Origin of the sequence: Anaerostipes sp. 992a (assembly GCF_001940245.1) — a bacterium.
In the GTDB taxonomy this organism is placed as follows: domain Bacteria; phylum Bacillota; class Clostridia; order Lachnospirales; family Lachnospiraceae; genus Fimousia.
The window spans coordinates 277,672-335,342 of record NZ_MJIG01000003.1; the positions used below are offsets into that span (position 1 = coordinate 277,672).

Genomic DNA, 57,671 nt, shown 5'->3' on the forward strand with positions numbered 1-57,671 from the left:
GTAGACTTAAAAGGAGAAAATCGGGCATTGGTAAAGGTGGGATTGGATAGACTGCCAGCAGTAGATAATCCCGGTCTTCAGGCACTGATGGAGGTAAATGGTCTGGCAGGAAAAAAGATTTCTTCTTACCATCTTGGATTTGTGATTGGCCCGTGTATCAATGCGACAGGACGGTTAGAATCGGCAGATATGGCCGTCAGACTTTTGATGGAGCGCGATCCATCGAAGGCTTTGACTATGGCGGGACAGTTGAAAGATTTGAATGAGGAACGAAAAAGCATGACAGAGGATGGCGTAAAAGAAGGATTTGCTATGGTAGAAAACCAGGGACGAAAGGAGGATAAGGTTCTGGTGGTCTATCTTCCGGATTGTCACGAAAGCCTGGCTGGAATTATTGCAGGAAGGATCAAAGAGCGGTATTATAAACCTACCATTGTTCTTACCAAAGCGGAAGGGGTAGTAAAAGGGTCCGGAAGATCCATCGAGGGCTATCATATGTTCGAAGCACTCAATGAAGTGAAGGATTTAATGCTGCGATTTGGTGGACATCCAATGGCAGCAGGTATGTCTCTTCCAGAAGAGAATGTGGCAGAATTTCGCAGAAGGTTAAATAAAAATGCTCGTTTAACAGAAAAAGAACTGACAAGAAAGATATCCATTGATGTTCCTATGCCCATCGATTATATTCATATGGATTTGATCGAACAGTTGGAATTGTTGGAGCCTTTTGGAAAAGAAAATCCAAAGCCCATATTTGCAGAAAAGAATCTTCATGTTTTAAGTGCGCGTCGATTAGGTGCCAAGAAAAATGTATTGAAGATGAAGGTGCAAAATACCAGTGGAAAGATCATGGAGGCACTTTTATTTCAGGGCGTGGATGAATTTGAAGAAAAACTGACTCTAAAACATGGAAAGCAACAGGTAGAACGAATGTATAGTGGAAGAGATCAGCAAATTTATATCATGTGTACGTATTATCCGAGCATCAACGAGTTCCAGGGCAATCGTACCATTCAGATTATTGTTCAGAACTATATGGTATAGAAAGAGGAGGAAAATTATGAAGCAGATAAAATTAGTTGCTATTGATATGGATGGCACTTTACTGGATTCCAATAAGCAGTGTTCTCAAAAAACCGTAGAAACATTAAAAAGAGCAAAAGAACAGGGAGTGATCATTCTTCCGGCAACAGGAAGAGCTATCAATGGGCTTCCGCAGGAGTTAAAAGACCTTGGTGTGCGCTATGGGATTTTTTGCAATGGTGCTACCTGTTATGATCGTGCTGAAGAAAAAGTATTAGTAGCCAATCATTTTACTACAGAAGAAGTATTACAGTTGATCCGGATTTGCGATAAATATCATGCCACTCATGATATTTATGCAGATGGAAAAGGCTATTGTGAGAAGAGATATATGGATCATTTGGAAGATTATATTATAGAACAGCCGGTGCTTGAATTGGTGCGGAATACAAGAAATGTGATCGATGGTACGTTGGAAGAATTCATACAAAATCACTCTGTCAGTGTGGAAAAGATCAATATGTTCTTTTCAGATTTAGATGAAAGAGAACGTGCCAGAGAAGAACTGGAAAAAAGTGGAATTGCCAATCCAGTCAGCTCTTTATCCAATAATCTGGAGATGGGTCGAGTAGGCTGTAGTAAAGGGTTGGCACTTGGACAGTTGATTCCAATATTGGGACTTAAAGTAGAAGAAGTTATGGCGTGTGGAGATGCCAACAATGATCTTATGATGTTAAAAGAGGCAGGGTTTGCAGTAGCCATGGCAAACGGAACAGAGGAAGTAAAGGCGGTTGCAGATTATATTACAGCTTCCAATGACGAGGATGGAGTGGCAAAAGCAATCGAAAAATTTGTATTAAACTAACAGGGGAGACTTTGGTGAAATTTTTACATATTAGTGATCTACATCTTGGAAAAATAATAAATGAGTACTCTATGCTGGAGGATCAGCGTTATATTCTCTCTCAGATTTTTCATATGGCAGAGGAAAATGCAGTGGATGGAATTTTAATAGCGGGCGATATTTATGATCGCTCCATTCCATCAGTGGAAGCAGTGGAACTGTTTGATGAATTCTTGTATCGGTTGGAGCAAAGTAGAATATCTGTGTATATAATACCTGGGAATCATGATTCCAGAGAGCGCTTGAGCTTTGGAAATCGGATTTTAGAAAAAAAACAGATTTATATTCAGGGAAATCTGACAAAGCAGATTCCGTATATTGAGAAAGAAGATGAATATGGTAGGATACGGATATATCTGCTACCGTTTTTTCGACTTGCAGAGGGAAGGGAGCTTTTTTCTTTGGAGAGAGGGGCTGGCTATGAACAGGTTCTCCAATGCCTGTTGGATGAAACACCGTTGGATGCATCTGTGCGGAATCTTTTGGTAACACATCTTTTCGTCACTCCGGGAAAGGGAGAGCTGGAAACCAGTGACTCTGAACGAATGCTATCTCTGGGCGGGGTGGAACGGGTTCCATCTGTATTATTAGAAGCATTTGACTATACCGCTCTTGGGCATATTCATGGACCACAGCGGGTAGGAAGTGATCGAATCCGGTATGCAGGTTCTCCATTAAAATATTCATTCTCCGAGGAATATCATAAAAAATCGGTCGTATTGCTGGAAATAAAGGAAAAAGGTCAGTTGTCTATACAACTTTTGCCACTAAAACCTTTGCGGGATATGAGAAGAATCAAGGGAAGCTGTAAAGATTTGATGTCCCATGAGGTTTTAAGCCTGGCAAATCCAGATGATTATGTATCGATCATCTTAACAGATGAGGAGGAGATTCTGGAACCGGCAGCATTGCTCCGCAGAGTGTATCCCAATTTGATGCAGATTACTTTTTCAAAAAATGAACAAAAATATCAGGGAGAAATTCAAAAGGTGCAGATGCAGGAACGCACGCCGTTAGAGTTATTTGATTCCTTTTTGGAAGAAGTCAGAGGAGAAAAAGAGAAAACCAGAAGCGATTATATGAAGATGCTGCTGGAAGAGATGGAGGAGGACTTATGAAACCGTTAATCATCACATTATGTGCATGGGGTCCTTATGCACAGAAAGAGCAGGTGGATTTTCGTCAATATCATTCATCTGGAATTTTTCTGATTACCGGACCTACTGGAAGTGGGAAAACTACAATTTTCGATGGAATTACCTATGCTCTTTATGGAGAAGTCAGTGGCAGTGTACGTTCGAAGGATTCCTTGCGCAGCGATTTTGCAGACCGGAATATGGATACTTATGTAGAGTTTACATTTTTGCATAAGAACAAAGAATATATGGTACGAAGAAGCCCAAGGTATGTACGCCCGAAAAAAAGAGGGGAAGGAACTGTAACAGCCAATGAGCAGGCGATGTTAAAGTATGACGATCAGGTGATTACCGGTGTTGGAAGGGTAAATGAAAAAATTCAGGAAATTTTATCTATTGGATATCGGCAATTTAAGCAGTTGTCCATGATCGCTCAGGGGGAATTTCAGAAACTGTTGATCGTTGATGACAGCAAAAAGGTCAATGAACGGGTGGAAATCTTAAGAAATATCTTTCAGACACAGATTTATGAGAAAGTACAGATTCTTGCCGGCGAAAAAGCCAGAAATCTGAGAAATCAGATCAAAGAACTGAATTTTAAGATGGAAGAAGCAGCAGATATGATTCCTGTGGAAAGTACGGATGCGAAAGATGCCAGAAAAAAAGGGGATCTTTCTTCTTTTCTTACGATCGCAAAAGCGGAAAGAAAAAAGTGGCAAGAGGAAGAAAAGGAACTGGAAGAAGAACAACAGAAGCTGGAACGATTGCTTCTTATAGTGAAACAGCAAGAAGAATGGAAGCTCCAATTAGAGAAAATCAAAGAAGAAAAGGAGCAGATAGAGCAAAAACTGAAGTGGCTTCAACAGGAAAAGGGTCAGCGTGCCCAAAGACTTCAGGAGTTGGAAGGGCAAAAGGAAGAACAGGAAAAGAAGAAAAGGCAGTTACAGGAAATGGAGCAATGGTTAGAGCAGCTTCAGAAAGTGGTGGAAGTCGAAAGTGAAGAGAAGAAAATACAAATTCAGGCCGAAGAGCATAAAGAGCAATTGGAAAAGCTTCAAAATGATATGGAGCAAAAAAAAGAACAGCTACATAAGTGGAAGATAGAACTTCTGGAAGAACCGAAACTTTTTTCAGAAGAAGCAAGATGGATGATTGAGAAAGAACGAATCCAGCAGGAAAAAAACCAGTTAGAAGGGCTCCTTCGAAAAGAACGAGAAGGAGAAATTCTGGAGGCCAAGCTATTGGAGGCTCAGAAGGATTATCTGAGGGCAAAGGATAGGAGAGAAAAAGAAAAACAGACATATGAGCAGCTTCAGGCGCTTTTTCAGGATGGAATGGCAGGAATTCTGGCGGCAGGTCTGAAGGAGAATGAGCCATGTCCGGTGTGCGGATCGAAAAATCATCCGAAAACAGCAGAAATAGCACATGGGGTTCCGTCTAAGGAACAAGTAGAAATACAAAAGAAAAGGTGGAACCAGGAAGAACAGAGCTTTCTTAAGGCCTTATCTCTGGCAAAGGGACGAAAAGAGGCAGTTGGGCAATGGAAGAAGCAACTGGATCAGGAGCGTAAAGAAGTTCTTGGACAGACTACAAGGGAGGAAAGACAGCAGGAAGTTATCAGGCGGGAGAAGGAGGTTCACGATAAGCTGAGTGAAATGAATAAGAAGAAAAAAGCATTCGCAGTTATTGGAACCAAAAGCCGACAATTAGAAACCAGTTTAGAAGAATATTCCAAAGAGGAACAGACATATAAGGAAAGATATCAAAAGTTGTCAGAAAGGGCGATGGAGTTGTCCGGAATCAGGAAGACCTTGGGAGCATCTTTACCCAAAGACATTCCAGATTATGAGACTGTCCAGGGCATGGTAAATAAAGAACAGGAGAGACTGAATACATGGCAACATCAATGGGAGCAGGAGCAGGATAACATGCAGAAATTGCTTCAGGAAGAAAGAGCTCATAGTGCTGTGTTGGATGAAAAGGAAAAACAGTTAAAAGCTGTGAAAGAAAATCTGACAGAGGAAAGGCTGCCTCTCAAAACAGAAATAGAAGATGTGCGTAGAAAAAATAAAGAGCGTATACAGATTCTTCATGGAAAGGGAAAACAAACGCAAGATGCGATCCGTTCTTTTCAGGATAAGAATGAAAAGAAGAAAAAACTGGAAGACCAATATGGCATTGCAGGGGATGTGGATCAACTGGTAAATGGAAAAAATTCGCGCTCTTTGAAATTTGAGCAATACGTACTCATGGCATATTTTGATGATATTTTAAAAGCGGCCAATCAGCGGCTTCTTATCATGTCAAATGGCCGTTATGAATTATACCGTATAGAAGAACTGAGCGATGGAAGAAAGAAAAATCATCTGGATATTGAAGTATTGGATTATTATACAGGGAAAAAGAGAAGTGTGAAGTCTTTATCCGGTGGAGAGTCCTTTAAAGCAGCATTGTGTCTTGCATTAGGCTTAAGTGATGTTGTACAGAGCTATGCAGGGGGAATTCAGATTGAAATGTTATTTATTGATGAAGGCTTTGGATCCCTGGATGAAGAATCACTGGAGCAGGCGGTGGAGGTTCTTAAGACACTTTCCGGGACGGGAAGAACCATTGGTATTATTTCTCATGTGGTAGAATTGAAGGAAAAGATTGAGGCGCAAATTATTGTAGAAAAATCCAGTACTGGAAGTAAAATAAAAAAATTATAAAAAATGCTTGACTTTTGTAGTATGTTAGGATATACTAAATCTTGTCGTTGAGACAATGGGATCATAGCTCAGCTGGGAGAGCACCTGCCTTACAAGCAGGGGGTCACAGGTTCGAGCCCTGTTGGTCCCATTTTTCTTCAATAAAACTTTATATATGGCGATGTAGCTCAGTTGGCTAGAGCACACGGTTCATACCCGTGGTGTCGGCAGTTCGAATCTGCCCGTCGCTATCTTAAGACCTCAGAAAATATTTCTGAGGTCTTTTCCTTGTTAGGCTTTAAGCCTGTTCATCATTGTGGAGTTTCTCAGGCAGAGAAACGAAACTTTGAGGAACAAAGAAACCACCGGCTCAGCCGGTGAGTCAGCATTGCTTCAGCTTACAGTAAAAAACCTCCAATGATATAATTATGTTGGTTCGCCAACCACATAAAATCAAAGGAGGTTATCCAAATGGATATTAGTAGTTTATCACATACAAAATGGAATTGTAAGTATCATATTGTTTTTGCACCAAAATATAGAAGAAAAGTGGCATACGGAAAGTTAAAACAAGATATAGCTAATATTCTGAGTATGCTATGCAAAAGAAAAGGTGTAGAAATAGTGGAGGCAGAAATCTGTCCAGATCATGTACATATGCTGGTGAGGATTCCGCCAAGTATAAGTGTTTCAAGTTTTGTAGGGTATTTAAAGGGAAAAAGTACACTCATGATATTCGAACGACATGCAAATTTAAAGTATAAATATGGAAATAGACATTTCTGGTGTCGAGGATATTATGTAGATACTGTAGGGAAGAATGCAAAGAAAATACAAGAGTATATTCAAAATCAGTTAAAAGAGGATTTAGAATATGATCAAATGACACTAAAAGAGTATATTGACCCGTTTACGGGTGAGCCAGTAAAAGCAAATAAATAAAATGAGCCCTTTAGGGCTCCATAGGTAAATGATGTTGCAGTTGGCGAACCATTCGATGAGTCTTTAGACTCTAGTGCCGGTAATTTGCCCTTATAGGGCAAGTACAAACCACCGGCTGAGCCGGTGGTTGTGATTTGTAGAAAGGGATGTTATAATCGTTTCAAATAAAATATTCTGAAAAAGTGGAAAATAAAGAGAAGAAAAGGAGAGACCATTATGCGTGTTGGAATGGGATATGATGTCCACAAATTGGTAGAAGGAAGAGATCTGATCATTGGAGGTGTGAAGATTCCTTATGAGAAAGGGCTGTTGGGACATTCGGATGCAGATGTACTTCTGCATGCGATTACGGATGCTATTTTAGGGGCAGCAGCTTTGGGAGATATTGGAAAACATTTTCCTGACTCTGATCCAAAGTACAAAGGTGCAGATAGTTTAAAATTGCTGGCATCAGCCAAAGAGCTTCTGGATCAGGAAAATTATTATATTGAAAATGTAGATGCTACGATTATCGCACAGAGACCTAAGATGGCTCCTCATATTCCGATGATGAGAGAAAACGTTGCAAGGGTATTGGGGATTGATATTAGTCAGGTGAACATAAAGGCAACGACGGAAGAGGGGCTTGGATTCACCGGAAAAGGAGAAGGAATCAGCGCACAGGCAGTATCTTTAATTTCCCCGGTGGCCAATTATCAATATATTGATCCAATGGCAGAGATGGGCTGTGATGGCTGTCCTGGATGTAAGAGGGGATAATCATGAAGCTTAGCTATGATGAGAAGAAAGAAAAGGAACCAATTCTTAGAGAGATGTGGCGCAGTATTTTTGGAGATCCCAAAAGATATGAAGATTTCTATTATCAATCTATGTATCCCAAAAATCAGGTGTTGACGGAAGAATGGGATGAAGAAGTAGTCGGTATGATTCATTTGAATCCCTATGTGGTTCAGGTTGGAGAAGCTTCCTATCCGCTGCATTATATTGTTGGAGTGGCCACATTAGAAAAATGTCGGAGACAGGGGGTAATGAGGAATATGCTGGTTCGCTGTATGAAGGATATGGCAGAACGAGGGGAAATCTTTACGTACCTTATGCCGGCAGATAGGGCTTATTATGAACCTTTTGATTTTGCATTTATACAGAGATTTGCTGTAGAAACAATGACAGGAGAAGGTGGTAAAGAGGGTCTGGTCCCTTTGACGAAAGAAGAATTCGCTGAGGCATCTGTATTTCTGGAAGGATTTTTAAAAGAACATTTTGGAGTATATACCAAGTTGGGAAAGGCGTATCTTCTTCAGCTTCGGGAAGAGTGTGAAAGTGAGGATGGAGAGCTTCTGATATTAAAGGATGCAGGAAAGATCGTCGGTTTTTGCTGCTATGGACAGGAAGAAACGGTATATGTAAGGCAGATTTTCTGTCAGGACCCAGATCAAATGAAGGCAGCCATTGCAGGATATTTTCCTGGGAAGCAGATCGAAATGACAGTGGATGGAGGAGAGAATGGAAAGGGAGCCTCCATTATGGCTAGGATCCTTCGGTTGGACCTTTTGGTTCCTTTGCTAAAAGGCAAAAAAGAATGCGAGTTTTTGATCGGGATTCAGGATAATTATCTGGAGCAACAGAATGGTAATTTCTGTTTCCGGATTGGAAAAGAGTCCTGCGGCATAGAGAAAACCAGCCAGATACCGGAAAAAAGTATTGGGATTCAGGATCTGACAAAAATCCTATTTGGCTTTGAGCATCTGGAATTGTTGAGCAGGTATCCGGATTTTGAAGCCATAGAGCCATTGGGTCCAGTGATGATCGGAGAAATAATATAGTTGACAAATAAGCAAAAATTTCATAATATATTGTATATGTATGAAAAAGTGATGATCGGAAGGAGTACTGTATTTGGAACCATCAGAGAGGATTTGTCATTGGCTGTAAGCAGATCTTGGGAAAGAACATGGGAATGCATCCGTGAACTGATTGAGCGAAAAGAAGAGTAGCTGAATCCGTAAAGCAGGCGTTAACTGTGTGAGTGAGAATGCCATTTTGGCATTTTAATTAAGAGTGGAACCGCGGATAGAACTTCGTCTCTTTTAGAGACGGAGTTTTTTGTTGCATAAGAATTTCTCAAATTGCTTATGTAACAAAAGAGCATTCCGTGTAAGACTCTTTTTCAAATTTAGAAATGGGGAATGAGAGATGGGATTTATTAAATATGTAAAGGAAGAAATCAATATCATCAGAGACCGTGACCCGGCCATCAAGAGTAACATGGAAGTATTCTTATATCCTTCCTTTAAGGCAATCATGTGGTATCGGGTTGCCCATAAATTATATGTGAAGAAGCATTATTTTCTTGCCAGACTGATTTCTCAAAAGACGGCACGAAAGACAGGGATTGAGATTCATCCTGGGGCAAAAATCGGAAAAGGATTGTTTATTGACCATGGTCATGGAGTAGTCATAGGAGAAACAGCAGTATTGGGAGAGAATGTTACTCTGTATCAAGGAGTGACCTTAGGAGGTACTGGAAAGGAAAAAGGAAAGAGACATCCAACCTTAGGTGACAATGTCATGGTCAGTGCAGGTGCCAAAATTCTCGGTTCTTTTACAGTGGGATCCAATTCTAAGATCGGTTCTGGATCTGTAGTTGTATCAGAGGTTCCACCAAACTCTACAGTAGTAGGAGTTCCGGGACGTGTGGTAAAGAGAGATGGTGTAAAGCTTCCGCAGAACGATTTGAATCAGACAGATCTGCCAAATCCAAACTTAATGGATATTAATCATTTACAGCGTGAGAATGAAGAATTGAGAAATATATTGACTCAGTTTATGAAGCATGTAGAAAGAGCGGAGAGAAAGGAAAAGAAAAATGAAGATATTTAATACATTAACCAGAAAAAAGGAAGAATTTGTACCAGTTCAGGAAGGAAAAGTAGGTATGTATGTCTGCGGGCCGACAGTATACAATTATATTCATATTGGAAATGCAAGACCAATGATCGTATTTGATACTGTGCGCCGTTATTTGGAATATAAAGGATACGATGTAAATTATGTATCCAATTTTACTGATGTGGATGATAAGATCATCAAAAAAGCCAACGAGGAAGGTGTAGATGCTTCTGTTATCTCTGAACGCTTTATCGAAGAGTGCAAGAAAGATATGGAGGGGCTGAATGTAAAGCCAGCAACAAAGCATCCAAAGGCAACAGAAGAAATCAATGGAATGATTCAGATGATTCAGACTCTGATTGAAAAAGGGCATGCTTATCCGGTAGATGGAACAGTATATTTTAAGACCAGATCTTTTGAAGAGTATGGAAAGCTTTCAAAGAAAAACATCGATGATCTGGAAGCAGGACACAGAGATATTAAAGTTCGTGGTGAAGACGGAAAAGAAGATCCACTGGATTTTGTACTTTGGAAGCCAAAAAAGGAAGGAGAACCTGCATGGAAATCTCCATGGGGAGAAGGACGTCCAGGGTGGCATATTGAGTGCTCTGAAATGTCTAAAAAGTACATTGGTGATACCATTGATATTCATGCTGGTGGAGAAGATCTGATTTTTCCTCATCATGAAAATGAAATTGCACAGTCTGAAGCATGTAATGATGAACCGTTTGCAAAATACTGGATGCATAATGCATTTCTAAATATCGACGGCGAGAAGATGTCAAAATCAGCAGGAAATTTCTTTACGGTGCGCGAAATCAGTGAAAAATATTCATTACAGGTCATCCGTTTCTTTATGCTGAGTGCACATTACAGAAGTCCATTAAATTTCAGTGATACATTAGTGGAAAGTTCCAAGAACGGATTAGAACGTATTTTAACTGCTATTGAAAATGTGAGAGATGCAGTTCAGTCTAAAGAAGAAGGAATCTTGACAGAAGAAGACTGCGGAAATTTAGAAAAAGTGGAAGCACTTGTAAAAAAATACGAAGCAGCCATGGAAGATGATTTTAATACAGCAGATGCGATTGCAGCTATTTTTGAAATGGTAAAGCTTGCTAACATTACAGTAAAGGATGGTTCTAAAGAATATGCTGAGCGCTTATTAAAAACCTTGGAACAGCTTTGTGATGTTCTTGGGATTATTACGGAAAAAGAAGAAGAGCTGCTGGATGCAGATGTAGAGGCTTTGATTCAGGAGCGTCAGGATGCAAGAAAGGCAAAGAACTTTGCTCGTGCGGATGAAATCCGTGATCAGCTGGCTGCTCAGGGAATTATTTTAAAGGATACAAGAGAAGGGGTAAAATGGACAAGAGCATAATTCTTGATATGAAACAGCAGCTTCAGCTAAAGGAAGTAGATATTCGGACGTATTCTCCATTGGCACTGGCTTATCTGGGGGATGCGGTATATGAAGTCATTGTACGTACGATTCTTTTGAATCACGGCAACATGCCGGTAAATAAATATCATAGAAAGGCGAGTCATATGGTAAATGCATCTGCTCAGTCCAGAATGATTACGGAGCTAGAACCTATGCTCACCGAAGAAGAATTGTCTGTATATAAGAGAGGAAGAAATGCCAAATCTTATACATCAGCCAAGCACGCCACAATTATCGAGTATCGTATGGCAACTGGATTTGAAGCATTAATTGGATACTTATATTTAAAAGAAGAGATGGAACGGATCTTTTATTTAGTAAAGACCGGACTGCATATAGGAGAGGAATAATATGCCAGTAGAAGAAAATATCATTGAAGGGCGTAATGCCGTAATGGAAGCATTTCGCTCAGGAAAAACAGTTGACAAATTATTTGTATTGGACGGCTGTACAGACGGTCCAGTCCGCTCCATTATAAGAGAAGCAAGAAAGCATGATACATTGCTCCAATTTGTGAAAAAGGAGCGTCTGGAACAGATTTCCCAGACAGGAAAGCATCAGGGTGTGATTGCATATACAGCTGCTTATCAATATGCAGAAATTGAGGATATGTTTGCACTGGCAGCCGAAAAAGGTGAAGATCCATTCCTCATTTTGTTGGATGAGATTGAGGATCCTCATAATCTGGGTGCAATTATTCGTACTGCAAATCTGGCAGGTGCCCATGGCGTGATTATTCCAAAAAGACGTGCGGTAGGATTGACAGCGACAGTTGCCAAGACTTCCTGTGGAGCACTAAATTACACGCCAGTTGCAAAAGTCACTAATCTTACAAAGACCATTGAAGAGCTTAAGAAAAGGGGCGTATGGTTTGTATGTGCGGATATGGGCGGCGAAGTTATGTATGATCTGAATCTGACTGGGCCGATCGGTCTGGTGATTGGAAATGAAGGCTCTGGGGTAAGTAAGCTAGTAAGAGAGCATTGTGACTATATTGCCTCTATTCCGATGAAGGGAGATATTGATTCTCTGAATGCGTCAGTGGCAACCGGTGTTCTGGCATATGAAATTGTAAGACAGCGCATGACAAAATAGGAGAAGGCATGCAAAGTAATTTTGAAAGAATGAGTGATGAACAAGTTCTAGAAGAAATTCGGTCAGGAAGCGAAGAGGCTATGGAATATTTGCTGAGAAAATATCTGACCTTGATAAAAAAGACGGTGCGCAGATATTATCTGATCGGAGGAGAGGAAGAGGATCTTCTTCAGGAAGGTTATATTGGGCTGATCAAAGCCATACAGACATTTAATCGGGAAAAGAATGACCGTTTTTATCCATTTGCAAAAATATGTATGGAGGGTCAGCTTTGCACTGCGGTAACTGCATCCAATCGAAAGAAGCATCATCCATTAAATCATTCGCTTTCTATGGATGCGGCAGATTATCAGGAGTTTGAATCGCAAAAGGATAATCCTGAGAAGATTGTGTTGGCGAAAGAAATGGAAGAGGATCTGCTGGATGATATAAAAGAAAAGTTGAGTCCTTTGGAACGAAAGGTGATTCTTATGTACCTGCAGGGAATGTCTTCCCAGGAGATAGCTGTACAGACAGGAAAATCCATGAAATCCATTGATAATGCTATCCAGAGGGCAAAGAAGAAATTGAAATAGTCTTATAACATATTTGACTTAAAAACTGGAAAGGAAAATTGAAGGATATTATGAAGGTTATATTTTTAGATGTGGATGGTGTTATGAACAGTGTTCATAATGAATGGCTGGATTTGAAATGTGTAGACAATCTGAATATGATTGTCGAAGCAACTGGGGCAAAAGTCGTAATCTCATCCTCATGGCGAGATGGATGGTACAAAGAAGAAGATAAAAAATATATGGTTTCTCCGGAAATGGCAGCCCTAGAAGATGCTATGAATCGTCTGGGAATGGAGATTTATGATAAGACCAGACCTCAGCTTACTGGAGTCATGGATTTTCGAGGAAATCAGATCAAAGATTATTTGAAGGAGCATGATGGGGAAATAGAAGCTTTTGTTGTGATTGACGACTTGTTCTTCCCAGATTTTGGTCCGTTAAAAGACTGGCTGGTATTGACAGATTTTGATGAAGGTGGCTTGACTGTGGAAAAAGCACAAGAAGCAATTTATATTTTGAACAGATAAAAAAATTTATAATACTGTGCTTTTATAAATGGCATGAGACGAACTGCTTTCCTTTTTTCCATAACAGTTGGAAAGGTAAGTAAACTTCCCTACCAACTGTCATATGGAAAACAGTCATCTTTGGTGCCTGAAGTAGTCTTATAGAAAAAAACAAAATGCAAAAAAATATTTGTGTTAGAAGAAAAAATATGTTGACATTTAGAATCACATGTGTTAACTTATATAGGCAGGCTGCTATGGCACAGGAGGTAGCGCACCACATTGGTAGTGTGGAGGTCACCGGTTCGAATCCGGTTAGCAGCTTTTTGTTTTAAGGAGCACTTATGGTGCTTCTTTTTTTCTTTTTTATAATTTGATTTCCTATTTCATTCAATCGTGTTAAAATAAAAGTAGTAAAAATGAAAGGGGAATGGTTATGGGAAAGGTAATTACAATCGGAAGAGAATATGGAAGTAATGGACGAAGAATTGCCAAAGCATTGTCTCAACGATTAGGAATTCACTATTACGATAAAGAGTTGATTCGTTTGGCGGAGAAGGAAAGTGATATTTCTTATGAAGAATTAATGAAGGTGGATGAAAAAAGGGCAAATCCGTGGCGATATGCAGTGGAAGATGATGTTCAGATGGAACGAAGATTTCGGTTTGAACCAATGAATGATGTGTTGTTTCAGACTCAGCGGGATATTATTCTGAAACTGGCAGAGAATCAAGATTGTATCATTGTGGGACGATGTGCAAATCAGATCTTAAGTGATCATAAAAAGCGAAAAAGCATTTTTGTCTATGCGCCTTTGCAAAAACGGATTGAAACCATTATGGAACGTGCGGCTGTAGATGAAAAGAATGCCAGAACATTGATCAAGAAGATGGATAAACAGCGCCGTTATTACTACAATTATTATACGGACGGAAGATGGAACGATATGAAAGAATATGATTTATGTTTGGATAGTAGTAGATATTCAATGGATGAGATCGTGGATATCATAGCTACAGTTTATCATCAGATGGATTAAAACCGTATTCTTGAATTCAATAGCTGTAGGGGCTACCGCATTAACTCGTTAATGCGGCAGCTCTTTTTTGGGGTGATTTGCGACTTTTTGAATATGAATATAGTTTAGTAATACGAGTACAAAAGTACTGGTTAAAATTCCCCATATATATCCATTGATTCCGAAGCGTGGAATTGCAAGAAATATGAATAAAAGTCGTATGATGATAGACAATATATTGTGAAAAAAGGTGAGATGAGTTTTTCCCATTCCATTCAGTATGCTGATAAAAATGGAAGAAAGATATAGGGCAGGGCATAAAAAGGATAATAGCTTTAAGTATTCTCCAGCCGCGCTGTTGTGGAAGATGACAGTTCCCAATCCTGGTCCGAGAAAAAAGAATATGCCAGTAAAGAAAAGTCCCAGGAAAAAGCAACCATAGGTAGCTAAAGCAATGCTTCTGTTCATATGAGAACGATTGTTTTTTTCATAATCAGCTGAGATGGAAGGTAAAAGCATAGTTGCCAGTGAATTAGTCAGCGTTGATGGAAAGAACAAAAAGGGAAGCGTAATCCCTGTTAGGATCCCGTACAATTCCAATGACAATGTGTGGTTATGATAATAAAGCATTAATTGCCCTGGAATCAGGATTGCTTCTACACTTTGCAGTAATGTCAGGCAAATGCGGTTTCCGGATAACGGAAGGCTGAGCAGTAAGAAATCTTTAAACAGTAGCCTTTTTCTGCTTTCAGCAGTTGTTTTTTGCAGTTCTTCTTTCTGTAAAAGAAGCAGAATCAGAAGACAGGAAATAATTTCTCCAGCAGTTGTGCCAGCTGCAGCAAGCATTGCACCGGAACACTTTACGTAGAGAATGGTGGATGCAATAAGGAGAATGCTTCCAACTCGGGCAATCTGCTCTACAAGCTGGCAAACAGCAGGAACTGTAGAATTTCCGCAACCGATGTAATATCCATGGATACTTCCTTTTATGGATACAAAGGGAAGTGCAATGGCAAATAGCTGCAGGCAGCCGCTGGCAGACGGAGTGGAAAAAATATGGATACTGATCCTGTTCGCAAAAAGGAATAAGGAGATGGATAACAGCATGGATAGGCTCAGACAGAAAAAGAGTGTGAGTTGTAACAGAAATCGGATGTTTCCGCGGTTGGAAAAGGCCTTTTGTGCAGCTACCAGTTTGGACAGACCGATTTCAAATCCCTGGCAGCAGATAGAAAAGCACAGAAGGTAGACAGGAAAAACCATCTGATAAATCCCAAGCTCTTTCGCACCAATTACTCTGGATAAAAATATTCTATTATAGAAACCAATCATGCGGGCTAATAAGCCGGCTAGGGTTAATACGAGGGTTCCCTGTATAACGGGATGTTTTTCTTTCATAGGAAATTTTTCAAACCTTCTTTTTATCATTCTATGAGAAAAGGAGAGAAAGATATGAAAGTTTTTAAAATTTGTATTGACTCATAAAACATAGTATGTTAGTATGAATTAAAATCATAGTACATAAATAGGAAAAAGGAGTAACAGTTATGGAACGTTTTGTATATATGGATAATGCAGCAACAACAAAAGTAAGACCAGAAGTGTTGGAAGCAATGCTTCCTTATTATAAAGAAAACTTTGGAAATCCATCCAGCATCTATCGCTTTTCTGCAATTGGGAAAAAGGCCATTGATGATGCGAGAGATATTGTAGCAAAATCTCTGGGAGCAAAAGATACAGAGATTTATTTTACCGGAGGGGGTTCAGAAGGAGATAACTGGGCGATCAAAGGTATTGCCGATGCTTATGCATCAAAAGGAAAGCACATTATTACATCCAAAATCGAGCATCATGCAGTTCTGCATACGTGTGAATACTTGGAAAAGCATGGGTATGAAGTCACCTATCTGGATGTGGATGAGGATGGAGTTGTATCTTTAGAGCAACTGGAAAAGGAAATCCGTCCAGATACTATTTTGATTTCTATCATGTATGCCAACAATGAGATTGGAACCATTCAGCCGATCAGAGAGATTGGAGCGATCGCAAAGGAACATCAGATTATCTTCCATACCGATGCCGTACAGGCTTATGGACAGATTCCGATCAACGTGGATGAAGATAACATTGACTTATTAAGTGTCAGCAGTCATAAGTTAAATGGGCCAAAAGGAGTCGGAATGCTTTATATTAGAAATGGCATTAAGATTGGTTCCTTTATTCATGGTGGAGCTCAGGAACGCCATCGTCGTGCAGGAACGGAAAATGTTCCGGGAATCGTCGGTTTTGGAAAGGCTGTTCAGATTGCTATGGACACAATGGAAGAAAGAGAAAAACAGGAAATAAAAATCAGAGATTATGGAATTGATAGAATCTTAAAGGAAATACCATATTGCCGTTTGAACGGACATCGGGAACAGAGACTTCCTAATAATATTAATATCAGCTATCAGTTCATTGAAGGGGAATCTTTGCTGATTATGCTGGATATGGCTGGAATCTGTGGTTCAAGTGGATCTGCCTGCACATCTGGATCTTTAGATCCTTCTCATGTGCTTCTGGCAATTGGTCTGCCTCATGAAATCGCTCATGGCTCTTTGCGATTGACGATCAGCCATGAAACGACAAAAGAGGATATGGACTATGTAATTGATAATTTAAAAGAGATCGTTCAGAAATTAAGAGCGATGTCACCATTATATGAAGATTTTATCAAAGCAAATTAACAGGAGGAATAGAATATGTACAGTGAAAAAGTAATGGATCATTTTCAGCATCCTAGAAATATGGGAGAGATTGAAAACCCAAGTGGAGTTGGAACAGTAGGAAACGCAAAATGCGGAGATATTATGAGAATATATCTGGATATTGATGAGAATCAGATTATTCGGGACGTAAAATTTAAAACATTTGGATGCGGTGCTGCAGTAGCAACCAGCAGCATGGCAACAGAACTGGTAAAAGGCAAAAGCGTTAATGAAGCTTTAAAAGTTACCAATAAAGCAGTAATGGAAGCACTTGACGGACTTCCACCTGTTAAGGTACACTGTTCTTTGTTGGCGGAAGAATCCATTCATGCAGCCTTATGGGATTATGCACAGAAGAATGGTATTCAGATTGAAGGATTAAAACCGCCAAAAAAGGACATACATGAAGACGAATAGAAAATAGATGGAGGAAACTCATGGGGAAAAAAGTAGTCATAGGAATGTCAGGTGGTGTTGATTCATCTGTTGCAGCATATCTTCTGAAGCAGAAGGGATACGATGTGATCGGTGTTACCATGCAGATTTGGCAGGAGGAAGCAGACAATATCCAGGAAGAAAACGGTGGATGCTGCGGGTTATCAGCGGTTCATGATGCCAGAAGGGTAGCCGATCAGCTGGAGATACCATATTATGTAATGAATTTTCGCAAGGAATTTAAGGAGAATGTCATTGACTACTTTGTCCATGAATATCTGGAGGCTCGTACGCCCAATCCTTGTATAGCCTGCAACCGTTATGTAAAGTGGGAAGCATTGCTTAAACGTTCTTTGGATATTGGAGCAGATTATATTGCGACAGGGCATTACGCAAGGGTTATACAGCTGCCAAATGGAAGATATACCCTGAAGCAGTCTGTAACTCAAGCAAAAGATCAGACCTATGCACTGTTTAATTTGACACAGGATCAGCTTTCTCATACGTTAATGCCAGTAGGGGACTATTCAAAGGATCAGATTCGAAAGATTGCGGAAGAGATTCACTTGATGGTAGCGAACAAGCCGGATAGTCAGGAAATTTGCTTTGTACCAGATGATGATTATGCGAATTTCATTAAAGAAGAGACAGGAACAGAAATTCCAGAAGGCAACTTTGTAGATTTAGATGGCAATATATTGGGACGGCATAAAGGAATTATTCATTATACCATTGGACAGAGAAAGGGACTTGGACTTGCTCTGGGAAGGCCAGTCTTTGTTGTGGACATTAAGAAAGAGACCAACGAGGTAGTCATCGGGGACAATAAAGATGTCTTTGCCAAAGGACTGCTGGCTGATAAGGTGAATTTTATGTCCATTGCTTCTCTGGAAGGAGAAATGCGAGTGCGAGCAAAAGTGCGTTACAATCATCGTGGTGCTGACTGTACGATACGTATGGTTGGTAAGGACCAGATTGAGTGTATCTTTGATGAGCCTCAGAGAGCAATTACCCCGGGACAGGCAGTCGTATTCTATGAAGAAGACTATGTGGTTGGCGGAGCCATCATTAAAAAAAGACAATAATCGTTCAGGAAAATATTCCTTAAAAGATTGGACTCTGATACAACGAGAGCGGATGAGAATGCTATTTCATCCGCTTTTTTCATTATATAGATTGGCTGTTTTTTCAAAAGGGAGTATAATGATAACAAGGAAACTGATTGACTTGAGTATATGACTGGATAATAGAAGGGAAGGGTGTTTATGAAGCTGATGTTTTCGGGGGCAGCTCATGAAGTGACTGGAAGCTGTCATTATTTAGAAGCAGCGGGAGTAAAGATGCTGATTGACTGCGGCATGGAGCAGGGAGTGGATTACTATGTAAACCAGGAGATTCCTACAGTGCCAAGTGAACTGGACTATGTGCTGTTGACACATGCCCATGTGGATCATTCTGGAATGCTTCCTCTTTTATACGGAAGAGGATTTCGTGGACAGATTCTATGTACAGAAGCAACGAAAGAATTATGTGATATTATGCTTCGTGATAGTGCTCATATTCAACAGTTTGAAACTGAGTGGAAGAATCGAAAAGCACGAAGGGCTGGCAAACCAGAGATGGAACCAGTCTATACGATGGATGATGCGATTGGTGCCATAGGATTATTTAATGGATACCCATATGATGAAATCATACAAATTGCAGAAGGAGTCGAGATTCGTTTCAAAGACATTGGGCATCTGCTTGGCTCTTCCAGCATTGAAGTGTGGGCAACGGAAGAAGGAGTTACCAAGAAGATTGTATTTTCAGGGGATATTGGAAATAGCGACCAGCCGATACTAAAAAATCCTAAATATACGCAAGATGCGGATTATGTGGTTATGGAGGCTACTTATGGTGATAGATATCATGAAAAGCATCCAGATTATGTATATGAGTTGTCCAAGATTATTCAGGAGACATTAGACCGGGGAGGAAATCTGGTCATACCATCTTTTGCCGTAGGGAGAACACAGGAACTTCTCTATTATATTCGGCAGATTAAAGAAGAGAAACTGGTGACTGGGCATGGAAATTTTCCTGTTTATGTGGACAGTCCGATGGCCATTGAGGCAACGACGATCTTTAATAAGAATGTAGCGGAGTGTTTTGACGAGGAAGCCATGGGATTGATCATGCAGGGAATCAATCCGCTCACTTTTGAAGGGCTGAAATTATCCGTAACCAGTGAGGAAAGTAAGGAGATCAATTTTGATAAACAGCCAAAAGTGATCATATCTGCATCTGGTATGTGCGAGGCAGGAAGAATCAGACATCATTTGAAGCACAATTTGTGGAAACCGACATCGACGATTCTTTTTGTGGGCTATCAGGCAATCAATACACTTGGAAGAGCGTTGATAGAAGGAACGAAAGAAGTAAAGCTATTTGGTGAGACAATACAGGTATCTGCAAAAATTCTTCGATTGGAAGGAATGAGTGGTCATGCGGATAAAGCAGGACTGATTAAATGGATCACTTCATTTGAACAAAAACCAAAAGTTGTTTTTGTTGTTCATGGAGAGGATACAGTGTGTGATATTTTTGCAGAGACGTTGGAAAAAGAATATGGATTGTGTGCGTATGCACCATACTCCGGGGCAGAATATGATCTGATTGCAGGACGATGGATCAGAGAAGGAGAGCGTATTCCGGTTCCTAAGGCTGAAAAAGCAGGCAAAAAAGCACCATCTGGTGTATATGCACGTTTACTTGCAGCAGGACAGAGATTGATGACGGTAATTAAACATAACGAAGGCGGTGCGAATAAGGATTTGGCCAAATTTGCAGATCAGATTCATGCATTGTGTGATAAATGGGATCGATAGAAGGAGCAGATAAAAGATGGAACAGAGACCACGGTTAAAAGGAATGCACAAGATCAGTAATGGAAAATTTTTAAAAAGCTACCGGCTGGAGTATGAAACATCGGAAGGGAAAAAGAAATATTATGAGATGGTAAGCCGTTCGGAGCTGACGAAAAAAAGCCATTTAGGAAGGGAAAATAGTGGAATTTCAGCCGTGGTATTTTGTGGGGACCGATTGTTGTTGCTCAAAGAGTACCGGATGGCAGTGGGAGATTATGTTATGAATCTGGTCGGTGGCATGCTGGAGCCGGGAGAAAGTCTGGAAGATTGTGTAAAACGAGAGGTAATGGAGGAAACGGGATTGTCAATTGTAAAGATCAAAGAAGTTCTTCCTCCTGCATTTGCAGCAGTTGCCATCTGTGATATTAAGACCAGCCTAGTGATTGCTGAGGCAGCGGGAGAGCTAAAAGAATGGGATGAAAAAGAGAATATTTATCCCGGACTGTATACAAGAGAAGAAGCCAGCGAATTGCTTAGGACAGAAAAGTTCGCTGCCCGCTGCCAGATGATTACCTATTATTTTGCCAAAGGGCATCATTTATAAGATCTTTTTATAGTAGTCTGTGAGACGATCGTTTTTTACAGGGAAGTCTTTTCGTATAGAAGAAACATTATTTGCAATAGTGCAGGTAATGAGCCCATCTGTATGAGAAAGGCTTCCTAATTTTATGCCGTCTGGGCTGTAAAGAGCACTGTCACCGGAATAAGAAAGACTATTGATGGTGCCAACACAGTTGCAGGCGGCCAGATAGACCTGATTTTCGATTGCTCTTGCCTGGCTTAATACTTTCCAGTGGGAACTGCGTTTTTCCGGCCAGTTAGCTGCGACAATGATAAGGTCTGCTGTTCTGGAAGCAGCCTGAAAGATTTCAGGAAAACGCATATCGTAGCAAATAAAGGTGCAGATAGTGAAGCCATGATAAGAAAAGCATTTAAAATCCTTACCTTTTACAAAGCAGAGATCTTCTCCGCCAAAGGTAAAGGGGTGAAGCTTGACATAATCGGAAAGAATTTCTCCCTGCGGATTTACCACCGTATAGTGGTTTTCCAGTTTCTCTCCAGCAGGTCTTGCCCAGCCAAACCCAATGGCGATGGAATGATCCATGGCAGTTTGTTGAAAAAATTTCAGATTTTTTTCATGAGAATCGCCCATTTCGGAAGTGATATGAGAGATACCGGTCAAGGACATTTCTGGAAAAAGGATAAGATTGGAACCAGATGCTTTGGCTGCTCGAATGTATAATAAAGCTTTTTGACTGTTTTTCTTCCAATCGAGAAACGAAATTGGAAATTGACAGATTGAAAGCGTCATTGAATGGGTCATAGAAATACCTCCTTTCTATATGATCTTAGTCCGATACTGAACTGCAGATACCTTAAATCAGTGGAATTTTCTTTATTTTATCACGAAAATATGAATAAAAACAAGAAAAGAAGGAAAGTATCTATGGATTAAATTAATGAAATTCATGTATCAAATTAAGTACTTGACTTTAGCGGGGGAAAGTATTATCATGATAAAAAATAGATGAAAAAGAAAGAATTTGAACGGAATTAACTGTTTTTGATGTGCGCAATTTGGGAGGTGTAAGTATGGAGGAAGTTCGAATTTCTCTACAAGATGTTAAAAGCATAGAAGAATTTACAAAAGCAGTTTCAGAATTTGATTACAGTATCTATCTTCGTCCGGAAGGAGATAGAAAAGAGACAAAGCTAAATGCAAAATCGATTTTAAGTGTAATGAGCTTGTCGTTATATAATAGGTTAGAATTAATTGCACACACCGATGATATGTCAAATTTATTGACAAGGTTAAAACCGTATTTGACAGAAGCATAAATACATGGAGGGAATGATTCGTGAGGATCATTTCCTCTTTTTGTTTGCGCGCCATGGGCGCGCTCTAACGGGTGAAAGTCCCGAACACGCCTAGGCAACGAGGAAGTGTATAGCCGAACAGCAAGGGTGTCCATCGTGAGGTGGAATCTGAAGGAAGCTGTAAGCAAACTCTTGGTCCGACGGACAGAAATCACATATAAGGCTCGGAAATACGGATAAGTCTGCAAAAGGAGATGAAGTCCAAAAGTTGCTGGAAGTACGAGTAAATGTGGCGGATAGATGAGAGGAAAGAGCGTGCACCTTAAGCGTGGAGGTCTCACAGAGGTATCATCAGCCTAGTAACAACGAACTGTGAGAAATCAGCCGAGCCCATAGTAGTGAAGAAGTCTCTGTAATGGGGATGGAGTGAAGGGGCGAACAATCAATCAGTTTGAGTATGTCTCGTATTGCAGAAATGACAACATCTGCCGTAACCAATCGGGTAAAAGATGGTCAAATCAAGCGAGACGGAAAGGAAAGAACGCATGGACACAAGTAATCTAATGGAGCAGATATTATCTAGTGATAATCTCAACAGAGCATATCTGCAAGTCGTACGAAACAAAGGTGCAGAGGGAGTGGACGGAATGAAGTACACAGAACTCAAGGAACATCTTGCAAAGAACGGCGAAATCATCAAGGAACAGTTGAGGACAAGAAAATACAAACCTCAACCAGTACGAAGAGTGGAGATACCAAAGCCTGATGGTGGTGTCAGAAACCTAGGAGTACCAACGGTAACAGACAGATTTGTACAACAAGCCATTGCACAGGTACTAACACCAATCTATGAGGAACAATTCCATGACCACAGTTATGGATTCAGACCGAATAGGTGTGCACAACAAGCAATCCTAACAGCACTTGATATGATGAATGATGGTAATGATTGGATTGTAGACATTGACTTGGAAAAGTTCTTTGACACAGTAAATCATGACAAGCTGATGACCTTAATTGGAAGAACAATCAAGGATGGAGATGTCATCTCCATTGTGAGAAAGTATCTTGTCAGTGGAATTATGATTGATGATGAGTATGAAGACTCTGTAATAGGAACACCGCAAGGAGGAAATCTTTCTCCGCTATTAGCGAATATCATGCTCAATGAACTTGACAAAGAAATGGAAAAGCGAGGGCTCAATTTCGCGAGATATGCGGATGACTGTATCATTATGGTTGGGAGTGAAATGTCTGCAAATCGAGTAATGAGAAATATCTCTCGATTCATTGAGGAGAAACTAGGGCTTAAGGTCAACATGACAAAGAGTAAAGTGGATAAACCGCAAGGACTCAAATACCTTGGATTTGGATTCTATTTTGATTCAAGAGCACACCAATACAAGGCGAAGCCACATGCAAAATCAGTTGAGAAATTCAAGAAGAGGATGAAGGAACTCACCTGTCGTAGCTGGGGTGTAAGCAACAGCTACAAAGTGGAGAAACTCAATCAACTTATCAGAGGATGGGTTAACTACTTCAAGATAGGGAGTATGAAACATCTGTGCAGAGAAATGGATAAACATATCCGATTCAGACTTCGTATGTGTATATGGAAACAATGGAAAACACCACAAAACAGGGCAAAGAATTTAATGAAACTAGGCGTGCCCCAATGGGCAGCAAAGCGAACATCCTACGCTAAAGGGTTCGCAAGAGTATGTCGAGGTTCAGATGTATGCCAAGCTATAAGCAATAAGAGACTAACCTCATTCGGATTAGTCTCAATGTTAGATTACTACACCGAAAGGTGTGTTACTTGTTAAGTTGATTGAACCGCCGTGTACCGAACGGTACGCACGGTGGTGTGAGAGGTCGGAATTTCTCAATCAAGAGAAATTCCTCCTACTCGATTGTGTGTAAAAAGTTGGAAGGAATGGTAAAAACAATTTTAATTCATAATTTTGTAACATTTTAGAAATAATTTATTTCAAATTGGTAAAAAGTATGTTATAATAGGAACCGTTAAGGAGGGAACGCACATGAGGTGCAAGAGCAAACGTGTAGCAGCAATGATGATGATGTTGGTAATGGGAATGTCTCAGAATACGGCAGCATCCGTAATCCAACAGCCGGAGGTTGTCTATTATAATCAGGCAGATTATCCGGGAGAGTACTATGGAAGCAGCTCCATACAGCAGGCGGGGTGTGCGCCGTGTGCCATGGCGGTGTGTATCAGTACATTTACTGGGGAGAAGATCAGTGTCCCGAAGCTTTGTGACTGGGCAGTGGAGAATGGCTACTATTATGATGGTATGGGAAGTTCCCATTATATTATACCGGCAATTGCAAAAGAATATGGATTGAATTGTAAAGGAATTGGAACGAGTCGTGAGAAAATGCTGGAAGCCTTGTATAGCGGGAAGCTGGTAGTTGTCCTTATGGGGCCAGGTACCTTTGCAAGTAGTGGACATTTTATGGTATTGACAGGAATTGATCAGAATGGAAGGATTTCAGTTGCAGATGTGGGAAGCAGAGCCAATACGGCGAAAACCTTTTCTGTGGATAAGATTATGGAAGAGCTGAAAGATTATTCACAGGCGGATGGTCCAATGTGGGTGATTTCTCCAAAGGAGGAACAGGAACTCAGCGGGGCTTCTCAGATTGCTATTGAGACGCTGACACAGCGGTATTCTGAATAATAGAGATAGAGGGATAATAAGAGTATGTATATCGATTTGCATTGCGATACTCTATGGAAATTTATGGAGGATAAGGGGCAGAGAAATCTGCTCCATAATTCTTTTTCTGTAGATATTGAAAGGTTAAGGAAAGGCAATAGTCTGCTTCAGTTATTTGCCTGTTTCGTACCCAGTGCTCAGATTGAGGATGGATATGAATATGGCATGAAGATGATTGCAATAATGGAAGATCAGGAAAAGCTATGGAAGAATCAGTTTTCTATTGTGACATCTATGGAAGAGGTTTGGAAGAATCATGGTTTGGACAAGCAGAACGGAATGCTGACAGTAGAGGATGGAGGTATGCTTTGCGGAAGGTTGGAGCGTTTGGATGATCTATATAAGAAAAGAATTCGGCTGATGACCTTATTATGGAACGATGAAAATTGTATTGGGTATCCAAATTCCACAGATCCAGGTATTATGAACAAGGGATTGAAGCCGTTTGGATTCGAGGTAGTTCAGCGGATGAACGAGCTGGGAATGATCGTAGATGTATCCCATTTATCCGATGGAGGGTTTTGGGATGTTATAAAACACAGCAAAGAACCGGTATTAGCCAGTCATTCCAATTCCAGAAACTTGTGCAATCATCCGAGAAATCTTACGGATGAGATGGTAAAAGCACTTGCAAATCATGGAGGAATCATAGGTGTTAATTTTTATCATCGATTTATCGATGATGCTTTAGAGGAAGGATTGCTTGACAGGCTCACTGAGCATATTGTTCATATGAGGAACCAGGGAGGGATTGATCTGATTGCGTTGGGAACAGATTTTGATGGGATTACTGGTCCTTTGGAAATTCCAGATTGTGGGCAGATGGAACTTTTGTGGATGGCACTTCGGAGAAAGGGGTTTTCAGAAGCTGATATTGAAAAAATACAATATAAAAATGCAGCACGTTTTTTAAATGAGGTGCTGAAATGAGCGAGAACGAAATCATTCCAGTCAGCAATCGGGCTACGGAGCTTCCAAATTTGATACATGTTTTCTGCCTGAGAAAACATGTAAGCTCCTTCGCAGATTGCTTTACTGGAATGGTTTCGTTCTTTGTAGTGTATTAGCTTCTCCCATATTCATCTGGCCAGATGCTTTTGGTAAAGAAGACAACTTCTCCGAAAGCGTCTGCTTGAATAGAATTCAAATAAAAAAGAAACACATTAATTTAAAAAAACACAAAAAATTATGAAAAATATACAAAAATATGGTGCTTTTGTGAAGATTTAGACGGAGAAATTTGTATAAATTGTAGAAAAGAGATAGAAAAATGGAGATTGTAGAGAAGAAATTGGTAAATTATTATAAAAAGTGGTTAACAAACTTGGAAAAGTGTGATAATATATTGGTGATGAAAAAATAGAATGATAAAATGTCAGGAGGAGACATACATGACAAAGTGGGTATACTTATTTAAAGAAGGGAACGCAGATATGCGTAATCTTTTAGGTGGAAAAGGTGCAAACTTAGCCGAGATGACAGGCTTAGGTTTACCAATTCCACAGGGCTTCACTGTTACTACAGAAGCATGTACGAACTATTATGAGTGTGGTAAAAAAATCAGTGATGAAGTAGAAGCTCAGATTTTTGAAGGATTAAAAACTCTGGAAGAAATGCAGGGCAAAAAATTTGGAGATACAGAAGATCCATTATTAGTATCTGTACGTTCTGGTGCGAGAGTATCTATGCCAGGTATGATGGATACAATCTTAAACTTAGGTTTGAATGATGTGGCTGTAGAAGGTTTTGCGAAGAAGACTGGTAATTCACGTTTCGCATACGACTCTTACCGTAGATTCATTCAGATGTTCTCTGACGTTGTTAAGGAAGTAGACAAAGCAAAATTTGAAGGCGCATTAGATATGATGAAGACAGCAAAAGGCGCAAAATACGATACTGACTTAACAGCAGATGATTTAAAAGAATTAATCAATGTATTCAAAGGAATTTATCGTGATGCTTTAGGCGAAGATTTCCCACAGGATCCAAAAGTACAGTTATTAGAAGCTGTAAAAGCAGTATTCCGTTCTTGGGACAACCCTAGAGCTATCTACTACCGTAGAATGAACGACATTCCAGGTGACTGGGGTACAGCAGTTAACGTTCAGGCAATGGTATTCGGTAACATGGGAGATACATCTGGTACAGGTGTTGCGTTTACACGTAACCCATCTACTGGTGAAAAACAGATTTATGGTGAATACCTGATCAATGCACAGGGTGAAGATGTAGTAGCAGGTGTTCGTACACCAGAGCCTATTACAAAATTAAAAGAAGACTTACCAGAATGTTATGATCAGTTTATGAACATTGCACATACACTGGAAGATCACTATCGTGATATGCAGGATATGGAATTTACCATTCAGGAAGGTAAATTATACTTCTTACAGACACGTAATGGTAAGAGAACTGCACAGGCAGCTTTAAGAATTGCTTGTGAATTAGTAGATGAAGGAAAGATTTCTCCAGAAGAAGCAGTATCAAGAATTGATGCAAAATCTTTGGATCAGTTATTACATCCTTGCTTTGACCCTAATGCAATCAAGATGGCAACAGAAATCGGTTCTGCACTTCCTGCATCACCAGGAGCAGCAACTGGTAAAGTATATTTTACAGCTGAAGCTGCAAAATTACACAACGAAGCTGGATTAAAAGTTATCTTAGTTCGTTTAGAAACGTCTCCAGAAGATATCGAAGGTATGCATGCATCTGAAGGTATCTTAACAGTACGTGGTGGTATGACCTCTCATGCAGCAGTAGTAGCTCGTGGTATGGGTACTGCTTGTGTATCTGGATGTGGAGAAATCGATATTAATGAAGAAGAAGGATACTTTACATTAGGTGGAAAGACGATCAAAGAAGGAGATTATATCTCTATTGATGGTTCTACTGGTAAGATTTATCTTGGAGAGATTCAGACAATCCCAGCATCTATTAGTGGTAACTTCGATAGAATTATGAAATGGGCAGATGAGATCAGAGACTTAAAAGTACGTACAAATGCAGATACACCAGCAGATGCATTGAATGCAGTTAAGTTTGGAGCAGAAGGTATCGGACTTTGTCGTACAGAGCATATGTTCTTTGATGCAGAAAGAATTCCAAAGATTCGTCGTATGATCTTATCTAAGACAAAGGAAGCAAGAGAAATCGCATTAAATCAGTTAATTCCTTACCAGAAAGGTGACTTCAAAGCACTTTATGAAGTTATGGAAGGAAGACCGGTTACTATCCGTTTCTTAGATCCACCATTACATGAATTCTTACCAACTTCTACAGAAGAGATGGTAGCATTAGCAAAAGATATGAATGTAACAGTAGAAGAAATTGCTATGGCAAAAGCAAGCTTGCATGAATTTAACCCAATGATGGGACATAGAGGATGTCGTCTTGCAGTAACATATCCAGAAATCGCTAAGATGCAGACAAGAGCGGTTATGGAAGCTGCAATTGAAGTAAAACAGGAAAAGGGTTATGATATCGTTCCTGAAATCATGATTCCATTAGTTGGAGAAAAGAAGGAATTAGCATTTGTTAAGAAAGTAGTAGTAGAAACAGCAGAAAGAGTAAAAGCTTACTATGAATCTGATATCGAATATCATATCGGTACTATGATTGAAATTCCTCGTGCAGCTTTACTTGCTGATGAAATTGCAGAAGAAGCAGAATTCTTCTCCTTCGGTACAAATGATTTAACTCAGATGACATTCGGATTCTCCCGTGATGATGCTGGTAAATTCTTAAATGCTTACTATGATAATAAGATTTATGAATCTGACCCATTTGCAAGATTGGATCAGTCTGGTGTTGGTCAGTTAGTAGAAATGGCAGCGCAAAAAGGACGTTCTACAAGACCTGATATCAAATTGGGTATCTGTGGTGAACATGGTGGAGATCCATCTTCTGTTGAATTCTGTCATAAAGCTGGATTAAACTATGTATCTTGTTCTCCATTCCGTGTACCAATTGCACGTTTGGCAGCAGCACAGGCAGCATTAGCTTATCCTAGAGATAAAAAATAATAAAACGATCACAGGTGAATATAGGAAATCTTGTTTTTCATAATACTTGATGAAGGACGAGTCGGTTGTGGTTGATAAAGCAAATAAGACCGGATTTCACAGAATAATTCTGTGGAATCTGGTCTTTTGTGTGTACACATATCAGATAGAAGTAAAGTAGGTTCACTTTGAGGAGTGTACATATATTTTTGACAAAGATTCTAATATTCGGTATAATAAATTAAATATTAAGAGTAATTTTACGGCGGTGTACTATGAAAGAAAAAGTCAGACGATGGGACACAGTGATGTGGATTTTCATCAAAGGAATTTTGTATTTATTGCTTATGGGAACATTTTTGGTCTGTTTAGGAAAGGAGAGCCATTCGTTACGAGCACTTTCCAGAACACTGGGAATTACCATCACGACATTTTTAGTTGTAGAGATGTTATTTTTATCTATTTATGGGAAATATGACGTGGGAAGGAAGAAGAGTAAGCCTATTATCGTATCACTCGGGCTTGCAACCTTTTTTACGGATATTATCACATATGTGCAGCTGATGATCATGAGGACAAACGAACCAAGTATTTATGCTTTTCGTATACGAAGTATCAGTTGGTTGATACTGGCGTTTGCCATGCAATTGTTGTTGATCGCGATTTTTGTTTATTTGGGAAATGAGTTGTTTTTCTTGATCAATAAGCCAGAGAAGACGTGTATTGTTACGTCAAGTCAGAAGAATCTGGATGCAATCATGCGTGTAATTTCCAAATATCAGAAGCAGTATCATCCGGAGGCGGTATTTGATTATAAAGAGAAGGATATTCTAGAGAGGATTAAGGACTATCAGACGGTATTCATCTATGAAGTTCCAGTCCAAAAGCGAACCGAGATCATACGGTTTTGTTATCAGGAAAGAATCAACATTTATTATAATCCAGAGCTGCATGATATAATCGAGGTGAATGCAGAGTATTATATGCTTGATGATGTTTCTCTGCTTAATTCGGATGTGCAGAGTCTTACGATGGAACAGAGGATCATGAAGCGGTTGCTGGATTTAACACTGGCGATTGTAATAGGAGTGATTACGCTTCCATTTTCGATTGGAGCGGCCATTGCAATCAAATGTTATGATGGTGGATCTGTTTTTTTTAAGCAAAAGAGAGCAACCTTGAATGGACGTATTTTTGAAGTGTATAAGTTCCGTACGATGAAAGAACATGTAGAGAATCGATCTGCCAGAAAAGGTGATAGTCGAATTACAAAACCAGGAAGCTTTTTACGGAAAACCAGGATTGATGAGCTACCACAGCTGATCAATATTCTAAAAGGGGATATGTCATTTGTAGGTCCCCGTCCGGAGATGATTGAGAACGTGACTGCTTATACGAAGCAGCTTCCGGAGTTCAAGTATCGACTGCGGGTGAAGGCAGGGCTTACCGGATATGCACAGGTGGCAGGAAAATATAATACGACACCTAAGGACAAGCTGGTCATGGATATTATGTACATTGAGAATTACAGTATTTTAAAAGATATCCAGCTGATCTTTCAGACAGTGGGAGTAGTATTAAAGCCAGATAGTACAGAAGCTTTTGATGATTCAGAAAAAGAAAAGCAGCTTTTGTTTCATCCGGCAGAAGAATAGATGAGAAAAGAGGGATTTTGTGAAGGTATTTTTAATCAAGCTTTTTCAGATGGGAATGGCAGTTTTGTATGCACCATGCAAATGCCTTCCGACAAACGAAAATAAGGTGGTTTTTTTAAGCCGCCAGGCCAATGAAGTGAATCTGGACTTCCGTCTTCTTCAGCAATCCCTGAGAAAAAAGAAGCCGGATGTGAACATCATAAATATCTGTAAGAGATGCGATTCTGGGGTGAAAGATTATGTGGTTTTTGCATGGTGCTTGCTAAAGAGTCTGTATCATATTGCCACAGCAAGGGTATGTGTGTTGGATACGTATTGGCCTCCGATTTCCATGTTGAAGCATAAGAAAGACCTAACGGTCATTCAGCTTTGGCATGCCATGGGCAAGATCAAGCAGTCAGGTTATCAGTCACTGGGTCGGGAAGGTGGACGAAATGAGAAGATTGCCAAAGCCATGGCAATGCATAAGAACTATGATATTGTTATTGCGGGTGGTAAGGCGTGGAACCCATTTTATTGTCAATCCTTTGGTGTGAAAGAAGAGGTACTTTTAAATTGTGGTCTTCCAAGGATGGATTACCTTCTTCAGATGGAGCAAAAGACGAGAAAGAGAATTCTGGAGCAATATCCGGAGTTTCAGAAGAAGAAGGTGCTTCTCTATGCACCTACGTTTCGAAGAGGCTGGGAAGCGCATTGGGAGGAATTGGCTCAGTGTGTTGATTTTGAGCAATATATTCTGATTTTAAAAAGTCATCCTAATCAAAAGCTTGATAAGGTGGCAAAAGAGGTATATACTTGTGATGAGTTTAAAGCAGTGGATCTGTTGACCGTGTGTGATTATCTGATTACAGATTATTCAGCAATTGCAGTAGAAGGAGCTGTTTTAAATAAGCAGACATATTATTATGTATATGATTATGACGAATATGATGAGAAAAATGGTTTGAATATTAATCTTTTTGAGACTATGCCGGGATGCGTTTTTCGAAAGGCGTCAGATCTTGCGGAAGCATTGGAAAGGGATGAGTATCCGCAGGAATTGTTGGATGAGTATCGGAGAAAGTACCTTCCAGAACGTATGGGTGTTTCAACAAAGACGATTTCAAATATAATAATTGAAAAAATGGGGAAAAAGCAATGAAAATAATGAAATTGATAAAAAAATGCATGAAAATAATGAAGCTTTTTGTATTGTACTGGAGAAGGATTATTTTTGCAAAGGATCATTTTGATGTGCCGCTTAAGACAAAATTAAAGTCTAATATTTTTGGCGGATATCTGGCAGACCAATATGTTTTGTATGATTTTGATCATAATGATAAGAATGAATATCTTTCAGAATTTGACTGGTATCGTTCCCGTTATATTAATGAACCTTTTGATTTTATGATGAATAATAAAGTTGTCTGTGCCGAAGTGTTAAAGCAGTATGTAAGAGTTCCAGAGACCTATGCTGTGAAAAATAGAGGATTTTTAACAAGTACCGATGATAAATATACCAGCTATGAAGACTTGTATGAACTGTTAAAGCAAAAGAAAAAGTTATTTATTAAGCCATTTGGTGCAGGAAAAGGAACTGGCGTTAACCAGTTTCAGTATATCAATGGAAAACCGTATATTGGGATAAAACGAAGCTCCAGAAAAGAGATCATTAACTATATGAGAAAAAATGATGACTGGATGATCAGTGAATGTATGCAGCAGCATTCATATTCCTCTGATCTTTATGATAAAACTGTCAATACGATTCGTTTGATTACTATGAGGGATATTGAGACTCAGAAAATTAAAATTTTCTTTGCTGTTCAGAGAATTGGTACTTCTGTAACCATTCCAGTAGATAACGGAAGCCGTGGAGGACTGGTCAGCAAGATTGATCTTGAGACTGGAGAATTGTCAGAAGCACGAAGTCTGCACTCCTTAGAGGTGCATGAGGTACATCCGGATTCCGGAGCTAAGATCAAAGGTGCGGTCATTCCAGGATGGCAGGATATTAAGAAGGAGATTCTTGCATTGGCCAACAAAGTATCCTTTATGCATTTTATTGCCTGGGATATTCTTGTGACAGAAGAAGGAATCTGCATTATCGAAGCGAATACTTCTTCCGGTGTTAATATTATTCAGCTTTGGGGTGGACAGCGCAACAAAGAATTAGGTGATTTTTATCGTTACCACAAAGCAATTCGCAAATAGGAGAATACGATGATTTATATAATTATGGCGGATGGAAAAGGAACTAGATGGAATAATTATCAGAATATTCCTAAGCACCTGATACAGATTGATGGAGAGACGCTTTTAGCCAGGACAACCAGACTTTTAAAAGAGTATGAGCCTACCTGTCAGGTCTTTATTACCACCCATAATCCAGAATATGAGACGGAAGGAGCAATTCTCTATGAACCGTTAAACAATCATTTGGAAATCGATCGGTTTACGGAAGAGTTGATTGACGATAATATTTGTTTTCTATATGGAGATACCTATTATTCTGCAGATGCGATTCGCGAGATTACGGAGATGGAAGCCGAAGATCTTCTCTTTTTTGGAACACAGAAGTCTATCATTGGTGTAAAGATCAAAGATGGAGAGTTGTTCAAAAGACATGTGCATCGTGTGAGAAATCTGTATCTGGAAGGAAAGATTGAAAAGTGCATAGGATGGCAGGTATATCAGTCGTTCCAGAATCTTCCGTTTGGTAAGAATCAGATCGCTGGAAAATTTGTACTGATTGAAGATTGGACAAAAGATTTTAATTCACCGGATGATTTTGAAAATAGTAAATTCATTGGTGACAAAGATAAATGTTAAAGAGTGGAGGCAATAAGTATGATTGATGTTAAAAATATCGCAACCAGAAGAATCAAACGTCTGGTGCTCAATGCATGGGCTTTTGGGCCAGCAGCAAAAGGATTTACAGGAAGAGCGGCAAAGACATGGAAGCGTAAGGTGTACCGTGATCTAAAAGCCGATAATGGATATACGAAAAAGGAAAAACTGCGAGCATATAGTTATGGATTTATGCCTTCCACGATGGAACATTTTGGAATTAAGCGTAGCAATGCGAAAAGATTTATTTCTGAAAGAGATTATCTATATCTTCGTCCTATGAATGGAAGCTATAATAAATGGCTGGGAGATATGGTAACTTTGCGTAATATTTTCAAACCATACGCAGATCATATGCCAGAATGTTATTATCAGTTTACACGACGTGATGGAGAGATGTTCATTATTCCTCTGAACGATTGCCCAACGGATGGATATAGTCTGGATGACGTATTTGATTTGATCAAGGAGAAAAAGGAACTGTTGTTGACAGATTTAAGATGTAAAAATTATTTTCTGTTAAAATATGAGGGGAATGGCAAATATACCATCAATGGAGAAAAACTCAATAAGAAGATTTTCCGTCAGTGGTTTGATGAACGGAAAAAGATGTATGTATTGATGGAAAAGGTTCACCCTGCAAAGAAATTTGCAGGAACAAGAGAAATCAGAAGCAATTATGTACGTCTTTATATATATAATGATGGAGGCAATACACCAGCCATCGGCAATGCTTTTTATGTTCTTTTAGATGAAGAGAGAATTGAAGCTCCGATTAATGTACAAACAGGAACGTACAATGGAGGACGTGCTTTTTCAAAAGAGGACGAGGTAGTAACGACCTATAAGAAGGTGCCATCTACAGGAGAAGATCTGAAAGGAGAAATTCCGTGCTGGGATGATATTTGTCAGACGGTAGATAGCTTATGCCGTTTTGTACCACAGCTTGAATTTATGGGAATGGATTTGATCATTACAGAAGATGGTTTTAAGATTATGAAGATCATAAACAATCCATCCTATCCAAAGACGTATCCATTTGATAAGAAGATGGTGGCATTTTTCAAAGGAAAATTAAAACAGAAAAAGGATAATTATAAGAAGAGCGGAAATGTATTCCAGAGAGGTTTTAAGAAATTAAAGCTTCGTGTAAGAAGAAAATTTGCCAGACTATTTTATCCAAGAGGTTTGCGTCCATATTTAAGTATTACATGGATCCGAGATGTACTGGTTGATTTTAAATCCAATAAAGAAGCTACGGTAGGGGAGAAATTATGGGCATATCGCAATGGATTCTTATCTTACCGTTTAAAACAATATGGCATTACAAAAAAGAACAGAAAAGAGTTTATTTCTGATTTTGAATACAAATGGCTGAGACATATTAATGGAAAACATAAAGAATGGATGGAAGATAAGATTACAGTCAAGTACATTGCTTCTGACTTTAATCAAATGTTCCCAGAATATTATTACCATATCAGCTACAAAAATGGCGCAACACGAATCATTCCGATGATGGACTGTCCAAAAGAAGAATATGGAACAACCTTTGATGATGTGATCAGACTTGCCAAGGAAAAAGGAGAACTGGCATTAAAACCAGATCAGGGTTCTCATGGAGATGGTTTCTATCGACTGACTTATAAAGATGACAAGTTCTACTTAAATTTCCAGGAAGCAACGGAAGAGGAAATCATCAGTATCCTGGCAGATAAAAATAACCAGTATCTGATTACGGAATACATTCAGATGCATCCAGATTTCAAGAAGATTTACAGTGGGGCAGTAAATACGATTCGTATTATCGTATTTAAAAAGGATGGAAGAACTCCTCAGATTGGTAACTGTTATATGAGATTCGGTTCCAAGCAGACAGGTGCTGTGGATAACTTAGGTGCTGGTGGTATGTTTGCTCAGTTAGATGTGGACACCGGATTTTACCACAATGCGAAGATTTTCGTAGACAACTCAATCATCGATTGTCCAAGACATCCAGATACTAATACGCTGATCGAAGGATATATTCCTCATTGGGAACAAGTTAAAGCAGATGTATTAAAGGTAGCTGCGGCTATTCCACAGTTGGAATTCTTTGGATTTGACCTTGCAGTGACAGAAGACGGTATTAAATTCCCGGAAATCAACCGTTTCCCTGATTATCCTCGTATGGAAAAATACTCAAGAGACACGATTGATTACCTATTATATAAGCTGGATAAGAAGAAAAAACGTTATGGCTATGATAATAATCGTAATCATACGCTGGTTCATCTGCCAAGACGCTAGAAGACTAAAAGAGACTTTACAAATTCAGTAAAATAAGCTATGATAAATAATGTAGATAAACATATATTTCTTCAGGGCAGGGTGTAATTCCCTACCGGCGGTAAAGCCCGCGAGCCGTAAGGCATGATTCGGTGTAATTCCGAAGCCGACAGTATAGTCTGGATGAGAGAAGAGAGTAATGATTTGTTCGTTTTTTTGATGTGAGAAGCTCTGAATATTTATATATTCAGGGCTTTTTATCATATGGGAAACTTCGTTCCCTATATGATAAAAACGCTTCGAGGAATCGCACTTCGGCGGAGGAGAAGATGCTACTATCGTAGCCCGCCTCAGGCGTAGAATCTCGTTTTGCTAGATTCTTTTTCATTTACATAAGAAAAATTTTCTTGCATCTGGCATGAAAATAACCATAGAAGAACATGAAAAACTCTCGGAAACTGTCGTTGAAGATGTAAGAAAGAAAGGAGACGTTTTTTATGGAACGGTATTATGCAGGATTTGATGCAGGAACACAAAGTGTAAAAGTAGTCATTTGTAATGAGAAGATGGAATGCGTGGCATCTGACAGTCAGCCTACCACGCTGTATTATCCAAATCCAGGTTGGGTAGAAATGGATGTGGACGAATATTTGAAGCTGACAAAAGTCTGTCTGAAAAAATGTACGGATGAAATGAGAGCAAAGGGATTGGATGTAAATCAGATTCAGTCCGTTATGGGAGATGGTATTATCTGTGGTATTGCGGGCGTTGATCAGGACGGAAATGCCATCACCCCATATATCAATTATCTGGATTCCAGAACGGCCAGGGATGTTCAGGAGATCAATGAAAGAAATCTGGATATTTGGGGACGAGAAACAGGAAATGCTGAGGCTAACTGTATGTTCCCGGCAATGATTGCTCGTTGGCTGTTAAAAAATCATAAGGAATTTCAGAAAAAAGGTGTAAAATTTATTCACAATGCGCCATATGTACTGGCACATCTGGCTGGACTTTCCGCCGGAGAGATGTTTATCGACTGGGGAGCAATGTCCGGTTGGGGTATGGGATACAATGTTTATGAAAAGAAATGGTCAGAAGAACAGTTGGATATTCTTGGTATTGATCCATCTTATATGCCTAGAATTGTAAGGCCTTGGGATATTATTGGCAAGCTTTCCAAAGAAGCGGCACAAGAAACTGGTCTTCCAGAGGGAATCCCAATCTGTGCAGGAGCCGGAGATACGATGCAGTCCATGATCGGAAGCGGAATTTTGGAGGCTGGTCATGCGGTGGATGTAGCTGGGACCTGTGCTATGTTCTGTGTTTCTACCAATGGAATCATTCCAGAACTGAGTAAAAAGGGAAGTGGCTTGATCTTCAATAGTGGAACCTTGCCGGATACTTATTTTTACTGGGGATTTATCCGGACGGGGGGATTGGCGTTGCGCTGGTATAAAGACCAGATCTGTAAAAAAGAGCAGGATGGGGACTATTATCAGGTGATGAGTAAGGAGGCCAGTAAGGTTCCAGCAGGGTCCAATGGAGTGTTATTCCTCCCATATTTGACTGGTGGAAGCGGTGAGAATGCCAATGCATGTGGATGCTTTTTGAATATGACATTGGATACCGATCAATTTGTCTTATGGAGAGCCGTTTTGGAGGCAATTGGATATGATTATATGGAAATTACAGATATCTATCGTAGTGCAGGGGTAGATTTGAGTAGAATTGCAATTACAGAAGGTGGAAGCAGAGATGATCTTTGGAACCAGATGAAGGCAGATATGTTGGATAGCAAGGTGATTACACTGGAGAATGCTGGAGGAGCAGTGGTTACTAATTGTCTTTTTGGGGCTTATGCAGTGAATCATATTCAGGATATCAAAGGAAAACTGGAAGGATATTTAAAAATCAAAAAAAATTATCAGCCAGATGAGGAACAGACCAAGATTTATCGCGAGCTGTATCAGGTGCAAAAGGAACTGGTCAAACAGGATCTGGGTGCAGCATTTGCAAAATTAGAAAAAATTAGAAATTAAATCTGTATAAAACTTTTGAAGTTACAAATACTATAAGAGCAGAAAGATAAAGGAGGAAATGATTATGCCATTATTAACGTGTTCTGCTCAGAGCTGTATTTATAACAAGGGAATGAATTGTAGCAGAGGAGATATTCAGGTAGAAGGAAGTCAGGCAAGAAGCTCCGAGGATACCTGTTGTCATAGTTTTGAAGAAAGAACGAAAAATGGAGCAGAAAATTCTATGGGACATGCATCTGCGGTGATCGATATTGATTGTAAGGCAGAAACCTGTGTATACAATGAAAACTGTAAATGCACTGCAGGTAAAGTGGGAATTGTGGGTGCCAGTGCCTGCGAACCGGAAGAAACAGAGTGTGCAAGCTACCGAAAAGGATAAAGTGAAAAATAGTCATGAAAAGTAATTATAAAAGAAATTTATTATAGTATTATTTTTCATAGAAAGAAATGATGATTAAAAAAGTGTTTGCTAATTTGATAATTAACAAACACTTTTTTTAAATAAAAAAACAATTTTTCATTATTCTAACAGACTATGTTCGATGATGTAATTCTTAAAAGTTTGTGCAGCAGGTGAGATGTATTTATCTTTCAAAAAGGCCAGATAGAAATTTCTCTGCCAGTTTGGACTGTTGATTTCTAATTTTTTTACATCCATAGTTTCTAAAATTGGCATATCCGGGACAACTGCGATGCCAAAGCCTTTGGCAACAAAGCCGGCAATTACCTGGTCTTCTTTGATTTCATAGACAACTTCTGGATATCCGCCTGCAACCTCAAATAATTCATCGATGATGGGTCTTAGACCACTTCGTTTGGAAAAGATGATCTGTGGATATTGCAAAGTTTCTGTCAAAGTGATGGAATTGCGAATGGCCAGTGGATGATTGATTGGCACTATAAGTACCAGCTTTTGCTGTGCCACTGGAATAAATTCGATGGAAGGTTCTTTTGGCATCTTGGAACAAAGAACCAGATCATATTTCTTGTTCTTCAGCCCGTTTAATAAATCTTCAGTAACCCCGGTATTTAAATTAAAATTCACATTGCGATCAGCATATTCCTTCTGATAACCGCTGATAAAACCAGGAACAACGTCTGTGCCCAGGGTCCTTAGAAAGCCAAGGTCAATGGTGCCTTCACCGATTCCTGCGGATTTTAAAGTTTTGATGCCGGCTTCTAAAATTTCCATTGATTTCTCTACATCTGCAAGAAACAACCGGCCATATTTCGTTAAGACAATGTTTCGTCCTTCTTTTTCAAATAGGTTCACTCCTAATTCCTGCTCCAGAGAAGAAATTGCATGGCTTAAACTTGGCTGTGTGATAGAAAGCTCAGCAGCAGCCTTAGTATAATGTTCCCAATGTGCTAATGTAACGAAATATCGTAAGTGATATAGATTCATCCTTACTCCTCCTAATTATAATGTTTGTTGTGATAAAAATCCCAGATGGGCATGATTTATTTAGATTTAGTATACCATAATTCATTCACAAAATCTATCAATTCCGCCTGTATTATCAATTTGTTATTGTGAAAAAATTGTCTTATAATATGACTGTAAAGTGAAGTGTGACCGGAAAGTGTAAAAGAGAGAAACTTAACGGCAAATTGAAAGGAGTTTTTATTATGTCAAAACAGTACCCAATTACAGTTAGTTCTTGGACATTAGGAGATCAGTGCAAATTTGAAGATCGTGTAATTGCTGCAAAAGAAGCAGGATACGATGGAATCGGACTTCGTGCAGAAACATATGTAGATGCATTGAATGAAGGATTATTCGACGAAGATATTTTAGCAATCTTAGACAAACATGATATGAAAGTAACAGAAGTTGAATATATCGTTCAGTGGGCAGAAGACAATCGTTCTTATGAGCAGAAATACAAAGAACAGATGTGTTTCCATATGTGTGAATTATTCAATGTAAAACAGATTAACTGTGGCTTAATGGAAAACTATTCAGTAGAACATACTGCACAGAAATTAAAAGAATTATGCCACAGAGCTGGTAAATACATCATCGGTGTTGAACCAATGCCATACAGCGGTATTCCTGATGTAGCAAAAGGATGGGCTGTTGTGGAAGCAAGTGGATGCGACAACGCTATGTTGATCTTAGACACATGGCACTGGATGAAAGCTCATCAGCCAATCGATCTTTCTGTATTAAAAGATGTACCAGCAGATAAAGTTGTTTCTATTCAGATTAATGATGTTTGGGAACGTGATTATGCAAAATCTATCTTAAGAGATGAATCTATGCATGATCGTTTAGCTCCAGCTGCAGTTCCTGGACCAGGTCTTGGATGCACAGCAGAATGGTTAAAGATGATCAAAGCAAAAGGAATCAAACCAAACGCAGTTGGTGTTGAAGTTATCAGCGATGCTATCTTAGCAAAAGGTATCAAAGAAGCGGCAAAAGAAACTTTCGATGGCGCAAAAGCTGCTTTAGCAGAAGCTTGGCCAGAAGTATTAGAAGATTAATCTTTTGATATGAAAGCAATCAATTTATAAAATCAAAATACTCTATACATCACTCTTCTTATTTGTATATGGAGAGCAAAACACATTATAAAACACGAAAACAAGAAAAAAGAGAAAACCTACCCTAAAAGCCCAATTAATATTAAAAGAAAAGGAAGTGTATCTAGTGAAATTTAATGCGATGTTTCAACCGATTCAGATCGGACCTATGACTGTAAAAAACCGTTTTGTAGTACCACCAATGGGAAATAACTTTGCAAATACTGATGGTACAATGAGCGATCAGTCAGTAGCATATTATGCAACAAGAGCAAAGGGACAGTTTGGTTTAATTACGATTGAAGCAACTGTAGTTCATAAAGGAGCAAAAGGTGGTCCTCGTAAACCATGTTTATACGATGATTCTACCATTGACAGCTTTAAAAAAGTAATCGATGCATGTCATGCAGAAGGGGCAAAAGTCTCTATCCAGTTACAAAATGCAGGACCAGAAGGAAATGCAAAGAATGCAGGAGCACCAATTAAGGCTGCTACCTCTATTCAGTCTGCAGACGGAAGAGATATTCCAAAAGAGGTTACAACCGAAGAAGTATATGAATTGATCAAAGGATATGGATTAGCTGCTGAGCGTGCAGTAAAAGCAGGAGCAGATGCTGTCGAAATTCATATGGCTCATGGTTATTTAGTAAACTCTTTCTTGTCTCCTAGAACAAACAAACGTGTAGATGAATTTGGTGGTTCTTTTGAAAATAGAATGCGTTTTCCTCGTTTGATCGTAGAAGAGGTAAAAGCAAAAACAGAAGGAAAAGTTGCCGTATTAGCTCGTATCAACAGTCAGGAAGATATGTTTGGTGGTCTTGATAACCATGATATGGCTGCAATCGCTGCATATTTAGAAGACTGTGGAGTTGATGCACTTCACGTTTCTCGTGCAGTTCATATTAAAGATGAATATATGTGGGCACCTACAGGTATTCATGGTGGTTTCTCAGCTGAATTGGTAACAGAAATTAAGAATTCTGTATCTATTCCAGTGATTACTGTTGGTCGTTATACAGAACCACAGTTTGCTGAATTAATGGTAAGACAGGGAAGAACCGATCTGGTTGCTTTCGGACGTCAGTCTTTAGCAGATCCTGCAATGCCATTAAAAGCTCAGGAAGAGAGATTAGAGGACATGACACCTTGTATTGCTTGTTTACAGGGATGTGTTGCGAACATGTATGCTGGACAGCCAATTTGCTGTTTAACAAATCCGGTTTTAGGACGTGAAATCGATGGATGTCCAAAAGCGGAAAAATCTAAAAAAGTAATCGTAATCGGTGGCGGTCCAGCTGGTCTTTGTGCTGCTTTCACAGCCCAGAGAAGAGGACATGAAGTTACATTATATGAAAAAGAAGAAAAATTAGGTGGAAATATGCGCCTTGCTGCATATCCTCCAGGAAAAGGCGATATCACCAATATGATCAGAAGCTATGTTGTAAAATGTGAAAAAGCCGGAGTTACAATTAAGACTGGTGTAGAATGCACAACTGAGATGATCAAAGCAGAAAATCCAGATGCAGTTATTCTGGCAACAGGTTCTGAAACATTAGTATTGCCATTTATTAAAGGAATCCATAACCCAGATATCGTTTATGGTATCGACTGCTTAGAAGGTACTCGTCCGGTAGGACATAAAGTATTAGTCGTTGGTGGTGGTATGGTAGGTGCTGAAACAGCTGAATTCTTAGCTGAACAGGGCCATGAAGTATCTGTCATCGAAATGAGAGATGCAATCGGACCAGATGTAATCCATGAACATCGTGTATTCTTAATGGAAGCATTTGAAGAATACAAGATTGGCCAGATTACAAGTGCTGCTGTAACAGAAATCTTCTCTGATGGAGTAAACTACAAGAATGCAGCAGATAAATCTGATGAAACAATTTATGAAGCAAGAGGCTTTGACACAGTTGTTCTTTCTATGGGATTTGTTTCTCGTTATTCTAAGCGTGATGCTGATGGCAACATCATCTACACATTTGCAGATGAATTAAAAGAAATCGTACCAGAAGTACACGTTGTTGGTGATGCAGTAAGAGCTCGTAGAGCATTAGATGCTACAAAAGAAGCATACGATGTAGCGCTTAAATTATAATATTTCAGAGGATTGTCCCTCATCTTAAGAAAAAACAAAAATATAAAACATCTAATTAATATATCGGATGCCCTAAACGGGCATCCGGTTTAGGAGGAAAGAAAATGGAAAAAAGAATTAATGGACATACAGGTCTTCTAGCACTTTTTGGAACACCAGTTGGACATTCAGGATCTCCTGCAATGTATAACTTTTGCTTCCAACATGATGGATTAGATTTAGCATATATGGCATTTGATGTTAATATTCCAGATATGGAACAGACATTAAGCACTGTTAAATTGTGGAACTTAAGAGGTGGTAACTTTACAATGCCTTGTAAAAATATTGCTTCTGAATTAATGGATGAATTATCTCCAGCATCTAAAATCATCGGAGCTTGTAACGTGTTTGTAAATAAAGATGGAAAATTATACGGCGATGTGACAGATGGTGCCGGATTTATTAAAAACTTAAGCGTTAATGGCGTTGAAGTAAAAGGAAAGAAGATGGTAGTTCTCGGAGCTGGTGGAGCTGCTACAGCAATTCAGGTTCAGGCGGCATTAGATGGAGCTGCTGAAGTGGCAATCTTCAACAGAGATGATGAATTCTTTGAAAGAGCAGAAGGAACAAAAGCAAAATTAGAAAAAGAATGTCCAGACGTAAAAGTAACTGTGACAAAATTAGAAGAAGCTGACAAGCTGGCAGAAGCAGTAAAAGCATGTGATATTCTTGTGAATGCAACATCCGTAGGAATGAAACCTCAGGATGGAATTTCTTTAATTGATACAGCGTTATTAAGAGAAGATTTAGTAGTTGCAGATACTGTTTACAATCCAGAAAAAACTCAGCTGATCTTAGATGCAGAAGCTGCTGGATGTGCAAAGGCAATCGGTGGAAAAGGTATGTTATTATGGCAGGGTGCTTTAAACTATCAGTTATTCACAGGAAAAGAAATGCCAGTAGAAGAATACCAGAAATTCCAGGCTGAACAGGCTAAATAATAAAATTTTTATAAAATTTCTTAAAAAATATTGAAAAAATTATAAAATAATGATAAAATACACATGAGTGTTGAGCATTTGGCACTCATGTAGTTATGAAAAGATAAGTTAAGAAATTAACGTAGCTTGTTTTATTTCAAAAACTACAATGTGTGTGTGTACTTTTTGAAAAAACATTAATTAAGAAGAAAGTGAAAGGAAAAACGAAAATTATGAAAGCTAAAAAGTATTTCTTGTCCATGGTAACTGTATACATGGCATATTTAACTCATGGTATGCAGGCGCTGATTTTTTCTCAGAACCAGGTAAACTTTGCGATTAAGTGGGGATTTGATATGTCTGATCCAAATTCTGCAGCATATGCAGCAGGTGCAGCAGCTGTTTCTACAGCAATTGCTTGGACAGGTCTTGGTAAATTCTTATCTGTTTGGATTGGCGGAGAAATCTCTGACCGTGTAGGACGTAAAAAATTAATGATTGGTGGAGCAGCTCTTTATATTGTTTGCTTTGCCACTATGTTAACAACAACAAATGCAACAATTGCAGCATTTGCAGGTTTAATGGCAGGTGTAGCTACATCTGGTTTCTGGGATGCATCTGGATACCCAGCTGTTCAGGAAGCTTATCCAGCAGCTCCAGGTACTGCATTGATCATGATCAAGTTCTTCGTTGCATTATCTAGTATCTTCTATCCAATTATCGCAGTTAAGACTGCAGCAGCAGGAAACTGGAAATTCAACATTGTACTTCCATTAGTATTATCTTGTGTAGTACTTGTATTAGCCGTACTTGCTCCATTCGTATATGATGATGAAAAGAAAGCTGGTGCTGGTAAAGGCGCTGATGCTAATGAAATTCAGGCTGAAATCGAAGCAGGAAAAGCAAGACAGCTTGTTGCTCCAGGCGCATTTACAAAATTAATTACATATTTCTATGCATTCTTAGTAATGGCAGTTATGTATGGTGCTCAGCAGTATACAAAAGCGTTTGGATTGGCATATTGTGGTTTAAGTGAAATTCAGGCAGCTAGTATGACTACTATGTATCAGGTAGGTTCTATTGTAGCCGTAGCATTCTGGGCTATAATGATGAGTAAATTAAAATGGCATCCATTAAAAGTGTTGATTGTTGACTCTGTTATGACAGTTGTTGCATTATTAGGTGTATTATTTATTCACCAGATTGCCATCGTATACGCAGCAATCCTCTTATTAGGATTTGGTTGTGCAGGTGGTGCTCTTCAGACAGGTCTTTCTGTTGTACAGGAATTTGTTCCTGGACCAAAAGGACGTAATACAGGTATCTACTATACATTCATGGGTGCTGCTTCTTACACAATGCCAGTTATCGTTGGTAAGTTAACAGTTATTTCTGGCGAAAGTGCTGCTGTATATACATTAATGATCTTAATGTGTGTATTAGCTGCTGTTCAGGCTGTAGCTACAGTATACTTAATTTTTAGATACAAAAAAGTATTTGGTGAAAACCCATTAGCACAATAAAGAATTTTGTAATATTCTTAACTTATTTCACACAAAAGGTTGATAAGACTCTTCTGTAAGCTTGCTTACAGGAGGGTCTTTTTCTTTAATCCCATAGTTCTGATTATTTAAGATGCTTCATAGTAGACTTTGAAGTAGAGTTTTGGTATACTAAACCGTGTTTAGAATTCTGTAGCAAGGTTAAGAATAAGACAGATTTGGAGGAAAAGAATGGAAGATATCTTAAGAGTAGGCGTGATTACCACGACCCATGGCATTCGTGGAGAGGTAAAGGTATTCCCAACGACAGACGATCCGAAACGATTTAAAAAATTAAAGATGGTATTACTGGATACAGGGAAGGAACGACGCAAGATGGAAGTGGAATCCTGTCGTTTTCAAAAGAATCTGGTAATCTTGAAATTTAAGGGGATTGATAATATTAACGATGTTGAACAATATAAGAAGTGTGATTTGTACGTTTCGAGAAAAAATGCAGTGAAACTAGCTCCAAATGAAAACTTTATCGTGGATCTTATCGGCCTTCAGGTGGTTTTGGAGGATGGAACACCATTTGGTACATTGACGGATGTTATGCAAACCGGAGCCAATGATGTATATGTGGTAACCACAGAAGAAGGAAAGGAAGTGCTTCTTCCGGCTATTCCACAGTGTATTCTGGATGTAAATCTGGATACAGAGATGGTGACAGTACATTTGATGAAAGGATTAGTGGATTAAGATGGAATTTCATGTATGTACGTTATTTCCAGAGATGATTGAACAGGGATGTCAGACGAGTATTCTTGGAAGAGCCATGGATAAGGGATTAATTTCCATTGATACAACCAACATCAGGGACTTTTCTACCAATAAGCATATGAAGGTAGATGACTATCCCTATGGTGGTGGGGCTGGTATGGTCATGCAGGCAGAGCCGGTCTATGCAGCTTGTGAAAGTGCAAAGCAGAAGATGGGAGGACAGGCAAGAGTTATTTATCTAACTCCGCAGGGACGAGTGTTTGATCAGAAAATGGCAGAAGAATTTGCCCGTGAGGATCATCTGGTATTTCTTTGTGGACATTATGAAGGAATTGACGAGAGGGTGTTGGAAGAGGTAGTGACGGATTCTGTATCTATCGGCGATTACGTTCTGACAGGCGGAGAGCTTCCAGCCATGGTGATGATCGATGCCATAGCAAGGCTGGTGCCGGGAGTGCTGAATAACGATGTTTCTGCGGATATCGAATCGTTTCATGATGATCTTTTGGAATACCCACAGTATACAAGACCTGCGGTATGGCACGACAAAGAGGTGCCACAGGTATTATTGTCTGGACATCATGCCAGAATTGAAGAATGGAGATATGAGAAATCTGTAGAACGGACGGCAAAGTGGCGTCCGGATCTTTTAGAAAAACATAAGAAAAATACTTGCATCCAATAATTTTCTATGCTATTATATGATAGTTGTGATGAATAGGATGGTCCTCTGTTACGAAAAGGTACGTATTAAGAACATCTAAGATTTTTAAGGAGGAACACAATGAACGATATTATTAAAAAGATTGAAGATGCTCAGTTAAAAGACAAAGTAGATGAATTCAGAGTAGGAGATACTGTAAAAGTTCACGCAAAAGTTAAAGAAGGAAACCGTGAAAGAATTCAGATTTTTGAAGGAACTGTAATCAAAAGACAGAACGGTGGAGCTCGTGAAACATTTACAGTTAGAAAAACTTCTAACGGAGTAGGTGTTGAAAAGACATGGCCTTTACATTCTCCAATCGTTGACAAGATTGACGTAGTAAGAAGAGGTAAAGTAAGAAGAGCAAAATTATATTACTTACGTGACCGTGTAGGTAAGAAAGCAAAAGTAAAAGAATTAGTAAAATAATCATTGAACTTTTCAGGGGACGAGTGAAAGCTTGTCCCTATTTTTCAATTTACACATAGCATTCTTGAACAAGAGAAGGAGAGTGGGTTTCATGCAATCATATTACACAAGCACGTATTTATCCCGTAAAAGAAAGCGCCAATTGAAAGAAAAGATCATTTTTTATGTGGTGGGTATTCTGATCGCAATTTTAGCGGCCTTTTTGTTAGTTCGATTTTGCTTTTTTGGAATAACCATGCGGGGAGATTCTATGAAGCCCAATGTATCAGATGGGCAATTTTGTATTGCCGGTCGTTATACGATTGGATCTCCAAAACGGGGTGACATTGTAGTATTCCAAAAGGGAGAAGAAGGAAGTTCCTACTATATTAAAAGAGTGATTGCAGTTCCGGGAGACTCTGTATGGATTACAGATGGAAAGATTTTGGTAAATGGAAAGGAAATAGAACAAAAGGGCAGTGAAAAGATTCTTTCTGGCGGTCTTGCCAGTAAAAAGATAAAGCTTGGAAAAGAACAGTATTTTGTTTTAGGAGACAATTATAATAACAGTGAGGATTCCAGAGTAGCAAGCATAGGAAACGTAAAACGGGATCGTATCATCGGCAAAGTGATCTTGAAGCTCTGGTAGGAACAGGAGGAAAATATGCATTTTCAATGGTATCCGGGTCATATGACCAAGGCGAAACGAATGATGCAAGAGAATATAAAGTTGATCGATATTGTGGTGGAATTGGTGGATGCAAGAGTTCCACTGAGCAGTAAAAATCCGGATATTGATGAGCTGGCAAAAAATAAGTTTCGTTTGATTTTGTTAAATAAAACAGACCTGGCAGATAAAGACGCGACTGAGAAATGGGCAGAATATTTTAGAGGCCAGGGATTTGCAGTGGCAAAGGTAAACTCCCAAAGAGGAACTGGTGTAAAAGCCATTAATGGGCTTATCCAGGAAGCCTGTAAGGAAAAAATTGAAAGGGATCGAAAACGAGGAATTAAGAATCGCCCGATCCGTGCGATGATCGTGGGTATTCCAAATGTAGGAAAGTCTACGTTTATCAACAGCTTTGCAGGAAAAGCCTGTACAAAGACGGGAAATAAGCCTGGGGTTACAAAAGGAAAGCAATGGATTAAGCTGAATAAGAATGTGGAGCTTTTGGATACACCCGGAATTTTGTGGCCGAAGTTTGAAGATCAGGCAGTGGGGCTTCGCCTGGCGTTGATTGGCTCTATTAAGGATGAAATCGTTAATCGATCCGAAATGGCTATTGCACTCATTGACTTTTTAAAGACATCTTATCCGGGAATGTTGGCTAAGAGATATGAAGTGAAGGAAGAGATGGATAGAGTAACAATTCTGGAGCAGATTGCAGAAAACCGCAATTGCCTTGCAAAAGGCGGTGCCTTTGATTTGGAAAAGGCAGCGATATTATTGTTAGATGAATTTAGAAGTGGTAAAATAGGATATATCACTTTAGAATTTCCAGAAAATGAAAAAGATTCTTAGTGGTTTGCTAAGAATCTTTTTTTCGGAGAACATTTCTTAAGCTGACAGGCAGGGAGAAGAAAGCGATGAAAATAAATGAGATAAAAGAAGTATTGAATCAGGCATTTACTCAGGGTGAATATGAAAAAGCGGACGTGTTTCGACAGGATGAAAGAAGCGGGGTAAAGAAGGCGCTAGAGGCCTTTGATAAGAAGATAGAAAAGCTTCGGAAGGAAAAAGAACGGGTGAAAGCCATGCGTGCTTACGAGGAAGAGTACGATATGTGTCAGTACATATGTGGAATCGATGAAGTAGGACGTGGACCACTTGCCGGACCGGTGGTGGCGGCTGCGGTAATTCTTCCTAAGGATTGTGAGATTCTTTATATCAACGATTCCAAAAAGCTAAGCGAGAAAAAGAGGGAAGAATTATTCCTTGAAATACAGCAAAAGGCCATTGCTATTGGAGTTGGTATGGCATCGGTAGAGGTGATCGATGAAAAGAATATACTGAATGCTACCTATGACGCCATGAGAGATGCTATCAAAAAGCTATCTGTGCGTCCAGATGTGTTGCTCAATGATGCAGTGAGAATTCCTGAGGTAGATATTCCACAAGTTCCCATTATTAAGGGGGACGCCAAGAGTATGTCTATTGCGGCTGCCAGTATTGTTGCCAAGGTGACCAGAGATCATATGATGGAAGAATTTGATCAGATTTATCCGGGATATGATTTTGCAGGTAATAAGGGATATGGAACTCAAAAGCACATCGAAGGAATACAGACGATTGGATTATGTCCAATCCACAGGCGTACATTCGTAAAAAACTTTTTATCTCAGTCAGAGAAGACTCCCACCTCTTTCGGTGGCGAGTAATAACAAATTCGTCTCAGTGAGAGACCAATCTCTGACTAAGATAAACGCTCCGCGGGGATGCGCACGGATTCGAATAGGAAAATGTTTGCTTCGCAAACCGAATCCGGCGCCAAATCTCCGCAAGCGTCGATTTGAAAGGATAGTGAAAGAGGGATGGGGAGGATGAATCGGCGGAAGCTGGGACAGGAATATGAAGAAGTTGTTGCACAGGTGCTTACCAAACATGGGTATCAGATCATCGAAAGAAATTTTAGAGGGAGAAGGGGCGAGATTGATCTGATCGCTATGGAAATGGGAATCCTGGTATTTATAGAAGTAAAATATCGGAGCAGCACCGCAGTGGGAATGCCGGAAGAGGCAGTAGATCAGAGAAAGCAGAAGACTATCTGCAGAATGGCGGATGAATATCGAAGAAGACATCCAGAATATGATAAATATCCGATTCGATTTGATGTAGCTGCTATTTTGGGAAATCGGCTGAAAGTATATAAAAATGCGTTTGAATATCAATGGAGTAAGAGATGAAATTAGAGTGGAAAAAGGCATCAAATGCGCAGTCTACCAGACTGCATGAAGTGGAAGGTGTTCCGTTTCTGACATTTCCAAAATTGGAAGAGGCAGGGGTGACCCATGGCTTTTCTACCCGATTGGGTGGTGTCAGTGAAGGCATCTTTGCCAGTATGAATTTAAGTTATAACCGTGGAGATGAAAAGGCTTCTGTAGATGAAAATTATCGTAGGATGGGGAAGGCTATTGGCTTTACTCCGGATCAGCTGGTATTTTCCAATCAGGTTCATGACACAAAAATAAAGATTGTAACCAAAGAGGATTGTGGAAAGGTTATGACCGGCATGGATGGGTTGATGACCGATGAGAAAGGCATATGTCTGGTTACCAGTTATGCGGATTGTGTACCGTTATTTTTTTATGATCCAGTAAAAGGAGTGGTAGCTGTATCTCATTCTGGATGGAAGGGAACGGTAAATCGCATGGGGAAAAAGACAGTGGAGAAGATGGAAAGCGTCTATGGATCGAAAGCGGAGGATATCATTGCTGCAATCGGACCTTCCATTTGTCAGAAATGTTATGAAATTAGTGAGGATGTGGCGATTCAGTTTGCGGATGCCTTTCCCGAAGAATGGTATGATACATTTATGGTGGATAAGGGAAATGGAAAATATCAATTAGATTTATGGAAAGTCAATGAATATATCCTGTTGGATGCCGGAATCCTGAAAGAACATCTGGACATTACGGATCTTTGTACCTGCTGTAATCCAGAGCTTCTATTCTCTCATCGTGCCAGCAAAGGAAAGAGGGGAAATCTGGCTGGATTTATTCGGCTTTAGAACAAAAATGAAGGATTTATTGATGAGTTTTTCATCAATGCCTTTACTTTTTGGGTGCAATATTGTAAAATCAAACGAAAGATTAGCATAATATGGGATGCTAAGAACAATGAAAATGAAAATATTGAAGGAGAAATAAAGGAGATAAAATATGAGTAAACCAATGGTAGCAATTGTGGGACGTCCCAACGTTGGAAAGTCTACTCTGTTCAATGCACTTGCAGGTGAGCAGATTTCAATTGTAAAAGATACTCCTGGTGTTACCCGTGACAGAATATTTGCAGATATCACATGGCTGGATAAAAGCTTTACGATGGTTGACACAGGAGGAATTGAACCGGAAAGTGATGATCTGATACTTTCCCGTATGAGGGAACAGGCAGAAATTGCTATTGCTACAGCAGATGTGATCATCTTTCTTGTGGATGTCCGTCAGGGATTAGTCGATGCAGATTTCCGCGTTGCAGATATGTTAAGAAGATCCAGAAAGCCCATTGTGCTTGTAGTAAATAAAGTAGATAACTTTGATAAGTTTATGCCGGATGTATATGAGTTCTATAACCTGGGACTTGGGGATCCAATTCCGGTATCCGGTGCATCCAGGCTGGGACTCGGTGATATGTTAGATGAAGTACTTAGTCACTGCAGGGAAGAGGATTTGATGGAAGAAGAGGATGATCGCCCGAAGATTGCCATTATCGGAAAGCCAAACAGTGGAAAATCATCCATTATCAATAAGATGTTGGGAGAAGAAAGAGTAATCGTTTCGAACATTGCAGGAACGACCAGAGATGCCATTGATACGGTAGTCTCTAAGAATGGCAAAGAATACGTATTTATCGATACAGCAGGTCTTAGAAGAAAGAGCAAGATCAAGGAAGAGATTGAACGATACAGCATTATCCGTACTGTAGCGGCAGTGGAACGATGCGATGTGGCAATGTTGGTTATCGATGCCGAAGAAGGGGTAACCGAGCAGGATGCAAAGATTGCAGGAATTGCCCACGAAAGAGGAAAAGGCGTGATCATTGCGGTTAACAAATGGGATCTGATAGAGAAAGATGATAAGACGATTTATAAATTTACAAATAAAGTCCGAGAAACTCTGGCGTATATGCCTTATGCAGAGCTGATTTTTATTTCTGCAAAGACAGGACAGAGATTTCCAAAGATTTTTGATCTCATCGATACCGTAGTGGAAAACTGTACATTAAGAATCCAGACAGGAGTCTTAAATGAAATTTTAGCAGAGGCAGTGGCTATGAAGCAGCCACCTTCTGATAAAGGAAAACGCTTGCGTTTATATTATATTACGCAGGTATCTGTAAAACCACCTACATTTGTGGTATTTATAAATGATAAAAAACTGATGCATTTTTCATATACAAGATATATTGAAAATCAGATTCGTCAGACATTTGGATTCAGGGGGACACCAATTCGCATTATTGCGAGGGAAAGGAAGGAAAAATGATAAAGTATGTCGTAATAGGCATGGTGATTGGGTATATTTTTGGATGTTGTCAGACCGGATATTTTGTTGGAAAGCTCAACCGTATTGATATTCGTGATTATGGAAGTGGTAATTCCGGCACCACTAATACGCTTCGTGTTTTAGGGAAAAAGGCAGCACTGTTCACGTTTCTTGGAGATGCGTTAAAAGGAGTGTTTACTGTGCTGATCGCACGATTTTGGCTATTGCCCCATGTGAGTGGAATCAATCCAGTGGCATTCTTATTGCTGGCAGGTTTTGGTACGGTTCTGGGTCATAATTTTCCGATCATCATGAAGTTTAAGGGTGGAAAAGGGATTGCAACAACAGGTGGAGTGTTTTTTGCTGTGGATCCTCGAATGGCGTTAATCTGCCTGGCTGTATTTATAGCAGTAACTGCTGCAAGCAGATATGTTTCTCTGGGTTCAATCTGCATGGTAACGGCACTTCCATTTATCTTATATTTTTTCTATGGATATCAACCAGTGGTACTGGCAGTAGGAATTATATATGCTGTTATGGCCATTTGGCAGCACCGTGCCAATATTGGGCGACTGATTCATGGAAATGAAAATAAATTGGGACAAAAGGTAAAGTGATAAGAGGAAAGGTATGGAACATATTACAGTTTTAGGTGCCGGAAGCTGGGGGACAGCTTTGAGTGTGGTTCTGGCACAAAATGGGCATCAGGTCATGTTATGGTCACATAGAGAAGAAGAAGCAAAGCGAATGCAGGAAGAAAGAGAACAGGCATCTAAGCTTCCAGGCGTGTTGCTGCCGGAAAATATTACAGTAACCGGTAATATGGAAGCGGCATTAAAAGGTAATGACGCGGTTATTTTGGCAGTTCCTTCGACAGCGATAAGGAGCACAGCGGCAAAACTTCGGGAGTATGTACCATCAGGTCAGATGATCGTCTGTGTGGCAAAGGGAATTGAGGATGAAACCTTTTTGACATTAACAGAAATCATAGAAGAGGAAATCCCGGGGGTAAGAGCCTGTGTGCTGTCAGGTCCGAGTCATGCAGAGGAAGTAGGAAGACAGATGCCAACAACCGTAGTTGCCGGAGCAAAGAAAAAAGAAGATGCGCTATATATCCAGGATATTTTCATGAACAGTTATTTTCGGGTATATACAAGCCCGGATGTGATTGGTATTGAAATGGGAGGAGCATTGAAGAATGTGATTGCGCTGGCAGCTGGAATTGCAGATGGCCTGGGATATGGAGACAATTCGAAGGCTGCACTTATTACGAGAGGTATTTCTGAGCTGACCCGTCTGGGAACTGCTTTGGGGGGAAAAACGGAGACTTTCTCCGGCTTGACTGGTGTTGGTGATCTAATTGTAACATGTACTAGTATTCACAGTCGAAACCACAGAGCAGGGGAATTGATAGGTAAGGGTTATACTGCCAAAGAGGCTATGGATGAAGTGAAAATGGTTGTAGAAGGGGTAAATTCTGCCAAAGCGGCATTGAAGCTCGCAAGGAAGAAGGGCGTCAATGTGCCGATCATCGAGAAAATCAACGCAGTCTTATTTGAGGATAAGAAGGCAGAAGATGCAGTAAAAGAGCTGCTGATGAGAGATCGCAGAAAAGAATTTCAGACATTAAAATGGTAATCAGGAAGGAGAAAATGTCATCATGGCAAAAATCACAGAATATTCAAAGGAGCAGTTAGAACAGTTACAGAAGGAGTTGTTGGCACAATACGATGAGTATGTAAAATCAGGATTGAAGCTGGATATGTCCAGAGGAAAGCCGGCACCATCCCAGTTGGATCTGTCCAATGGAATGCTGGATGCATTGGAAGACTATACGACAGAAAATGGATTAGATGCAAGAAATTATGGAGTTTTAGATGGAATTCCAGAAATGAAAAAAATCTTTTCTGATGCTTTTGATATTCCGGCATCACAGATCATCGTAGGAGGGAATGCAAGTCTGAATCTGATGTTTGATGCAGTGATGCGCTTGATGGTATTTGGAACAGAAGGAAATACACCTTGGGGAAAATTAGATACTGTAAAGTTCTTATGTCCAAGTCCAGGATATGACAGACATTTTGGAATCTGTGAACGCCTTGGAATCGAAATGATCGTAGTGCCGATGACAGAATCAGGTCCGGATATGGATGTGATTGAAAGTCTGGTAGCAGAGGATGAAAGCATTAAAGGAATCTGGTGTGTGCCAAAGTATTCCAATCCTCAGGGAATCTGCTATAGCGATGAGACAGTAAAACGTCTGGCAGCCATGAAGACAGCGGCAAAGGATTTCCGTATTTTCTGGGATAATGCATATGGAGTACATCCGATTTTTGAAGACGTAAAGGTCTTAAATATTTTAGATGAGGCAAAAGCAGCAGGTAATCCAAACCGCCCACTTTATTTTGCATCCACTTCTAAGATTACTTTCCCTGGAGCTGGGGTAAGTTTTGTAGCAGCCAGTGAAGAAATGGTTGCTGAAATCAAAGGAGTGACCACTTATCAGACCATCGGATACGATAAACTCAATCAGCTTCGTCATGTAAGATTTTTTAAAGATGCGGAAGGATTAAAGGCTCATATGCAGAAGCTGGCAGATGCTATGAAGCCAAAATTCCAGATCGTACTGTCAACTTTGGAAAAAGAGCTGGAAGGAACCGGACTTCTTTCCTGGTCTAGTCCAAAAGGAGGATATTTTGTATCCGTAGATACACTGGAAGGCTGTGCGAAGGAGACCGTTCGTCTTGTAAAAGAAGCGGGTGTGGTTATGACAGGTGCTGGAGCAACTTATCCATATAAGAAGGATCCAAAGGATACCAATATCCGTATTGCACCAACTTATCCAAGCGTAGAAGAGTTGACAAAAGCAATGGAAATCTTCTGCGTCTGTGTAAAATTAGCAGGTGTACAAAAATTACTGGCAGAATAGAATAAACGAAGATCCCCTCTCATATACTATAACAGTATTATTGGAAGGGGATTTTTTATGGATACATTTCATGTATATAAAGACATCAGAGCACGGACCAATGGAGAGATCTATATTGGAGTTGTGGGTCCTGTGAGAACTGGAAAAAGCACATTTATCAAACGTTTTATGGATCTTATGGTTCTTCCTAACATGGAAGATGAATATGAACGAAATCGGGCGAGAGATGAACTGCCCCAATCTTCTGCCGGGAAGACGATTATGACAACGGAACCCAAATTTGTTCCTAATGAAGCGATCGAAATTACCGTGGAAGATGATATTGTATTAAAAGTGAGGTTGATTGACTGTGTTGGATATATGGTGGAAGGCGCAGTGGGCCATCTGGAAGAAAACGAAGAGCGTCTGGTAAAGACCCCCTGGTTTGAATATGAGATTCCATTTACAAAGGCAGCAGCCATAGGCACAAAAAAGGTCATCGAAGAGCACTCTACGATTGGGATGGTGGTGACTACGGATGGATCCTTTGGAGAAATACCGAGAAGTCAGTATGAACCAGTGGAAGCACAGACCATAGCGGAATTGAAAGCCTTACATAAGCCATTTGTCGTAGTATTAAATACCAGTCGTCCATACAGCCTGGAGACAAAGCAAATGGCAGAGAAAATGCAGGAAAAATATCAATGCCCGGTATTACCGTTAAATTGTGAGCAGCTTCGGAAGGAAGATATCAGCGGATTGCTAAAAAGCATCTTAATGGAATTCCCAATTACCTCGATGGGATTTTATGTGCCTAAATGGATGGAGGCTTTATCCTGTCAGCATCCTTTAAAAGCAGCCATGTTAAAGACGATAAGAGAGAATTTGTCTCAATATGAAGTTATGCAGGATTTATATCGGATTCCTATGAAACAGAATGAATACATCCAGAAAATGAAGATGGATGGGATTCATCTGGACAGTGGAAAGGTGGATATTACGGTAATCTTTGACGATCGGTATTATTATCAGATCATCAGTGATTTTATCGGCCTTACGATCCACAATGAATATGAATTCTTAAAAACGGTGCAGTCTCTGGCCCAAAAACAGAAGGAATGTGATCAGGTGGTGGAAGCACTTACCAGCGTACGGCAAAAGGGATATGGGGTGGTGTCACCATTGAAAAAAGATATTACCTTAGAGGAGCCACAGATTGTGAAGCATGGCAACAAATATGGAATTCGGATTAAGGCTCAGGCTCCATCTATTCATATGATCCGTGCTAATATTTCTACGGAAATTGCACCAATTGTAGGCACAAAGGAGCAGGCACAGGATATTATCGATTATATGAATGAAGGTGCCAGTCAGGGAGAAGGCAGTATTTGGGACATCAATCTTTTTGGTAAGACGTTAGAAGAAATGATTGGTGATGGCATGCAGGCAAAAGCGGCTAAAATGAATGATGATAGCCAGCAAAAACTTCAGGACACTATGGAGAAAATCGTCAATGAAAGCAATGGAGGATTGGTGTGCATCATTATTTAGGATTGACAAACATAGGAAAAGATAATATACTTTGAATATCAAAGTATTTGAATTCATAAGGAGAAAGGTCGTCAATGAAGATAGTAGGAACTGGCAGCTTCCTTCCAGAAAGAGTAGCTGCCAATGATGATTTAGCAAAAATTGTAGATACCAGTGATGAATGGATCAGTAGTAGAACAGGAATTAGGGAAAGAAGAATTTCCATTGGAGATACAACAACAGATATGGCAGTAAAGGCAGCTACGGCTGCATTGGAGGATGCAGGGATGGAGGCAGAGCAGCTGGATATGATCATTACAGCAACGCTTTCCGCTGATCATGCTACTCCGAGTACGGCATGTCTGGTTCAGGGAGCAATCGGAGCGAAGAAGGCAGTTTGTTTTGATTTAAATGCCGCATGTTCTGGCTTCTTATATTCTCTGGCAACAGCTCAGGCATATATGAAGGCGGGAATGGCGGAGCATATTCTGGTCATTGGAGTAGAGACACTTTCCAAACTTTTGGACTGGAATGACCGATCAACCTGTGTGTTGTTTGGAGATGGAGCCGGTGCAGCGATTGTGTCAAAGGATGAGGATCGCAACGTGCAGATTGTTATGGGGTCTGACGGTTCGAAAGGAAATGTCTTGACATGTGGGGCTCAGAAGCTTCATAATTGTTATTATGACGGTGATAAGACTATAGATACAGTTTCCATGGATGGGCAGGAAGTGTTTAAGTTTGCGGTAAAGACAGTTCCAAAATGTGTGAAAGAAGTGCTGAAGCAGGCAGATCAGAAAGTGGAAGATATTGATTGTTTCCTTCTGCATCAGGCCAATATGCGTATTATCGAACTAGTTGCAAAGAGACTGAAGGTGCCGATGGAGAAGTTCCCAATGAACTTGATGCATTGCGGGAATACCTCATCTGCCAGCATTCCGATTCTATTAGATGAGGTGAATAAAAAAGGAGATTTGAAACCAGGAGATAAGATTGTTCTCTGCGGATTTGGCGGAGGTCTGACGTGGGGAGCCATCTATTTGGAGTGGTAAGATGAAAGTGACAATGTATACGGATGGTGCTGCCAGAGGAAATCCAGATGGGCCGGGAGGCTATGGGACGATTCTAGAGTACATTGACTCAAAAGGAAATGTGCATCGGAGAGAATACTCTGCAGGCTATGAAAAGACAACGAACAACCGTATGGAGATGATGGCAGTGATTGTAGGACTGGAAGCGTTGAATCGTCCTTGTCAGGTTACAGTCTACTCCGATTCCCAGTATGTGGTGAAGGCGTTTAATGAACACTGGATCGACGGTTGGAGGAAGAGAGGTTGGAAGCGGGCAGGGAATAAACCTGTGTTGAATCAGGATTTGTGGAAACGGATGCTTGCGGCAATGGAACCGCATCAAGTGAC

54 protein-coding genes, 3 tRNA genes, 1 riboswitch and 1 other annotated feature (2 of these 59 only partly in view) are annotated in these 57,671 nt (G+C 39.8%); of the genes, 54 read left to right on the top strand and 3 right to left on the bottom strand.

Annotated features, from left to right (window positions below; translation table 11 throughout):
- The 17 genes from recJ to BHF69_RS03020 form a co-directional block, all read left to right on the top strand.
- Positions 1–1,044, top strand: the 3' portion of a protein-coding gene (gene recJ / locus BHF69_RS02940) for a single-stranded-DNA-specific exonuclease RecJ (protein WP_075669583.1). 720 nt of this gene lie to the left of the window's left edge; 1,044 of the gene's 1,764 nt are visible here — the last part of the coding sequence; its start codon lies off the left edge, out of view; it ends in the stop codon at positions 1,042–1,044.
- 16 nt (positions 1,045–1,060) lie between these two features.
- Positions 1,061–1,888 (top strand): Cof-type HAD-IIB family hydrolase, encoded by an 828-nt coding sequence (locus tag BHF69_RS02945; protein ID WP_075669584.1) that lies wholly within the window; start codon positions 1,061–1,063, stop codon positions 1,886–1,888.
- 14 nt (positions 1,889–1,902) lie between these two features.
- Positions 1,903–3,045, top strand: coding sequence for an exonuclease SbcCD subunit D (locus BHF69_RS02950; RefSeq protein ID WP_075669585.1), 1,143 nt, complete (start codon positions 1,903–1,905; stop codon positions 3,043–3,045).
- Positions 3,042–5,771 (top strand): AAA family ATPase, encoded by a 2,730-nt coding sequence (locus BHF69_RS02955; protein WP_075669586.1) that lies wholly within the window; start codon positions 3,042–3,044, stop codon positions 5,769–5,771. Before BHF69_RS02950 ends, BHF69_RS02955 begins: the two co-directional genes overlap by 4 nt.
- Positions 5,772–5,828: 57 nt before the next feature.
- Positions 5,829–5,901: transfer RNA gene (locus BHF69_RS02960), tRNA-Val, on the top strand.
- A 26-nt stretch (positions 5,902–5,927) separates the two neighbouring features.
- Positions 5,928–6,001 (top strand) — tRNA-Met (locus tag BHF69_RS02965).
- A 220-nt stretch (positions 6,002–6,221) separates the two neighbouring features.
- Positions 6,222–6,692 carry an IS200/IS605 family transposase gene (gene tnpA, locus BHF69_RS02970; protein WP_075669051.1) on the top strand — a complete coding sequence of 157 codons (471 nt, stop codon included), beginning with the start codon at positions 6,222–6,224 and terminating at the stop codon, positions 6,690–6,692.
- A 216-nt stretch (positions 6,693–6,908) separates the two neighbouring features.
- The gene (gene ispF, locus BHF69_RS02975; RefSeq protein ID WP_075669587.1) at positions 6,909–7,451 is read left to right on the top strand and encodes a 2-C-methyl-D-erythritol 2,4-cyclodiphosphate synthase; all 543 of its coding nucleotides are present in this window, start codon (positions 6,909–6,911) and stop codon (positions 7,449–7,451) included.
- Between the two features lie 2 nt (positions 7,452–7,453).
- Positions 7,454–8,515: a GNAT family N-acetyltransferase gene (locus BHF69_RS02980; protein WP_075669588.1), complete on the top strand. Its 1,062-nt coding sequence runs from the start codon at positions 7,454–7,456 to the stop codon at positions 8,513–8,515.
- Positions 8,516–8,557: 42 nt separating this feature from the next.
- Positions 8,558–8,781, top strand: a binding site (T-box leader).
- A gap of 104 nt (positions 8,782–8,885) precedes the next feature.
- Entirely contained in the window at positions 8,886–9,572 is a 687-nt protein-coding gene (gene cysE / locus BHF69_RS02985) for a serine O-acetyltransferase (protein ID WP_075669589.1), read from the top strand.
- Positions 9,559–10,962 carry a cysteine--tRNA ligase gene (cysS, locus tag BHF69_RS02990; protein WP_075669590.1) on the top strand — a complete coding sequence of 468 codons (1,404 nt, stop codon included), beginning with the start codon at positions 9,559–9,561 and terminating at the stop codon, positions 10,960–10,962. Before cysE ends, cysS begins: the two co-directional genes overlap by 14 nt.
- Entirely contained in the window at positions 10,947–11,375 is a 429-nt protein-coding gene (locus tag BHF69_RS02995; RefSeq protein WP_075669591.1) for a Mini-ribonuclease 3, read from the top strand. Before cysS ends, BHF69_RS02995 begins: the two co-directional genes overlap by 16 nt.
- 1 nt (position 11,376) lies before the next feature.
- Positions 11,377–12,120, top strand: a complete 744-nt coding sequence (gene rlmB, locus BHF69_RS03000; protein WP_075669592.1) for a 23S rRNA (guanosine(2251)-2'-O)-methyltransferase RlmB — start codon at positions 11,377–11,379, stop codon at positions 12,118–12,120.
- An 8-nt stretch (positions 12,121–12,128) separates the two neighbouring features.
- Positions 12,129–12,695 (top strand): sigma-70 family RNA polymerase sigma factor, encoded by a 567-nt coding sequence (locus BHF69_RS03005; RefSeq protein ID WP_075669593.1) that lies wholly within the window; start codon positions 12,129–12,131, stop codon positions 12,693–12,695.
- A 50-nt stretch (positions 12,696–12,745) separates the two neighbouring features.
- Positions 12,746–13,204, top strand: a complete 459-nt coding sequence (locus BHF69_RS03010; protein WP_075669594.1) for an HAD domain-containing protein — start codon at positions 12,746–12,748, stop codon at positions 13,202–13,204.
- A 230-nt stretch (positions 13,205–13,434) separates the two neighbouring features.
- Positions 13,435–13,507 (top strand) — tRNA-Thr (locus tag BHF69_RS03015).
- Between the two features lie 112 nt (positions 13,508–13,619).
- Positions 13,620–14,222 carry a cytidylate kinase-like family protein gene (locus tag BHF69_RS03020; RefSeq protein ID WP_075669595.1) on the top strand — a complete coding sequence of 201 codons (603 nt, stop codon included), beginning with the start codon at positions 13,620–13,622 and terminating at the stop codon, positions 14,220–14,222.
- 48 nt (positions 14,223–14,270) lie between these two features.
- Here BHF69_RS03020 and BHF69_RS03025 read toward each other — a convergent pair whose 3' ends face one another.
- The gene (locus BHF69_RS03025) at positions 14,271–15,599 is read right to left on the bottom strand and encodes a polysaccharide biosynthesis protein (protein WP_075669596.1); all 1,329 of its coding nucleotides are present in this window, start codon (positions 15,597–15,599) and stop codon (positions 14,271–14,273) included.
- 149 nt (positions 15,600–15,748) lie between these two features.
- Between BHF69_RS03025 and nifS the strand changes: the two genes are divergently transcribed.
- From nifS to BHF69_RS03050, 5 genes are all read left to right on the top strand, one after another.
- Entirely contained in the window at positions 15,749–16,927 is a 1,179-nt protein-coding gene (gene nifS, locus BHF69_RS03030) for a cysteine desulfurase NifS (RefSeq protein ID WP_075669597.1), read from the top strand.
- 15 nt (positions 16,928–16,942) lie between these two features.
- The gene (gene nifU, locus BHF69_RS03035) at positions 16,943–17,365 is read left to right on the top strand and encodes a Fe-S cluster assembly scaffold protein NifU (protein ID WP_075669598.1); all 423 of its coding nucleotides are present in this window, start codon (positions 16,943–16,945) and stop codon (positions 17,363–17,365) included.
- Complete coding sequence (gene mnmA / locus BHF69_RS03040) at positions 17,362–18,468, top strand: tRNA 2-thiouridine(34) synthase MnmA (protein ID WP_278276970.1); 1,107 nt, start codon at positions 17,362–17,364, stop codon at positions 18,466–18,468. Before nifU ends, mnmA begins: the two co-directional genes overlap by 4 nt.
- A 180-nt stretch (positions 18,469–18,648) precedes the next feature.
- A complete protein-coding gene (locus BHF69_RS03045; protein WP_075669600.1) occupies positions 18,649–20,253 on the top strand; it encodes an MBL fold metallo-hydrolase RNA specificity domain-containing protein in 1,605 nt (534 codons plus the stop codon).
- 16 nt (positions 20,254–20,269) lie between these two features.
- A complete protein-coding gene (locus BHF69_RS03050; RefSeq protein ID WP_075669601.1) occupies positions 20,270–20,836 on the top strand; it encodes an NUDIX hydrolase in 567 nt (188 codons plus the stop codon).
- Here BHF69_RS03050 and BHF69_RS03055 read toward each other — a convergent pair.
- Positions 20,831–21,616: a nitrilase-related carbon-nitrogen hydrolase gene (locus BHF69_RS03055; RefSeq protein ID WP_083650993.1), complete on the bottom strand. Its 786-nt coding sequence runs from the start codon at positions 21,614–21,616 to the stop codon at positions 20,831–20,833. The genes BHF69_RS03050 and BHF69_RS03055 overlap by 6 nt on opposite strands.
- Before the next feature lie 269 nt (positions 21,617–21,885).
- Here BHF69_RS03055 and BHF69_RS03060 point away from each other — a divergent pair, with 269 nt between their 5' ends.
- From BHF69_RS03060 to BHF69_RS03115, 13 genes are all read left to right on the top strand, one after another.
- Entirely contained in the window at positions 21,886–22,131 is a 246-nt protein-coding gene (locus BHF69_RS03060) for an HPr family phosphocarrier protein (protein WP_075669602.1), read from the top strand.
- Positions 22,132–22,655: 524 nt separating this feature from the next.
- Positions 22,656–23,936, top strand: coding sequence for a group II intron reverse transcriptase/maturase (gene ltrA, locus BHF69_RS03065; RefSeq protein ID WP_158022527.1), 1,281 nt, complete (start codon positions 22,656–22,658; stop codon positions 23,934–23,936).
- 216 nt (positions 23,937–24,152) lie between these two features.
- Positions 24,153–24,812, top strand: coding sequence for a C39 family peptidase (locus tag BHF69_RS03070; protein WP_075669603.1), 660 nt, complete (start codon positions 24,153–24,155; stop codon positions 24,810–24,812).
- Positions 24,813–24,836: 24 nt separating this feature from the next.
- Positions 24,837–25,781, top strand: coding sequence for a dipeptidase (locus BHF69_RS03075; RefSeq protein ID WP_075669604.1), 945 nt, complete (start codon positions 24,837–24,839; stop codon positions 25,779–25,781).
- Positions 25,778–25,918, top strand: coding sequence for a hypothetical protein (locus BHF69_RS14125; protein WP_158022545.1), 141 nt, complete (start codon positions 25,778–25,780; stop codon positions 25,916–25,918). The genes BHF69_RS03075 and BHF69_RS14125 overlap by 4 nt, the downstream gene beginning before the upstream one ends.
- 324 nt (positions 25,919–26,242) lie before the next feature.
- A complete protein-coding gene (ppdK, locus tag BHF69_RS03080) occupies positions 26,243–28,876 on the top strand; it encodes a pyruvate, phosphate dikinase (protein ID WP_075669605.1) in 2,634 nt (877 codons plus the stop codon).
- 254 nt (positions 28,877–29,130) lie between these two features.
- Positions 29,131–30,510 (top strand): exopolysaccharide biosynthesis polyprenyl glycosylphosphotransferase, encoded by a 1,380-nt coding sequence (locus tag BHF69_RS03085; protein WP_075669606.1) that lies wholly within the window; start codon positions 29,131–29,133, stop codon positions 30,508–30,510.
- 19 nt (positions 30,511–30,529) lie between these two features.
- Positions 30,530–31,651 carry a CDP-glycerol glycerophosphotransferase family protein gene (locus BHF69_RS03090; RefSeq protein ID WP_075669607.1) on the top strand — a complete coding sequence of 374 codons (1,122 nt, stop codon included), beginning with the start codon at positions 30,530–30,532 and terminating at the stop codon, positions 31,649–31,651.
- The gene (locus BHF69_RS03095) at positions 31,648–32,703 is read left to right on the top strand and encodes a sugar-transfer associated ATP-grasp domain-containing protein (RefSeq protein ID WP_075669608.1); all 1,056 of its coding nucleotides are present in this window, start codon (positions 31,648–31,650) and stop codon (positions 32,701–32,703) included. Before BHF69_RS03090 ends, BHF69_RS03095 begins: the two co-directional genes overlap by 4 nt.
- A gap of 9 nt (positions 32,704–32,712) precedes the next feature.
- Positions 32,713–33,321 (top strand): 2-C-methyl-D-erythritol 4-phosphate cytidylyltransferase, encoded by a 609-nt coding sequence (locus tag BHF69_RS03100; RefSeq protein ID WP_075669609.1) that lies wholly within the window; start codon positions 32,713–32,715, stop codon positions 33,319–33,321.
- Positions 33,322–33,339: 18 nt separating this feature from the next.
- Positions 33,340–35,628: a sugar-transfer associated ATP-grasp domain-containing protein gene (locus BHF69_RS13905; RefSeq protein WP_075669610.1), complete on the top strand. Its 2,289-nt coding sequence runs from the start codon at positions 33,340–33,342 to the stop codon at positions 35,626–35,628.
- Between the two features lie 63 nt (positions 35,629–35,691).
- Positions 35,692–35,806, top strand: a riboswitch (FMN riboswitch).
- Positions 35,807–36,104: 298 nt separating this feature from the next.
- On the top strand, positions 36,105–37,649 hold the full coding sequence (locus BHF69_RS03110) for an FGGY-family carbohydrate kinase (protein WP_075669611.1): 1,545 nt from the start codon (positions 36,105–36,107) through the stop codon (positions 37,647–37,649).
- Between the two features lie 64 nt (positions 37,650–37,713).
- Entirely contained in the window at positions 37,714–38,028 is a 315-nt protein-coding gene (locus BHF69_RS03115; RefSeq protein ID WP_075669612.1) for a DUF1540 domain-containing protein, read from the top strand.
- 141 nt (positions 38,029–38,169) lie between these two features.
- Here BHF69_RS03115 and BHF69_RS03120 read toward each other — a convergent pair whose 3' ends face one another.
- On the bottom strand, positions 38,170–39,054 hold the full coding sequence (locus tag BHF69_RS03120) for a LysR family transcriptional regulator (RefSeq protein WP_075669613.1): 885 nt from the start codon (positions 39,052–39,054) through the stop codon (positions 38,170–38,172).
- Positions 39,055–39,278: 224 nt separating this feature from the next.
- On the opposite strand from BHF69_RS03120, the gene BHF69_RS03125 reads away from it, so the two are divergent.
- The 19 genes from BHF69_RS03125 to rnhA all read left to right on the top strand — a co-directional run.
- Positions 39,279–40,136 (top strand): sugar phosphate isomerase/epimerase family protein, encoded by an 858-nt coding sequence (locus BHF69_RS03125; RefSeq protein WP_075669614.1) that lies wholly within the window; start codon positions 39,279–39,281, stop codon positions 40,134–40,136.
- A 166-nt stretch (positions 40,137–40,302) separates the two neighbouring features.
- A complete protein-coding gene (locus BHF69_RS03130) occupies positions 40,303–42,276 on the top strand; it encodes an FAD-dependent oxidoreductase (RefSeq protein ID WP_075669615.1) in 1,974 nt (657 codons plus the stop codon).
- A gap of 104 nt (positions 42,277–42,380) precedes the next feature.
- Positions 42,381–43,259, top strand: coding sequence for a shikimate dehydrogenase (locus tag BHF69_RS03135; protein ID WP_075669616.1), 879 nt, complete (start codon positions 42,381–42,383; stop codon positions 43,257–43,259).
- A 212-nt stretch (positions 43,260–43,471) separates the two neighbouring features.
- Positions 43,472–44,761, top strand: a complete 1,290-nt coding sequence (locus BHF69_RS03140) for an MFS transporter (RefSeq protein ID WP_075669617.1) — start codon at positions 43,472–43,474, stop codon at positions 44,759–44,761.
- Between the two features lie 210 nt (positions 44,762–44,971).
- Positions 44,972–45,481 carry a ribosome maturation factor RimM gene (rimM, locus tag BHF69_RS03145; protein WP_075669618.1) on the top strand — a complete coding sequence of 170 codons (510 nt, stop codon included), beginning with the start codon at positions 44,972–44,974 and terminating at the stop codon, positions 45,479–45,481.
- 1 nt (position 45,482) lies between these two features.
- Complete coding sequence (gene trmD / locus BHF69_RS03150) at positions 45,483–46,187, top strand: tRNA (guanosine(37)-N1)-methyltransferase TrmD (RefSeq protein WP_075669619.1); 705 nt, start codon at positions 45,483–45,485, stop codon at positions 46,185–46,187.
- Between the two features lie 99 nt (positions 46,188–46,286).
- Complete coding sequence (gene rplS / locus BHF69_RS03155; RefSeq protein WP_075669620.1) at positions 46,287–46,634, top strand: 50S ribosomal protein L19; 348 nt, start codon at positions 46,287–46,289, stop codon at positions 46,632–46,634.
- A 91-nt stretch (positions 46,635–46,725) separates the two neighbouring features.
- Positions 46,726–47,262, top strand: coding sequence for a signal peptidase I (gene lepB, locus BHF69_RS03160; RefSeq protein ID WP_075669621.1), 537 nt, complete (start codon positions 46,726–46,728; stop codon positions 47,260–47,262).
- 15 nt (positions 47,263–47,277) lie between these two features.
- A complete protein-coding gene (gene ylqF / locus BHF69_RS03165) occupies positions 47,278–48,135 on the top strand; it encodes a ribosome biogenesis GTPase YlqF (protein ID WP_075669622.1) in 858 nt (285 codons plus the stop codon).
- A 65-nt stretch (positions 48,136–48,200) separates the two neighbouring features.
- Complete coding sequence (locus BHF69_RS03170) at positions 48,201–48,992, top strand: ribonuclease HII (protein ID WP_075669623.1); 792 nt, start codon at positions 48,201–48,203, stop codon at positions 48,990–48,992.
- Between the two features lie 162 nt (positions 48,993–49,154).
- Entirely contained in the window at positions 49,155–49,517 is a 363-nt protein-coding gene (locus BHF69_RS03175) for a YraN family protein (RefSeq protein ID WP_075669624.1), read from the top strand.
- Complete coding sequence (pgeF, locus tag BHF69_RS03180) at positions 49,514–50,341, top strand: peptidoglycan editing factor PgeF (protein WP_075669625.1); 828 nt, start codon at positions 49,514–49,516, stop codon at positions 50,339–50,341. The genes BHF69_RS03175 and pgeF overlap by 4 nt, the downstream gene beginning before the upstream one ends.
- Positions 50,342–50,492: 151 nt before the next feature.
- Positions 50,493–51,815, top strand: a complete 1,323-nt coding sequence (gene der / locus BHF69_RS03185; protein ID WP_075669626.1) for a ribosome biogenesis GTPase Der — start codon at positions 50,493–50,495, stop codon at positions 51,813–51,815.
- Complete coding sequence (gene plsY, locus BHF69_RS03190; RefSeq protein ID WP_075669627.1) at positions 51,812–52,432, top strand: glycerol-3-phosphate 1-O-acyltransferase PlsY; 621 nt, start codon at positions 51,812–51,814, stop codon at positions 52,430–52,432. Before der ends, plsY begins: the two co-directional genes overlap by 4 nt.
- Positions 52,433–52,445: 13 nt before the next feature.
- Positions 52,446–53,453, top strand: a complete 1,008-nt coding sequence (locus BHF69_RS03195) for an NAD(P)H-dependent glycerol-3-phosphate dehydrogenase (RefSeq protein WP_075669628.1) — start codon at positions 52,446–52,448, stop codon at positions 53,451–53,453.
- Positions 53,454–53,475: 22 nt separating this feature from the next.
- Positions 53,476–54,744 carry an aminotransferase class I/II-fold pyridoxal phosphate-dependent enzyme gene (locus BHF69_RS03200; RefSeq protein WP_075669629.1) on the top strand — a complete coding sequence of 423 codons (1,269 nt, stop codon included), beginning with the start codon at positions 53,476–53,478 and terminating at the stop codon, positions 54,742–54,744.
- A gap of 57 nt (positions 54,745–54,801) precedes the next feature.
- Positions 54,802–56,274 (top strand): stage IV sporulation protein A, encoded by a 1,473-nt coding sequence (gene spoIVA / locus BHF69_RS03205; RefSeq protein ID WP_075669630.1) that lies wholly within the window; start codon positions 54,802–54,804, stop codon positions 56,272–56,274.
- 74 nt (positions 56,275–56,348) lie between these two features.
- On the top strand, positions 56,349–57,305 hold the full coding sequence (locus BHF69_RS03210; protein ID WP_075669631.1) for a beta-ketoacyl-ACP synthase III: 957 nt from the start codon (positions 56,349–56,351) through the stop codon (positions 57,303–57,305).
- Position 57,306: 1 nt separating this feature from the next.
- A protein-coding gene (rnhA, locus tag BHF69_RS03215; RefSeq protein WP_075669632.1) for a ribonuclease HI crosses the window boundary here: on the top strand, positions 57,307–57,671 show its 5' portion. 115 nt of this gene lie beyond the right edge of the window; only the first 365 of its 480 coding nucleotides appear in the window; its start codon is at positions 57,307–57,309; its stop codon lies beyond the right edge, outside the window.

Bases quoted from the DNA above. Each gene is read 5' to 3' on its own strand.
- BHF69_RS02945 (WP_075669584.1), top strand. From the start codon at position 1,061: ATGAAGCAGATAAAATTAGTTGCTATTGATATGGATGGCACTTTACTG.
- BHF69_RS02955 (WP_075669586.1), top strand. From the start codon at position 3,042: ATGAAACCGTTAATCATCACATTATGTGCATGGGGTCCTTATGCACAG.
- tnpA (WP_075669051.1), top strand. From the start codon at position 6,222: ATGGATATTAGTAGTTTATCACATACAAAATGGAATTGTAAGTATCAT.
- ispF (WP_075669587.1), top strand. From the start codon at position 6,909: ATGCGTGTTGGAATGGGATATGATGTCCACAAATTGGTAGAAGGAAGA.
- BHF69_RS02980 (WP_075669588.1), top strand. From the start codon at position 7,454: ATGAAGCTTAGCTATGATGAGAAGAAAGAAAAGGAACCAATTCTTAGA.
- cysE (WP_075669589.1), top strand. From the start codon at position 8,886: ATGGGATTTATTAAATATGTAAAGGAAGAAATCAATATCATCAGAGAC.
- cysS (WP_075669590.1), top strand. From the start codon at position 9,559: ATGAAGATATTTAATACATTAACCAGAAAAAAGGAAGAATTTGTACCA.
- BHF69_RS02995 (WP_075669591.1), top strand. From the start codon at position 10,947: ATGGACAAGAGCATAATTCTTGATATGAAACAGCAGCTTCAGCTAAAG.
- rlmB (WP_075669592.1), top strand. From the start codon at position 11,377: ATGCCAGTAGAAGAAAATATCATTGAAGGGCGTAATGCCGTAATGGAA.
- BHF69_RS03005 (WP_075669593.1), top strand. From the start codon at position 12,129: ATGCAAAGTAATTTTGAAAGAATGAGTGATGAACAAGTTCTAGAAGAA.
- BHF69_RS03010 (WP_075669594.1), top strand. From the start codon at position 12,746: ATGAAGGTTATATTTTTAGATGTGGATGGTGTTATGAACAGTGTTCAT.
- BHF69_RS03020 (WP_075669595.1), top strand. From the start codon at position 13,620: ATGGGAAAGGTAATTACAATCGGAAGAGAATATGGAAGTAATGGACGA.
- BHF69_RS03025 (WP_075669596.1), bottom strand. From the start codon at position 15,599: ATGAAAGAAAAACATCCCGTTATACAGGGAACCCTCGTATTAACCCTA.
- nifS (WP_075669597.1), top strand. From the start codon at position 15,749: ATGGAACGTTTTGTATATATGGATAATGCAGCAACAACAAAAGTAAGA.
- nifU (WP_075669598.1), top strand. From the start codon at position 16,943: ATGTACAGTGAAAAAGTAATGGATCATTTTCAGCATCCTAGAAATATG.
- BHF69_RS03045 (WP_075669600.1), top strand. From the start codon at position 18,649: ATGAAGCTGATGTTTTCGGGGGCAGCTCATGAAGTGACTGGAAGCTGT.
- BHF69_RS03050 (WP_075669601.1), top strand. From the start codon at position 20,270: ATGGAACAGAGACCACGGTTAAAAGGAATGCACAAGATCAGTAATGGA.
- BHF69_RS03055 (WP_083650993.1), bottom strand. From the start codon at position 21,616: ATGACCCATTCAATGACGCTTTCAATCTGTCAATTTCCAATTTCGTTT.
- BHF69_RS03060 (WP_075669602.1), top strand. From the start codon at position 21,886: ATGGAGGAAGTTCGAATTTCTCTACAAGATGTTAAAAGCATAGAAGAA.
- ltrA (WP_158022527.1), top strand. From the start codon at position 22,656: ATGGACACAAGTAATCTAATGGAGCAGATATTATCTAGTGATAATCTC.
- BHF69_RS03070 (WP_075669603.1), top strand. From the start codon at position 24,153: ATGAGGTGCAAGAGCAAACGTGTAGCAGCAATGATGATGATGTTGGTA.
- BHF69_RS03075 (WP_075669604.1), top strand. From the start codon at position 24,837: ATGTATATCGATTTGCATTGCGATACTCTATGGAAATTTATGGAGGAT.
- BHF69_RS14125 (WP_158022545.1), top strand. From the start codon at position 25,778: ATGAGCGAGAACGAAATCATTCCAGTCAGCAATCGGGCTACGGAGCTT.
- ppdK (WP_075669605.1), top strand. From the start codon at position 26,243: ATGACAAAGTGGGTATACTTATTTAAAGAAGGGAACGCAGATATGCGT.
- BHF69_RS03085 (WP_075669606.1), top strand. From the start codon at position 29,131: ATGAAAGAAAAAGTCAGACGATGGGACACAGTGATGTGGATTTTCATC.
- BHF69_RS03095 (WP_075669608.1), top strand. From the start codon at position 31,648: ATGAAAATAATGAAATTGATAAAAAAATGCATGAAAATAATGAAGCTT.
- BHF69_RS03100 (WP_075669609.1), top strand. From the start codon at position 32,713: ATGATTTATATAATTATGGCGGATGGAAAAGGAACTAGATGGAATAAT.
- BHF69_RS13905 (WP_075669610.1), top strand. From the start codon at position 33,340: ATGATTGATGTTAAAAATATCGCAACCAGAAGAATCAAACGTCTGGTG.
- BHF69_RS03110 (WP_075669611.1), top strand. From the start codon at position 36,105: ATGGAACGGTATTATGCAGGATTTGATGCAGGAACACAAAGTGTAAAA.
- BHF69_RS03115 (WP_075669612.1), top strand. From the start codon at position 37,714: ATGCCATTATTAACGTGTTCTGCTCAGAGCTGTATTTATAACAAGGGA.
- BHF69_RS03120 (WP_075669613.1), bottom strand. From the start codon at position 39,054: ATGAATCTATATCACTTACGATATTTCGTTACATTAGCACATTGGGAA.
- BHF69_RS03125 (WP_075669614.1), top strand. From the start codon at position 39,279: ATGTCAAAACAGTACCCAATTACAGTTAGTTCTTGGACATTAGGAGAT.
- BHF69_RS03135 (WP_075669616.1), top strand. From the start codon at position 42,381: ATGGAAAAAAGAATTAATGGACATACAGGTCTTCTAGCACTTTTTGGA.
- BHF69_RS03140 (WP_075669617.1), top strand. From the start codon at position 43,472: ATGAAAGCTAAAAAGTATTTCTTGTCCATGGTAACTGTATACATGGCA.
- rimM (WP_075669618.1), top strand. From the start codon at position 44,972: ATGGAAGATATCTTAAGAGTAGGCGTGATTACCACGACCCATGGCATT.
- trmD (WP_075669619.1), top strand. From the start codon at position 45,483: ATGGAATTTCATGTATGTACGTTATTTCCAGAGATGATTGAACAGGGA.
- rplS (WP_075669620.1), top strand. From the start codon at position 46,287: ATGAACGATATTATTAAAAAGATTGAAGATGCTCAGTTAAAAGACAAA.
- lepB (WP_075669621.1), top strand. From the start codon at position 46,726: ATGCAATCATATTACACAAGCACGTATTTATCCCGTAAAAGAAAGCGC.
- ylqF (WP_075669622.1), top strand. From the start codon at position 47,278: ATGCATTTTCAATGGTATCCGGGTCATATGACCAAGGCGAAACGAATG.
- BHF69_RS03170 (WP_075669623.1), top strand. From the start codon at position 48,201: ATGAAAATAAATGAGATAAAAGAAGTATTGAATCAGGCATTTACTCAG.
- BHF69_RS03175 (WP_075669624.1), top strand. From the start codon at position 49,155: ATGAATCGGCGGAAGCTGGGACAGGAATATGAAGAAGTTGTTGCACAG.
- pgeF (WP_075669625.1), top strand. From the start codon at position 49,514: ATGAAATTAGAGTGGAAAAAGGCATCAAATGCGCAGTCTACCAGACTG.
- der (WP_075669626.1), top strand. From the start codon at position 50,493: ATGAGTAAACCAATGGTAGCAATTGTGGGACGTCCCAACGTTGGAAAG.
- plsY (WP_075669627.1), top strand. From the start codon at position 51,812: ATGATAAAGTATGTCGTAATAGGCATGGTGATTGGGTATATTTTTGGA.
- BHF69_RS03195 (WP_075669628.1), top strand. From the start codon at position 52,446: ATGGAACATATTACAGTTTTAGGTGCCGGAAGCTGGGGGACAGCTTTG.
- BHF69_RS03200 (WP_075669629.1), top strand. From the start codon at position 53,476: ATGGCAAAAATCACAGAATATTCAAAGGAGCAGTTAGAACAGTTACAG.
- spoIVA (WP_075669630.1), top strand. From the start codon at position 54,802: ATGGATACATTTCATGTATATAAAGACATCAGAGCACGGACCAATGGA.
- BHF69_RS03210 (WP_075669631.1), top strand. From the start codon at position 56,349: ATGAAGATAGTAGGAACTGGCAGCTTCCTTCCAGAAAGAGTAGCTGCC.